Origin of the sequence: Candidatus Hydrogenedens sp. (genome assembly GCA_035361075.1) — a bacterium.
Taxonomy (GTDB): domain Bacteria; phylum Hydrogenedentota; class Hydrogenedentia; order Hydrogenedentales; family Hydrogenedentaceae; genus Hydrogenedens.
The window spans coordinates 1-57,671 of record DAOSBX010000002.1; the positions used below are offsets into that span (position 1 = coordinate 1).

General features: G+C 32.8%; 45 protein-coding genes and 1 other RNA gene (1 of these 46 running past the window's edge). 21 read left to right on the forward strand and 25 right to left on the reverse strand.

Features of this window, described 5'->3' with window-relative positions:
* Positions 1-268: 268 nt before the first annotated feature.
* Both PLJ10_00675 and PLJ10_00680 read left to right on the forward strand, forming a co-directional pair.
* A complete protein-coding gene (locus PLJ10_00675) occupies positions 269-1,696 on the forward strand; it encodes a radical SAM protein (GenBank protein ID HOK08156.1) in 1,428 nt (475 codons plus the stop codon).
* Between the two features lie 167 nt (positions 1,697-1,863).
* Complete coding sequence (locus tag PLJ10_00680) at positions 1,864-3,282, forward strand: radical SAM protein (GenBank protein ID HOK08157.1); 1,419 nt, start codon at positions 1,864-1,866, stop codon at positions 3,280-3,282.
* Positions 3,283-3,383: 101 nt separating this feature from the next.
* Here the strand turns inward: PLJ10_00680 and PLJ10_00685 are convergent, their stop codons facing one another.
* The 3 genes from PLJ10_00685 to PLJ10_00695 form a co-directional block, all read right to left on the reverse strand.
* A complete protein-coding gene (locus tag PLJ10_00685) occupies positions 3,384-4,400 on the reverse strand; it encodes a hypothetical protein (GenBank protein ID HOK08158.1) in 1,017 nt (338 codons plus the stop codon).
* A 1,095-nt stretch (positions 4,401-5,495) separates the two neighbouring features.
* Positions 5,496-7,070 carry a radical SAM protein gene (locus PLJ10_00690; protein ID HOK08159.1) on the reverse strand — a complete coding sequence of 525 codons (1,575 nt, stop codon included), beginning with the start codon at positions 7,068-7,070 and terminating at the stop codon, positions 5,496-5,498.
* Positions 7,071-7,228: 158 nt separating this feature from the next.
* The gene (locus PLJ10_00695; protein ID HOK08160.1) at positions 7,229-9,247 is read right to left on the reverse strand and encodes a sulfatase; all 2,019 of its coding nucleotides are present in this window, start codon (positions 9,245-9,247) and stop codon (positions 7,229-7,231) included.
* Between the two features lie 176 nt (positions 9,248-9,423).
* Here PLJ10_00695 and PLJ10_00700 point away from each other — a divergent pair, with 176 nt between their 5' ends.
* The 4 genes from PLJ10_00700 (at position 9,424) to PLJ10_00715 (ending at position 14,036) form a co-directional block, all read left to right on the forward strand.
* Entirely contained in the window at positions 9,424-11,031 is a 1,608-nt protein-coding gene (locus PLJ10_00700; protein HOK08161.1) for a thiamine pyrophosphate-dependent enzyme, read from the forward strand.
* Positions 11,009-11,542 (forward strand): indolepyruvate oxidoreductase subunit beta, encoded by a 534-nt coding sequence (locus PLJ10_00705; GenBank protein ID HOK08162.1) that lies wholly within the window; start codon positions 11,009-11,011, stop codon positions 11,540-11,542. Before PLJ10_00700 ends, PLJ10_00705 begins: the two co-directional genes overlap by 23 nt.
* A gap of 83 nt (positions 11,543-11,625) precedes the next feature.
* Entirely contained in the window at positions 11,626-12,597 is a 972-nt protein-coding gene (locus PLJ10_00710) for an ROK family protein (protein HOK08163.1), read from the forward strand.
* 35 nt (positions 12,598-12,632) lie between these two features.
* Positions 12,633-14,036 carry an ROK family protein gene (locus tag PLJ10_00715; GenBank protein ID HOK08164.1) on the forward strand — a complete coding sequence of 468 codons (1,404 nt, stop codon included), beginning with the start codon at positions 12,633-12,635 and terminating at the stop codon, positions 14,034-14,036.
* A 2-nt stretch (positions 14,037-14,038) separates the two neighbouring features.
* On the opposite strand, the gene PLJ10_00720 is transcribed toward PLJ10_00715, so the two are convergent.
* Positions 14,039-14,464, reverse strand: a complete 426-nt coding sequence (locus PLJ10_00720) for a MazG nucleotide pyrophosphohydrolase domain-containing protein (protein ID HOK08165.1) — start codon at positions 14,462-14,464, stop codon at positions 14,039-14,041.
* 181 nt (positions 14,465-14,645) lie between these two features.
* On the opposite strand from PLJ10_00720, the gene mpl reads away from it, so the two are divergent.
* Together mpl and PLJ10_00730 are read left to right on the forward strand one after the other, a co-directional pair.
* Positions 14,646-16,043 (forward strand): UDP-N-acetylmuramate:L-alanyl-gamma-D-glutamyl-meso-diaminopimelate ligase, encoded by a 1,398-nt coding sequence (gene mpl / locus PLJ10_00725; GenBank protein ID HOK08166.1) that lies wholly within the window; start codon positions 14,646-14,648, stop codon positions 16,041-16,043.
* A 469-nt stretch (positions 16,044-16,512) separates the two neighbouring features.
* Positions 16,513-17,829: a DUF1015 domain-containing protein gene (locus PLJ10_00730; GenBank protein ID HOK08167.1), complete on the forward strand. Its 1,317-nt coding sequence runs from the start codon at positions 16,513-16,515 to the stop codon at positions 17,827-17,829.
* A gap of 4 nt (positions 17,830-17,833) precedes the next feature.
* Here the strand turns inward: PLJ10_00730 and PLJ10_00735 are convergent, their stop codons facing one another.
* The 6 genes from PLJ10_00735 to PLJ10_00760 form a co-directional block, all read right to left on the reverse strand.
* On the reverse strand, positions 17,834-17,977 hold the full coding sequence (locus PLJ10_00735) for a hypothetical protein (GenBank protein HOK08168.1): 144 nt from the start codon (positions 17,975-17,977) through the stop codon (positions 17,834-17,836).
* A 103-nt stretch (positions 17,978-18,080) separates the two neighbouring features.
* Positions 18,081-18,938, reverse strand: coding sequence for a sugar phosphate isomerase/epimerase family protein (locus PLJ10_00740; GenBank protein ID HOK08169.1), 858 nt, complete (start codon positions 18,936-18,938; stop codon positions 18,081-18,083).
* Positions 18,939-18,964: 26 nt separating this feature from the next.
* Positions 18,965-19,876 (reverse strand): sugar phosphate isomerase/epimerase family protein, encoded by a 912-nt coding sequence (locus PLJ10_00745; protein ID HOK08170.1) that lies wholly within the window; start codon positions 19,874-19,876, stop codon positions 18,965-18,967.
* Positions 19,877-21,112, reverse strand: coding sequence for an alpha/beta fold hydrolase (locus tag PLJ10_00750; protein HOK08171.1), 1,236 nt, complete (start codon positions 21,110-21,112; stop codon positions 19,877-19,879).
* Between the two features lie 18 nt (positions 21,113-21,130).
* Positions 21,131-23,026 carry an excinuclease ABC subunit UvrC gene (uvrC, locus tag PLJ10_00755; GenBank protein HOK08172.1) on the reverse strand — a complete coding sequence of 632 codons (1,896 nt, stop codon included), beginning with the start codon at positions 23,024-23,026 and terminating at the stop codon, positions 21,131-21,133.
* A gap of 21 nt (positions 23,027-23,047) precedes the next feature.
* Entirely contained in the window at positions 23,048-26,467 is a 3,420-nt protein-coding gene (locus PLJ10_00760) for a mechanosensitive ion channel (GenBank protein HOK08173.1), read from the reverse strand.
* 146 nt (positions 26,468-26,613) lie between these two features.
* Between PLJ10_00760 and PLJ10_00765 the strand changes: the two genes are divergently transcribed.
* The 3 genes from PLJ10_00765 to PLJ10_00775 are packed head-to-tail and all read left to right on the forward strand — an operon-like array spanning position 26,614 to position 29,235.
* On the forward strand, positions 26,614-27,279 hold the full coding sequence (locus PLJ10_00765; protein HOK08174.1) for an ABC transporter ATP-binding protein: 666 nt from the start codon (positions 26,614-26,616) through the stop codon (positions 27,277-27,279).
* A complete protein-coding gene (locus PLJ10_00770) occupies positions 27,276-28,565 on the forward strand; it encodes an ABC transporter permease (protein HOK08175.1) in 1,290 nt (429 codons plus the stop codon). The genes PLJ10_00765 and PLJ10_00770 overlap by 4 nt, the downstream gene beginning before the upstream one ends.
* Before the next feature lie 16 nt (positions 28,566-28,581).
* Complete coding sequence (locus PLJ10_00775; protein ID HOK08176.1) at positions 28,582-29,235, forward strand: DUF3299 domain-containing protein; 654 nt, start codon at positions 28,582-28,584, stop codon at positions 29,233-29,235.
* A gap of 7 nt (positions 29,236-29,242) precedes the next feature.
* Here PLJ10_00775 and PLJ10_00780 read toward each other — a convergent pair whose 3' ends face one another.
* Positions 29,243-30,475, reverse strand: coding sequence for an aminotransferase class I/II-fold pyridoxal phosphate-dependent enzyme (locus tag PLJ10_00780; protein ID HOK08177.1), 1,233 nt, complete (start codon positions 30,473-30,475; stop codon positions 29,243-29,245).
* A gap of 112 nt (positions 30,476-30,587) precedes the next feature.
* Positions 30,588-31,016, reverse strand: coding sequence for an amino acid-binding protein (locus PLJ10_00785; GenBank protein ID HOK08178.1), 429 nt, complete (start codon positions 31,014-31,016; stop codon positions 30,588-30,590).
* 103 nt (positions 31,017-31,119) lie between these two features.
* Between PLJ10_00785 and PLJ10_00790 the strand changes: the two genes are divergently transcribed.
* Positions 31,120-32,409, forward strand: a complete 1,290-nt coding sequence (locus tag PLJ10_00790; GenBank protein HOK08179.1) for an anaerobic sulfatase maturase — start codon at positions 31,120-31,122, stop codon at positions 32,407-32,409.
* Positions 32,410-32,425: 16 nt separating this feature from the next.
* On the opposite strand, the gene PLJ10_00795 is transcribed toward PLJ10_00790, so the two are convergent.
* From PLJ10_00795 to PLJ10_00840, 10 genes are all read right to left on the reverse strand, one after another.
* A complete protein-coding gene (locus tag PLJ10_00795) occupies positions 32,426-33,331 on the reverse strand; it encodes a thiamine pyrophosphate-dependent enzyme (protein HOK08180.1) in 906 nt (301 codons plus the stop codon).
* Between the two features lie 15 nt (positions 33,332-33,346).
* Positions 33,347-34,627 carry a pyruvate ferredoxin oxidoreductase gene (locus tag PLJ10_00800; GenBank protein HOK08181.1) on the reverse strand — a complete coding sequence of 427 codons (1,281 nt, stop codon included), beginning with the start codon at positions 34,625-34,627 and terminating at the stop codon, positions 33,347-33,349.
* A complete protein-coding gene (locus PLJ10_00805; GenBank protein ID HOK08182.1) occupies positions 34,611-34,907 on the reverse strand; it encodes a 4Fe-4S binding protein in 297 nt (98 codons plus the stop codon). The genes PLJ10_00800 and PLJ10_00805 overlap by 17 nt, the downstream gene beginning before the upstream one ends.
* Positions 34,908-34,928: 21 nt before the next feature.
* Positions 34,929-35,546 (reverse strand): 2-oxoacid:acceptor oxidoreductase family protein, encoded by a 618-nt coding sequence (locus PLJ10_00810; GenBank protein HOK08183.1) that lies wholly within the window; start codon positions 35,544-35,546, stop codon positions 34,929-34,931.
* A gap of 137 nt (positions 35,547-35,683) precedes the next feature.
* Positions 35,684-36,664 carry a tRNA (adenosine(37)-N6)-dimethylallyltransferase MiaA gene (gene miaA / locus PLJ10_00815; GenBank protein HOK08184.1) on the reverse strand — a complete coding sequence of 327 codons (981 nt, stop codon included), beginning with the start codon at positions 36,662-36,664 and terminating at the stop codon, positions 35,684-35,686.
* Entirely contained in the window at positions 36,664-38,610 is a 1,947-nt protein-coding gene (gene mutL, locus PLJ10_00820; protein HOK08185.1) for a DNA mismatch repair endonuclease MutL, read from the reverse strand. Before mutL ends, miaA begins: the two co-directional genes overlap by 1 nt.
* A gap of 86 nt (positions 38,611-38,696) precedes the next feature.
* Positions 38,697-39,539: a prolipoprotein diacylglyceryl transferase gene (lgt, locus tag PLJ10_00825; GenBank protein HOK08186.1), complete on the reverse strand. Its 843-nt coding sequence runs from the start codon at positions 39,537-39,539 to the stop codon at positions 38,697-38,699.
* Positions 39,540-39,558: 19 nt separating this feature from the next.
* Positions 39,559-39,963, reverse strand: a complete 405-nt coding sequence (locus PLJ10_00830) for a TraR/DksA C4-type zinc finger protein (GenBank protein ID HOK08187.1) — start codon at positions 39,961-39,963, stop codon at positions 39,559-39,561.
* A gap of 37 nt (positions 39,964-40,000) precedes the next feature.
* On the reverse strand, positions 40,001-42,421 hold the full coding sequence (locus tag PLJ10_00835; GenBank protein HOK08188.1) for a Tex-like N-terminal domain-containing protein: 2,421 nt from the start codon (positions 42,419-42,421) through the stop codon (positions 40,001-40,003).
* A gap of 99 nt (positions 42,422-42,520) precedes the next feature.
* Positions 42,521-44,674 carry a hypothetical protein gene (locus PLJ10_00840; protein HOK08189.1) on the reverse strand — a complete coding sequence of 718 codons (2,154 nt, stop codon included), beginning with the start codon at positions 44,672-44,674 and terminating at the stop codon, positions 42,521-42,523.
* A gap of 71 nt (positions 44,675-44,745) precedes the next feature.
* On the opposite strand from PLJ10_00840, the gene PLJ10_00845 reads away from it, so the two are divergent.
* Both PLJ10_00845 and PLJ10_00850 read left to right on the forward strand, forming a co-directional pair.
* Entirely contained in the window at positions 44,746-46,701 is a 1,956-nt protein-coding gene (locus PLJ10_00845) for a hypothetical protein (GenBank protein ID HOK08190.1), read from the forward strand.
* Between the two features lie 27 nt (positions 46,702-46,728).
* On the forward strand, positions 46,729-48,087 hold the full coding sequence (locus PLJ10_00850) for an NCS2 family permease (GenBank protein ID HOK08191.1): 1,359 nt from the start codon (positions 46,729-46,731) through the stop codon (positions 48,085-48,087).
* A gap of 21 nt (positions 48,088-48,108) precedes the next feature.
* Here PLJ10_00850 and PLJ10_00855 read toward each other — a convergent pair whose 3' ends face one another.
* The 3 genes from PLJ10_00855 to PLJ10_00865 all read right to left on the reverse strand — a co-directional run bounded on the left by PLJ10_00855 (position 48,109) and on the right by PLJ10_00865 (position 51,241).
* Positions 48,109-49,476 carry a TrpB-like pyridoxal phosphate-dependent enzyme gene (locus PLJ10_00855; protein ID HOK08192.1) on the reverse strand — a complete coding sequence of 456 codons (1,368 nt, stop codon included), beginning with the start codon at positions 49,474-49,476 and terminating at the stop codon, positions 48,109-48,111.
* A 109-nt stretch (positions 49,477-49,585) separates the two neighbouring features.
* Positions 49,586-49,962, reverse strand: an RNA gene (rnpB, locus tag PLJ10_00860) — RNase P RNA component class A.
* A 55-nt stretch (positions 49,963-50,017) separates the two neighbouring features.
* Positions 50,018-51,241, reverse strand: a complete 1,224-nt coding sequence (locus PLJ10_00865) for a type II secretion system F family protein (protein HOK08193.1) — start codon at positions 51,239-51,241, stop codon at positions 50,018-50,020.
* Positions 51,242-51,373: 132 nt separating this feature from the next.
* On the opposite strand from PLJ10_00865, the gene PLJ10_00870 reads away from it, so the two are divergent.
* The 7 genes from PLJ10_00870 to PLJ10_00900 all read left to right on the forward strand — a co-directional run.
* Positions 51,374-51,964, forward strand: coding sequence for a superoxide dismutase (locus tag PLJ10_00870; GenBank protein HOK08194.1), 591 nt, complete (start codon positions 51,374-51,376; stop codon positions 51,962-51,964).
* A 65-nt stretch (positions 51,965-52,029) separates the two neighbouring features.
* Entirely contained in the window at positions 52,030-52,728 is a 699-nt protein-coding gene (locus tag PLJ10_00875) for a Crp/Fnr family transcriptional regulator (GenBank protein ID HOK08195.1), read from the forward strand.
* A 34-nt stretch (positions 52,729-52,762) separates the two neighbouring features.
* A complete protein-coding gene (glgC, locus tag PLJ10_00880; protein HOK08196.1) occupies positions 52,763-53,980 on the forward strand; it encodes a glucose-1-phosphate adenylyltransferase in 1,218 nt (405 codons plus the stop codon).
* 14 nt (positions 53,981-53,994) lie between these two features.
* The gene (locus tag PLJ10_00885; GenBank protein ID HOK08197.1) at positions 53,995-55,119 is read left to right on the forward strand and encodes a hypothetical protein; all 1,125 of its coding nucleotides are present in this window, start codon (positions 53,995-53,997) and stop codon (positions 55,117-55,119) included.
* A gap of 148 nt (positions 55,120-55,267) precedes the next feature.
* A complete protein-coding gene (locus tag PLJ10_00890; GenBank protein ID HOK08198.1) occupies positions 55,268-55,864 on the forward strand; it encodes a rhomboid family intramembrane serine protease in 597 nt (198 codons plus the stop codon).
* Between the two features lie 31 nt (positions 55,865-55,895).
* Positions 55,896-56,243, forward strand: coding sequence for a J domain-containing protein (locus tag PLJ10_00895; protein HOK08199.1), 348 nt, complete (start codon positions 55,896-55,898; stop codon positions 56,241-56,243).
* A 19-nt stretch (positions 56,244-56,262) separates the two neighbouring features.
* Positions 56,263-57,671, forward strand: partial view of an alkaline phosphatase family protein gene (locus PLJ10_00900; GenBank protein ID HOK08200.1) — the 5' portion only. Its footprint extends 562 nt past the window's final position; the window shows 1,409 of its 1,971 coding nt (coding positions 1-1,409); it begins with the start codon at positions 56,263-56,265; its stop codon lies off the right edge, out of view.

Genomic DNA, 57,671 nt, shown 5'->3' on the forward strand with positions numbered 1-57,671 from the left:
ATTCGGAGATATATATTTGTTAAAATTTATTATATGCTACATAAATGAAAGAGATAGTGATTGTGAGTATTACTTGAACACTGCGTATAAACAAAAAAAAGCATTGAAAAAAATTATTTACCCCATATTAAAAAATGGAAATGAAGTGTATAATTATTATAAAAAATTAAATAAGTTTTGTCTTTTTCCTTTGGGAGACAGTTTAGTAACTTTTATGAATAAATAGCAAATAGTAAATCTTTAAAGGGAAAATACTTCCTATCGCTTTATGAAGAAAAAGATAATATTGATAAATACAGGAAGAAGAAATTCCTTATATCTCTTTGTATCTCCACCAATGGGAGTTATGTATCTTTCTGCTTATTTAAGAAAAGAATTTCAAAATAATATAGAAATAAAACTGATTAATCAAAGAGTGGAAAATTATAATGAAGACCAAATTATAAAAATTATTTATAATTATAAACCTAATATTATAGGTTTATCATCATTTACTACATTTGCCTATTTTATCCCGAAAATATCAAGAAGAATAAAAGAGTTATTTCCCCAGGCATGGATTGTTTTAGGAGGTCCACATGCGTCTTCTCTTAGAGGACAGGTATTTAGTGATTGTGAAAATCTGGACATTGTTGTCCCTGGAGAAGGAGAAATTGCATTTAAACAAATAGTTGAGAGTTATCCGAATAAAGAAAATCTTAAATATATTTCAGGAATAATATGGAAAAATGAAATGGGGGAGATTATAAATAATCAAGGGAATTTACCTATAGTCGAAGATTTAGACAATCTTCCTATTCCTGCCTATGATCTTATTGATATACAGAAATATTGGAAATTACAGTCTATGACGCCTTTACCCTCGAGAAAATATATTTGTTTAGTTACCAGTCGTGGGTGTCCTTATAGATGTATGTGGTGTCACTCGATTTTTGGAAAAAAGATTCGTATGCAAAGCGCAGAAAAATTAGTTGAAGAAATAGAATGGTTAATAAATAAATATGATGTAAATGAGTTTGAGATAGTAGACGATAATTTTAATTTCAATAAGCAAAGGGTGATTCAATTTGCTGAATTAGTTAAAAAAAAGAATTTAAAATTAAAATTCACTTTTCCAAATGCTTTGAGGGGAGATTTAATTAGTGAAGAGGTTGCAGAGGCCTTACATTCTGTTGGGACATACATGAGTTCTTTTTCCTTAGAAACAGGCTCACCTCGTTTGCAAAAATTTACCTGTAAAAATTTAGATATAACTAAATTTTTACAGGGTGTAGAATTAATGGTAAAAAAAGGTATTTATGCAAATGGTTATTGTATGCTGGGTTTCCCGACGGAAACAGAAGAAGAACTTAAAATGACCATAGATATTGCAACGAACTCAATGTTACATACTGCGAGTTTCTTTACTGTTATACCCTTTCCAGGGACACCCCTGTTTGAATGGCTTAAACAAAATAGGCCAGATAAAGTAAAAAAAATAAATTACAACAATGTAGAGTATGGTAGTATAAAAATAAATTTAACAGATCTTCCGGATGAAGTATTTTATAAATATCAGCGGAAAGCATATATAAAGTTTTTCTCCAAACCTAAAAGAATATACAGAATTATCAAAGTATATCCTCGTCCATTATATCTTAGTATGTATGTCCCGATGTTGTTACAGCGATTAGTGAAAGGGATTATTATAAAATGAATCTTAAAATATCAAAACTATATACTTTAGAAAAAGAATTTAGAACACATTTCTTAATAGGGATATTTTATATTTAAAAAAAAGAATGGCGTATAATTCTGTCTGTTCAGGAAGTAATGTCTGGTTTAAATTGTTATAAAATATAGTAAATGATTTGTGAGGAATAAATGAGAATAGTTTTAATAAATCTGGGGTATAGGAAACCAATGTATCCGTTGGCTACACCACCAATGGGTATTATGTATCTTGCTGGTTATTTAAAAAGAGAAATCGAAAATGTAGAGATAAAATTAATCAATCAAAAAGTAAAAAATGATACACCTGAAGAACTTGCAAAAAAAATATATTATTTTTCACCAGATATTGTCGGCTTATCATCATCTACAGTTTTTGCAGGTTTGATACCAATAATCTCTGAAAAAATAAAAGAATTGCTTCCCAATTGTTGGGTTGTATTAGGAGGCCCCCATGCTTCATCGGTAAAATCACAAGCTTTTTCAGAATGTGAAAATTTAGATGTAGTAGTGCCAGGAGAAGGCGAAATTGCATTTAAAAATATAGTAGAAAGTTATCCATCTAAAAGTTCCCTCAAACTTGTCCCAGGCTTAATATGGAAAGAGGAAACAGGAGAAGTTATTGAAAATCCAGGGGTATTACCAATTGAACAGGATTTAGATAAACTTCCTTTACCTGACTACGATTTAATTAATATCCAGCAATACTGGAAACTGCAATCAATGACACCTTTACCTCCAAGAAAGTATATGTGTTTGGTTACCAGTAGAGGTTGTCCTTATCAGTGTATGTGGTGTCATTCTATATTTGGGAAAAAAATACGATTTTGTTCTCCCGAACGAATTATTGAAGAAATTGAATGGTTAAACCACAAATATGGTGTTAATGAATTTGAATTTCTTGATGATAATTTTAATTTTAACAAACAGAGGGTAATACAATTTTCTGAATTAGTGAGACAAAAAGGGTTAAACATTAAAATAACATTTCCCAATGCGATTAGAGGGGATTTAGTTACAGAAGATGTTGCAGAGGCTTTGTGTTCTGCTGGTACTTATATGTCTTCTTTTGCTTTAGAAACAGGTTCACCACGAATGCAAAAGTTTACCTGTAAGAATCTGGATATTCCCAAATTTATAAAAGGGATAGAAATAATGGTAAATAAGGGGGTATATGCCAATGGATTTTGTATGATGGGATTTCCGACAGAAACAGAAGAAGAACTTCAAATGACGATAGATGTGGCAACAAATTCAATGTTACATACTGCAAGTTTCTTTACAGTAATACCTTTTCCCGGAACACCATTATTTGAGTGGCTTAGACAAAATCGCCCTGAAAAATTAAAAAAGTTTGATTATATGAACATAGATTTTGCTGGGGCAAAAATTAATCTTACTGACTTACCTGATGATGTTCTTTTTTATTATCAAAGAAAAGCAAACAGACAGTTTTTTTTAAAACCGAGTAGAATTTATAGGTTACTAAAAGTGTATCCACGACCGTTGTCACTTATTAGATATGTTCCGATTTATCTTTATAGAATGACAAAAAATATTTTTCAGATATAAAAAGGTTTATATTTGAAACACAATAAATTTTAGTTTTATATAGCACTGTTATGCTTAAACTTTATATTTTAAATATCGTTTTTGGGCATTTTATGATAAAATTAATTTTCGCAAAAAGACAGCAAGGCTTTATCAAAAAGAACAAATCCATATTTCTCAAATTTATTGACAAATTGACATGTAGTAAAAAAGTTATCTTTTTTATTAATTAGAACATCAATTATATCACCATAGAATAGATATAAATTATTACTTATTTGATATGCTTTTTCGGTATATAATTTTGCCTTATCAAACTGACCTTCTTTATGTAGAATGATTCCTTCTAATAAGTAGAGTGATGCAAAATTAGGGTATTCTTGAATTAATTTTAAGCAAATGTTATTAGCGACTTCTAACTCATTATCATAAATCATATTAGATATAATAAGAATATAAAAGACGGGAAAGTGGGGATAAATAAAAAAATTATTTCGTAAAACTTTAAGTCTTCGATTTCGTTCAGTTATGTCTTGTGTATCTAATTTAAATTCTGTTAATAGAGACTCATAAAGTATGCTATTTAATGTAGTAGGCATATAAACATTTTCATTTATAGGAGTATTTTTGTGATTTTTTGTAACCTTACCGACATATAAGTTGTATTGTCCTGGAAAGAGTAGCCAATTCACTTTCATATTGTTTTTTTCGAAATAATCTGATAATAAAGATTCTGGATTCTCAATCCTAAAAGATTGAATGGAAACGGGTTCCATAAGAAGATAAACAAAATTATTAATATTACTTTCGGAAAATAATATTTTATAAGATTTATCTATAAAACTATTTAATGATAGGATGGGTATAAACTCAATGTCATCTCTCTGAAGATATAATTTACCCACATCGTAAATAGAAGAAAATCTTTGACCTAAAAGTATTCCATTTAATGGAATTTCTTTTTTGAGGTATTCAAATGCACCTTTATAATCTGTTCTATTCTTAAAACAAATTAAACTTAGTGATTGTGATAAAAAACAAGATAAAAAGAGAATAATGAATAAGAATTTTATGTGTTTATATTTAATCTTATATATTAAGAAAGAAACGCATAGGTAATATATTGGCAATGTATACATAATGTACTGAATTGTAAGAAAGGAATTTTTGGTTATAATTTGTAAACAGAGGAAAAGAAAGATAGGAACAATTAAGATATAAAATAAGAATGATTCCTTACCATTTTTATTTTTTATGAAATTGAATATATAGGTTACTATAAAAAATAAAACAAATATTATTAATGAATAAGCCAATAAGTAATCGAACATATACCAATAGGGAAGTACGAATTTCCAAAAAGAACAATGAATAATAGACAAATTGTTAGTTTTCCATTCAGGTAGTAAATCTTTTGATAAACCTACACTATCATTACAAAATAGTGAGATGAAAATATCTTGGATGTTAGAATTCACTTTATATGGTTCATTGGATGTATATAAAAACGTTTTCTGGTTGAAGAACCATATTGACCATGTTATACAGCTTAAAAAGGATTGAAATGACCATAATACAAAAAATCGAAATCTTATTACTCTAATGAAGAAAAATATAATTACTATTTGTATTGCAGGAACAAAAATGTAGGTAGCATGGAGCCATGGTAAAATTAAGTTTGATAACAACCCAATAATTAACCATTTATATTTCTTTTCTTCATATATAAAGTTCAAAATAGAATAAAACGAAAGTAAAGAAAAGAAAAGGCAGAAAGAGTAGCACTTAATTTCTTGGTGAACCCAAATATTCATAGGTGAAAAACAAAAGAATAACGAGGCAAGAAGTCCTGTTTCCATTCCTCCGATTTTTTTACCCATTGCGTATACAATAACAATTGATCCTAAACCGAAGAAAATAGGTATCAATCTTAACGCAGGTATTGAGTGGTGAAGAAGATTTGAAAAAATATAAATGATAGTTGGCGTTAACGGAGATAAACTATAATCAGGGTGGTTAGCAAAAAAAGCACTTAAATATGTAGAAAAATCAAAAATATTAATATTTGAAAGGAAAATAAATTCATCAAATGTTATAGATTGCTTATGTAAATTATATATCCTTACGAAAAAAGATAAGATAAGAATAAAAAATAGTAAAATATATTCTTTGCTTCGTTTAGACATGATGATATCTTGTTTGTAATTATAGTAAAACATTACTACAGTAGAATACTAAGAATCATACCATTTCGGCTTCCATAATTTTTGAATACCAGCATACCCCTCGTATTTCTTCTTTCCTAACAATGCAAGGACAAAGTCTCTTATGTATAGTTTTGCAAAAGAATATGCAAGCCACCAATGTAACCTTCTTCTTTGTGTATGCGGAGAGAGTAATCCTTTAAGATATTTTATTTTTTGTTTTGATACGAAATCCATTTGAATTCTTTTGATATGAGATGATACTTCTTCTCTGCTCATATATTTTGTCCTTATAACGGGGTAGAACATATCCCATTTTGAGAAATCCCATTCTTCTATATATTCTTTGTATTTTTCAAATGAAGGGGTTCCTGGATATGGCATTATAGCATGGACTGGGGCAAAGTCTACATGACTTTTCAAAATATATTCGAATAGTTTGTCAAAGTCTTCAGGCTTATCATCGGGCAGTCCAGTAATGAATGTTGCTTGTCGGAATACTTGAGGGTATTTTTTTTCTAACATGTGACAACATTCTATAAAGGTATTTGCACTGATGCCTTTTTTGCCTATCTTTTTTAACTCTTCATCAGTTGCTCGCTCGGGACCGAATAAGCAGTGTATAAGTCCTGCTTTTACCATTTTTGCTAACACCCCTGCCTTTTCTTGTTCTAATAGTAAGTCAGCACGGGTAAAAGCAAAAGATTTAATTTTGTATTTTTTTGCTAATATCAAGTCTGAAAATGTATCTTGCCATTCAGTACTAAAATTCCATGTGCCATCACACCAAAAGAAAAAGGGAACGTTCCATTTTTCATGTAAATATCCTATTTCTTCCGCCATTCTTTCTGGACTTTTATATCTTATTCGCGGTGTAAATTTTAGTTCCCCGTTTTCATCTAAAAAATGTTCTCCTTCTGTATGAGACCATGTACAATACTCACATCCGAACAGACAGCCACGACTCGCCTGTGCTGGCATTGCTCTTCTAAGGAACATCCCAAAAGGACTATAATTATTTACATTTAATAAATCATAAGCTGGGTATGGTAACGAGTCTAAATCTTCAATTAATGGCCTTGGTGGAGTTTCTATAATTTTTTCGCCTTCTTTATAGGCTATTCCTTTAACCTGTTTTACATCTTTGTCTTCTCTTAGGCAATCGATAAGTTCTCTGAATGACTCTTCACCTTCATATCTAACAATAAAATCAATGTGGGGAAAATTATTTAATGTATATTCAGGCACATGAGAAAAGAAAGGACCACCTGCTACAGTTATACAATTAGGATTTGCTTTTTTTGCTAATTCTAATGTTTTTGCCCCTTCAATATGATAGCAAATCATATCGCCAACGCCAACGATATCAGGCTTTTCTTCTTCTAAAATTTTGTAAAGCGTTTTGAATCCGATTTCTTCATTACAACAATCAACAATTTTTTGAGTAACATCAGGTACTTTAGATCGTATATATCCAGCTATTGTCGCAAGGTTGAGAGGAGCCAAAACATTGTCAGATTTGTTTAATAGTGGCCATAAGTGGTAAGGAGGTCTTATATACAAAATCTTAATATTCTGTTTGCTTTTTAAAGGATTCGATTCCATAATACACTCCTAACAAATTAAGATATGAAAACAATGTTGAAACATAACGAAAATATAACAGCATTAATATGAATATAACGTATGTTTTAATAATGAAAATTTATGTTTATAAAATTTTATTCCGATAATTTTATATTATTTGTAATTATAAAATAAACTTATAAATAGCCAAGCTGTCTAAGTTGATTAATTCTTTCTTCTGTTGGCAATCCTATTTTTTGTTCTTTTTTAATATCTGTTTTTGTAGCATTATCTTTTTGTAGATTATTAGATTTTTGGGGTGATTCTGAATTACTTTCCATTTTCTTTCTAACTAATTTTATACCCATTATGTTGCACCAAATATTGTTGTTGCCAGGTTCAAAAGATATATGTAGTTGATTTTTGCTGTCTACATTTGTAGAACCAACTTTTCTATATCCTATCTCCATATTTTCGCAATCACTTTTGTCAATAATAATTGGTTCATTTTCTATAAGAGAAACCTTTACAGAGGAAAGAGGATGTCCATAAAAATCCTTATTACATGGGGATTTAATATAAACTTCGTATTCACCTTGTTTTATATTAAAAATAAATGATAATGGTTTCACATTTTCTTGCCAGGGTTGAGTCCATAAAACAAAACCATCAGTATCAAAACCCCATTTATTATCTAATGTGTAATGTTCATAGTCCCCACTATGACTAATAACTTCATCTTTATTTTCAACATATCTGGGAATAACAAATGGACTAAAGGGGATATAATAAATATCGGGTTCTTTCTCTTTATATTTATTATATTTGGGTATAATATTAGTTTGTATATACATTTTTGCATTTTCAAATTCCTGAGGAGATTCAGAAGATAAATCAAAGACAGGAAATTTCTTTTCATTTGCAAAAATTTTATCTTTGATAAAGTTATCTTCTTTATTTTTTGTCCAAAAGAAATAGCGGTTATCGATTTCGTGATACTCTAATTTAAACTTAGTATCTGTAATAACAAACATTTGATGTGATTCATACCCTTTTTCTACTTCTATTAAATTGAGATAGGATTCTGGCTCGAGATAAAAACATTTAGAAAAAGCATAAGGACGATTTATTTGTTGAGTCTTATTTTTTATAAAATATGGAGTAAGACTTATTCCATCAAATTTTGCAGATGTTTTTAACTGAAGTAAATCAACAATAGTTGGCACTATATCTACATTTTCTGTAATCCCATTAAAACTAACATTTTTAGGTATTCCTTTTCCATAAAAGATTAAAGGTGTTCTTAAGAGAGCGTCATAAGAAATAGGGGGATGTCCCCAGAGCATACCATCTTCTCCTAATAATTCACCGTGGTCAGCACATAGAATGATTAGGGTATCTTGTAAAATATTCAATGTTTCTAATTTCCACATAAGAAGTGAAAACTGTTGGTCGGTATATAATAAAGAGCCATCATAGATGGCATTAAGAAAATCAGTCTCAAACGGTGTAAGCGGTTTTAATATGTCTCTTTCGTTACTTCCAATAGCAAGTTCTCTTCTTCTATCTTCATTTATGTTGCTTTTTATATCGTCTGTTACCCAAAGGTCATAAGGAGGTGTTAAGATGTGTGGAAAATGAGTATCAACAAGATGAATGTAAATGAATATATTATTACCTTTATTTTTATCAAGGCATGAAAATAATTCCTTATTTAAGTCACCAAACTGTGGAACATTATCTGTAGAAGATTTTACAAGTATCGCTTCATCAAAAGATTTTACTAATGGGCTATCATCTGAAAACCAAGAGTGAGTTGTTATAAAGATAGTATGATAACCATTTTTTTTGAAAATTTCAGTTATCAATTTTTCATTTTCATCTTCTGCCCGTTTACATTCTATAGTATCAAGGGATTCGTGTAGCATTGGAGGAAAATATCTTGAATATAAAATAGTTGGAACAGAAAAGAATGTATTTAAACCCTGGGTGTAATTATTCATAAAAATAGCCCCATCAGAAGCAATTTTATCAATTGTTGGCGTTGTCTTTCTTTGATAACCGTAGCAAGACATATGGTCAGCACGTAATGCATCAAAGAGAATAAGAATTACTTTTGAAGGTCTTTCAATTTTATTTGAATCTTGGGCAGAAACAATAAAGGCTAATAGTAAAAACCAGAGAAAGAAAACCACTATTATTTTTGTTCTATTCATATTGATGGTTCCATTTTAGAGATTATAACAATAACAGGATTAATAGCAATAAATATCAGTATTATTAAACAAAAAAAATTACTCATAATATTAACATAATGAAACCATTTTGAACCATGAAGGGAATATAAATTAATATATTAGATTTTAATGTTTTTATATCAAGGAGTAATTAAATGAAAAAGTTGATGTTTGGGAATGAAGCGATAGCCTTGGCAGGGATTCATTCAGGAATTACTTTAGGAACTGGCTATCCTGGAACTCCGTCTACGGAGATTTTGGAGTATTTTTCGGAGTATGGAGGAAAAGCCCAATGGTGTCCTAATGAAAAAGTGGCACTTGAAGTGGGTATCGGTGTCGCTTTTGCAGGTGGGAATGCCTTAGTGACGATGAAACATGTGGGGCTTAATGTAGCATCGGACCCATTGTTTACAGTTGCTTATACAGGTGTGGAAGGTGCTCTTGTTATTATTTCTGCGGATGACCCCGATATGCATTCCAGTCAAAATGAGCAGGATAATAGAAATTATGCCCGTTCTGCGGGGGTAATGATGTTAGAACCGTGCGATAGTCAAGAATGTTACGATTTCTTTTTTGAAGCAATTCGACTTTCAAAAGAATGGAAATTGCCCGTTATTCTCAGACCAACAACGAGAGTATGCCATTCCATGTCTATTGTAGAATTTGAAGAAAAAGAATATAATCCCGTATTACCAGAAAAATATAATCCAGATAAACCAGGTCGAGTTATGATTCCTGGTTATGCAAGACCTGCTCATAGAAGATTAAGGGGAAAATTGGCACAAATTAAGAAATGGAATGAATCTTTTGGACCCAATAAGGAAGAAATTAAATCTGAAGAGTTAGGAATCATAACTTCGGGCGTCTCATATCTTCATGTTTTAGAAGCAGAACCCAATGCATCTGTTTTGAAAATCGGAATGTGTTATCCATTTCCAGAAGAGAAGGTACGAAGCTTTGTGAGGAAGCATAAGAAATGCATAGTTATTGAAGAAGGAGACCCCTTTTTGGTGGAAAATTGCCGGTATCATGGAATACCCGTTGAAGAGAAACCAGAGATGTATCGCTTCGGAGAATTAAATGTAAATAGGGTTCGACGAATTTTGAAAGGGGATACCTCTCCAGAACCACAGATAAAACGGGGAAGACCGCCAAGATTATGTGATGGTTGTCCACATAGAGCAACTTTTACCTTATTAGGAGAAATGAATTGTATTATTACAGGTGATATTGGATGTTATACCCTAAGCGTATTACCTCCTTTTCAGACTATGGACTCTTGTGTATGTATGGGTGCCAGTATTACTGTAGGACTTGGTTTAAGACACTCATTACCACCTGAAGAAGCAAAGAGGGTCGTCAGTGTAATAGGGGATAGCACATTTATCCATAGTGGATTACCTGGTGTCATAGAAATGGTATACAACCCGCCACCAACGGGGCATGTCATTATAGTTCTTGATAATAACACAACTGCGATGACAGGTATGCAAGAGCACCCTGGAACAGGTAAAAAATTAAATCATGAACCAACGAATCAGGTAGTAATTGAAGATGTTGCAAAAGCTATTGGAGTAGAGAATGTAATTGTTACTGACCGTGTCTCTGTACTTGAAAAATCATTAGAGGAAGCACTTAACAATAACAAAACAAATCTTATTGTTATGAGAAAGACATGTGCCTTGTTAAGAAGAAAACAACAGAAAACTGAAACACACCAGACAACAGGAGACAAGACGAATGTTACACCAAGAGGTAATTAATATTGTTTTAGCAGGTATTGGAGGAACAGGAGTTATCTTATCTTCAAATATCGTGGCAGACTCAGCATTCCTTGCAGGATATGATGTCCGAAAGAGTGAAATACATGGTATGAGTCAACGGGGAGGTTCTGTATCCAGTGATGTACGTTTTGGTAAAAAAGTTTATAGTCCTATGGTTCCTGATGGGGAAGCGGATTTTCTTCTTGTTATGCATCCTGATGAGTTAGAAAATAATTTGTATCGCTTAAAACCTAATGGAATAGTAATAGATATATCTATTATTGTAGGTGAATCGAGAGAGTTGTCTCTGCTAAATGATGAGAAATACTTGCCAGTAAATCAAAAAAACTTTAACATTTGCCTTTTAGGAGCCTTGAGTAATTATTTAGATATTCCTTATGACTGCTGGAATAAAGCAATATTTTCTAATTTACCAAAGAAAGTTCACGAACAAAATAAGGGTGTCTTTGAATACGGAATGAGACTGACGGAAGAAGTAAAACAGAAATAGTATTTTATATCCCTCACAATTTGTATAATTAATAAAATATTTGTTTTTATTTGAACATGGTAAAGAAATCTAAAGGATGGAATATGAAAACAAATGAATATATTGTTGGTGTAGATATTGGAGGGACAAAAATATTATCAATTGTTGTAAATGGCAAATTTAATATCATCTCAAGATGTCGCAAAAAGACTAAGGGTTGGTTAAAAGATACGAAGCCAGAGAATCGAATTATACAGACAATAGAAGAGTCTATAGAAAAAGCAGGCAATCCAAAGATTATAGGAATAGGTGTTGGTGCACCAGGACCTGTTGACCCTAAAAATGGAATTGTTATAAATACTCCTAATCTCGGTTGGGAAAATTTTCCCATAGCAGAAATTCTTTCAAAACATTTTTCAGTACCCGTTGTTTTAGATAATGATGTAAATCTCGGAACGTATGCGGAGTGGCAATTTGGGAAATATAAAGACGCTAAACATGTTGTGGGTGTTTTCCCAGGAACTGGTATAGGTGGAGGACTTATTATAAACCGCAAAATTATTCATGGAGCAAGTGGAGGTGCGGGTGAAGTAGGACATATGACATTGCAGATTGATGGGCCACCATGTGGTTGCGGGAAAAGGGGATGTTTAGAGGCATTAGCTTCACGGATTGCCATCACAAAAGAAATATCAGCCCTTGTTTTACGTGGCGAATCTGAATTTCTTTCCGAAGTGGTTGGAACAGATATTTCAAAAATACGTAGTGGTGTTATTGCAGAGGCGATTCGAAATGGAGAAAAGAAAGTTGAAAATATTGTACGGAAGGCAGCATACCTTACAGGAGTGGCTATTGCTAATCTTATAAACATATTAAGTCCAGAATTAGTTATATTAGGAGGTGGACTTATCGAGGCGTTAGGGGATATATATGAAGAAGAAATTCAAAAAGCAGTAAAAGAACATGCTATGCCTTTTCTTAGAAAGAAAGTTTCAATAGAAATAGGTAGATTAGGTGATGATGCTGTGGCATTGGGTTCTGCGTTGTTGTGTGCAAAGAAAAATGAAATAATATAAAAGAAAGTAATAAAAGTAATAACAGGAGAAGAAAAATGAATTTGAACTGGATGTTTGTAAAATCTAAATTAACTCCTCCTATGGACCCTAATTTTATTCCCCCCAAGTTAGTAAATGAACAATTTAAAAGTAAAGTTAAAGAAACAAAAGATGCGGTAAAAGTCGTTATTGCTCTGGAGAGATTAAATAAGTCGATTTCACGGTTTGAAACAAAAATATTTCCAGAAGGGCATCCTTTGTTTGAATCAAGTTATTTTTATATCGAACGGATTCTAAAATTTTTATTGTGGCAAAAAGGAGGATGGAAAATATATATTTATGCTCCAAAACAATTAATTCAATATATAGAAAAAACATATTCACCTCAGGGGGAGAGAGCATTTGATTATAAATTTATGGGTGAAGATGTATATGAGCAACTATTTACAATAGTGCCATGTAAATCAGAAGAGGAAGTTCCCCTTGCAAATGAGACATCTCAACGTTTAGGTAGACATACCGAAGGGTGTAGAGTTGGATTTGATTTAGGTGCTTCTGACCGCAAAGCGTCAGCCGTTATTGACGGGGAAGTAGTGTATAGTGAAGAAAAAATTTGGGAACCTCGTAAACATTCAGACCCTGCTTATCATTATAATGAAATAATGACAGCGATAAAGACAGCAGCATCAAAAATGCCACGTTTGGACGCAGTAGGGGGAAGTGCTGCAGGGGTATATGTCAATAATCGTGCAATGGTAGCTTCTTTGTTTAGAGGTGTCCCGAAAGAACGATTTCATGAAGTGCACGAGTTATTCAACCGTATGGGTGAAGAATTAGGTGTTCCTCTTGTTGTCGTAAATGATGGTGAAGTTACTGCATTAGCTGGCTCTATGTCCATTGGTGATAATTCTGTTTTAGGAATTGCATTAGGTTCCAGTGAGGCGGGGGGATATGTTACCCCTTCGGGGAATATTACTGACTGGCTAAATGAACTTGCTTTCGCTCCAGTAGATTATAATCCGAATGCACCTGTGGAAGAATGGTCTGGTGATAAGGGAGTAGGTGCTAATTATTTCTCACAACAATGTGTGTTTAGACTTGCTCCGAAGGCAGGAATAAAAGTCCCTGACAATATTACAGATGCAGAAAAATTAAAGTTAATACAGGATGAATTAGAAAAAGGGAATCCTGAAGTCATTAAAATATGGCAAACCATGGGAGTCTATTTGGGTTATACCCTTGCCCATTATTATGATTTCTATGAAATAAAACATGTGCTTATTTTAGGAAGATGTACATCTGGTAAGGGTGGTCCTATTATGCTGGATGAATGCCTAAATGTTTTAAAAATAGAATTCCCAGATATCAGTGAAAAAATAAAAGTGCAATTACCTGATGAAAAAAATAGAAGGGTTGGTCAATCTATCGCTGCTGCAAGTTTGCCTGAACTCAAAAAGTAAGGTCAAGTAGATTTACTTTTCTTTTCCGCTTCTTTGATTTTATGCCACGAATTCCATGCTTCTTCTTCTGTAACTGCTTTTTTGTCTCCAAAGACATGTTCATGTCGTCGTATCATTTTTTTGTGGGCACATTGTAATGCTTCTAATAAATTTATTTTTCCTTCTGATTCTCCTGCAACTGCTGAAGCAATCAATATAAATAAAACATCTCCAAACTCTTCATTTATATCTGAATTGTTGCCTTTCTCCAATGCTTCTATATACTCTTGGCATTCTTCATTTGCATATTTGGCAAAATCTAAAGATGTTTGTTTTCGATCCCATGGACAACCTTCTGGGCTTCTTAAATATCGTGCAAGTTCAATTAAAACCTCAAATACTTCTCCTGCTTCATTTTTATTAAAATTTAATAAATCTTCTTTTTTCATATAAACTCCAATTGAATAATTGTTAGTAATTCTAAAAAGCCATTATAAAGAAATATTAAAAGAAAACACAAAGAATATTTCTACATCGTTTTTTACCATCCAACAAACAAAACTCTCAATGTAATATGATATATTGTGTATAAATAAAAGAACACCTTAAAAAGATATAGGGGTTGTTTTTATGAAAATACATTTTTCTGGTATCGGTGGAACCGCAATGATAGGCGGAGCTTATTTAGCAAAGCAGAAAGGCTATGAAATTCGAGGGAGTGATAATCCTTTATACCCTCCCACGTCTATTTTAGTTAAAAAACTATCTGTTCCAATTTATGAATGTTATAAATCGAGTAATTTAGATTGGGGTCCTGATATTGTCGTTATTGGTAATGCCCTTAGTCGTGGAAATGAAGAAGTCGAAACAGTATTAGATAAACGAATGACTTATACAAGCTTACCAGAATGGTTACGATATAACATATTACAAAAGAGAAAGTCTATTGTCGTTTCAGGAACTCATGGAAAGACAACAACGACTTCTTTAATAGCATGGATTTTGAAGGTTGCTAATATGAAACCTGGATATTTGATTGGGGGATATCCTATCGATTTTGAATTTCCTGCTGAGTTAGGAGAAGAAAATTCTTATTTTGTAATTGAAGGTGATGAATATGACACGGCATTTTTCGACAAAAGAGCAAAATTTCTTCATTATTTACCACAGGTTGTTGTAATTACATCCCTTGAATATGACCATAGTGATATATATAACAATATTCATGAAATTGAGAAGGCATTCCAATTATTGTTAAGAACCGTTCCCTCTAAAGGACTTGTGTGTTTATGTGGCGATAATAACGCACAAATTTTGAAAGAATATTGTTTTTCACAGAGTATCACTTATGGATTTTCAGACGAATGTCTCTGGAAAACGAAGGTTGAATTTAGTGCAGATAATAAACAAATGGAACAACATATATATTATAAAGATAAATATTTAGGAAAAGTAACAACATCCTTATTTGGTAATCATAATGCCCTTAATATCCTTTGTGGGGTGGCTGTTACTCACTCATTAGGTATTCCTTTTTCTGTTATAAGGGATGGGATAAGCAGTTTTAGAGGTGTCCGAAGAAGGCAGGAGATATTTTTTATGGCACAGGGCAAGACCTTTATTGATGATTTTGCACATCATCCAACTGCTATTAAAGAAACATTATTATCGTTCAAAATGAAATACCCTGATAAAAGAATAATTGCTGTCTTTGAACCACGTTCAAATACTACTGTAACAAATATATTTCAAAATGAGATTACAGACGCTTTGTCATTAGCAAATGAGGTGTGGATAACACCTATTTATAGAGAGGAGAAAATACCAGAAGAGAAAAGATTAAATAAAATAGAAATTGTCGAAATTCTTAATAAAAGAGGTATAAAAGCAAATAATGCCAAAACTTATGATGAAATATTTCAATACCTATGTAATAATTTAGAAGGGGAAGTAATAGTGATTTTGATGAGTAATGGTGCTTGTGGTCATTTAAGAGAAAACATCCAAAATTATTACTCTAAGAAATAATATGTTTTATTTAAAAATAGCAGATGTTTTATTAACTGTTATACATCTTATTTTTATAGTTTTTATATTATTTGGGTGGATTCCAATTAAATTGAGGAAGGTCCATTATATATCAATGTGGATAGTATTTATATCATGGTTTTTGTTGGGTCTATATTTTGGTTTGGGTTATTGCCTGTTGACAGATTTACATTGGAAAATAAAGATTAAACTTAACGAGGTAAACCTACCATATTCATTTATAAAATATATTCTCGACAGAATAACTAAAAACGATTTTGATGAAACAATGATTAATTACGTAACAGTAGTAGTTTTTATATTCATTTTTATCCTATCGACTTATTTTTTTATTAAGGATAAGAGAAGTAAAAAAACAACTTAAAAGGCGTTTAGAAAAACAAAGTAAAAAGCAAGTATAATATTGGCAAAATCCCCTTTATAGTCTGAAAGAAATAAGGATGTTTTTATGCCTTTTATACGAGGATTTAAAGCACTTCATTATAATCCTGAGAAAATAGATGATTTTGCCAATGTTATTGTTCCGCCTTATGACATTATAAATTCAGAAATGAGAGACAATCTGGCAAAGAGAAGTGAATATAACTTTGTTCATATTGACCTACCTATTGACACAAATTGCAAAAGTAAATATGAAAATGCAGGAGAATTATTTAAGGAGTGGCAAGAAAAGGAGATTTTTATCCGTGATAGTCATATTAGTGCTTATTGGCTAAGGCAACGTTTTACAGATATACGGGGTATTCAAATGGAAAGATTAACATTGTTGTCGTTAATAAAAATTCCATTGCATGGGGAAGAAAATCAGATTCTACCCCACGAGAAGACATTTGAAAAGCCGATTGAGGACAGACTTTCTTTGATGAAGACTACAAATGCACAGTTAAGTCCTGTATTTTTGATTTTCTCCGATACAGAACGACATATTAACAAAGTTTTTTATAATTTAATAAAGAATGAAAACAAACAACCCGAAATATGCGTTACAACCATTGATGGTGTTTTTAATGAGATATGGCAAACACGATGGATTGAAGAGTTGACAGAGATATTTAAAGATAAAACATTATATATTGCAGATGGTCATCATCGTTTTAAGACAGCAAAACATCTTCTTCAAGAAAAACTGGGTTCGGTAGAGGAAATTAAGAAAGATAGGAATATGATAGAGCCATATTTTTATCTTTTTACTGGTTTAGTTGCGTTTGAAGACCCAGGGTTAATAATAAATGCACCTCATAGAGTTATCAAAAATATAGAAATAGATTATGACAGTTTTTTTTCTAAATTAAGTGTTTACTTTAATATTGTGCATATTGAAGGAAATCCCATAGATTATATACATAAAAGAGAGAATAATTGCGGAGATAAAAGTAAAACATCTCGGTGTTTTGGATTTGTAGATAAAAACAAAGGAAGGTTTATCCTTGAACTTAAAGAGGAAGGGCTGAAAAGACTGATAGAGAAGCAGAATACAAAAGCATTACATGAGACAGATGTATATGTACTTCATAAATTACTTTTTGAGGAAGTTCTAAAACTTACTCCAGAAAATCCCTTAATTTATGAGACCAATCCTTTCCGTTGTATTGAAATGGTAGAGATGGAAAATTGTTCGATGGCTTTCCTCATAAATCCTATTTCGCCACACACAATAAAAAAATGTGCAGATAACCATGAGTTTATGCCTCAAAAGGCAACATACTTCTTCCCTAAAATACCCAGCGGACTTATTGTATATGAACTTTCAAATGAAAGTTTATAAATATCTATTTGCCCATAATCATTTTAACAATGTTACTTATTACTGGGACATTCCATCCAGCCATAGTGGCACCAACCCCTGCCATTATTAAAACAAGAAGAATAGCCGCAATTGCTGCGATCGTTTCACGTACTTTTGTAATAGACATATACTGTTCCTTTTATTAGGTCAGGTTTAATACGTTGTTTTATATGCCAAACATGGCAAGAGTATAAATAGGATAAACTTATATCCTATCTATTTCTAATTTTTTACTTGTTTAATTTAGAAAGAGCATTGCTTACAATTTCCATAAGTTTTTTGCCATATTGTATGTATGAATTGTAAAGTTGTTCTTCACTCTCTGCCTGTTGACCCGTGTGAATTACAGCTGCAAGATGAGGTTCAATAGAGAACCCGCCATCATAACCAGATTTTAAAAGATCAAATATAATTTCAGGGACATATCCATCACCTTCCCCACAAAGACAATAAACATCCTCACCATTAATTTTTTTAGCATCCTTAATATGAACATATACAATATCTTTTTTTACCTTCAAATAATACTCCCATGCATCTTGTCCATAAGTCACTGGATTCCCAGTGTCAAAAACGACTTTCAACGCAGGACTATCCACCTCACCTAAAAGAATATTGCTATTGTCTGCAGATAAACCGCCCCAACCACTACAATTTTCATGAACAAGGATAACACCTCCATCCTCTGCAATTTTTGCCAACTCTTTCATCCTTCTTATGGCTTCGTTTCTCCATTCTTTTTCGTCAATAGGATTTTTAGGGTCATTAGGATAACTCATAACGCGAATAAATTGAGTATTAAGTTGATGCATTCTGGGAATAGCATTTTTCAAATCGTTAATATCAATTTGTGGGTCACATGTGATAGGTCGTGCCCAATTTGCAATAGCACTTGCAAAGCACGAAACCTTCATTTGATTTTTCTCTAATTCATCTTTAACGTAATTAAATACCTCTTCTGAAACCTGTGTGAAGTTTACGCCATCGACCATTCTTAACTCCATGTATGACCATCCCAATTCTTTATGTGCTTGTATCTGTTTTTGAATAGATTTGCCAGCTTCGTCGCTAATACCTGAATAAAACATAATATTTCCTTTCTTTTTATATTATATTAAATAATACTTTTTATCATTTGTGCTGAGGCTTTAATATAGTCTAATTTTTCAGCTTCAGATTTTGTATTATATTCCATGTGAATGGATATTGGACCCTTAAATGCCCCCTGTTTAAGAATAATATCAAACATTTCTTTTACAGGGACACAACCCTTTCCCAAGGGAACCCAGTTAGTTTTGTTATTTTCAACTGTAAAATCTTTTACCGCTATCATTCGTATCCATGGAAGTATGGCTATCGTGTTTGCTTTCCATGCCCCACCAAATCCTTCCGCTTTAACATGCCCTATATCAAAATTTGAGCCTAAATAGGGTGAATTAATCTCTTGAAATACTTCAATTAGGTCCCAAATGGGCCCACCGAAGTTATTTAAACCACTATGGTTGTGATAGCCTAAGATTACATTATATTTTTCGGCTAAGGTTGTTAATCCCTGTAGGTCTTTTTTCACATTTGAGATTTGTTCTTTAATATTTATTTTATCTTTATAATGATGGTAGCCAATACGAGCATAAGGGATTTTTAAAGCACCTGCGGTTTTTAATATTTGTTCTGCATAAGGTTCTTCAGCACTGAGCAGGCGTGTTGTTATCATTACTACATCTAAGTTATTTTTCCGAAAGATTTCAACAACTTTAGGCAAGTCTTCCTCTACTTTTTCTGGAATTACATGTCCATCATCACGAACCGTTAAATCAATACCGTCAAGCCCACAATCTTCACATGCAACTGCAAGATTTTCCCAATGAAGGTTTTGTAAATATTTTGAAAATACAACGATTTTATTAGAAGTTGTGTTAGTATTATCTGCTTCGTCTTTAGAGTATGCTTTTCGGAATGACTGAGTAAGTAATAGAGAACTTAATACTGTAGATTTTAAGAAGCTTCGTCTGGAATAATGGTTCATTTACAGTTTTTCCTTTTCTTCATTTGTATTTATATTTTTATTGCTTCTATTCCTTGTGGTATTTTTATACGCTTTTCCCGACAGAATAGTTTTTCTTTCTTCTTTTGTCATTGGAGTTCTTGTTGTTTGTGATTTTTTGGCTTTTGTTGTTTTTGCACTATCAGATGAATCATAAATATAAATTTCATGTTTATCCAACCAATCTTTTATTGGTTTAAATACTTCTTCTTCACCGTTTTCACCAAAGGCCAAATCACAATGATTATAATTGTGTTTACAGCCATTATCAGCACTAAGAATAAGCATTTTTTTATCATTAAACTTTAATGAGTTAAAAAAATCTTTAGCACATTCTAAATTGACAAATGGGTCATCAGGGGCATAAAAAAGCAACAAAGGAATATTCAACTCTGATAAATGTTCAAGAATATTAAGTTGACCATTTAGCATTGTCCATTTCTTTTCATTTAACCACGGGATCATCTCTTCCACCATTTTAGTAGAAGGTGGTTCCACCATTTTGCATAAATCCCAAGCAGTCATGTTTGGATTCATATTTGATGGATTAATAGGGAATAGGGAATTACCTATTTTGAAAAATTTCAATATAGGAATTAACATTCTAAATAAAAGAAACACAGCATTCGGGAATTGTTTTTGAATTTTAACGAGTGACAACGGTATAACCATCTCAGTCTTTAAAAAACCTATAGGAGCACCTAATGTAATACCTCCAGCGATTTTTTCTGAACCATAATGAATTAAATATGCGTATAATAACATCCCTCCTAAAGAATGTCCCACCCAGAAAAGTCTTTTATAGCCAGACATTTTTAAAATAAAATCGATAACGCTTGGTAAATCATATAAGAGAACATCATCAATAGTAGCATCATGATGAGTTCTTCCAAATGGAGGTTTTGAAGACTTACAACCTCGCATATCTATAGTCCAACAGTCGAAATTATTATTTTTAAGATAATTTACAATGCTATACTCAAATGGAAGTAAGAAGTTATTCTGGTTTGAGCCAAAGCCATGAACAAAAAGAATAGGTGGTTTCTTTTCAAAATTATTTCTAAATCTGCACAAACGAATTTCCCATAAATCTTTTGTCCGAACATAATAAACTTCATTTGTATTTATTTTCTCTTGATTTGCAATGGTATATATAAAGTACGCATAAGCAATAAGTGCAATTATTACAATGCTAACTAAAAAAATTAATACTGACATAAAAACTTCCTATTATTGTTATTTATGGTTATTTTGTGGTGTTTGAAAATAGTTATAAATCAATGTTGCCAACGTATCACCGATTCCTTTTACACATTTTAATTCTTGAATTGATGCATTTCTTATTTTATCAAAAGACTTGAAGTGTTTTAACAATTTTTCTGTTGTGTTTTTACCCAATCCAGAAATGTTAATAGACGATGATAAGTCTTTTACTAACCGCTTTTTTCTATGATATTGGATTGAAAAACGATGAGTTTCGTCTCGTATTCTTTGAAGCAAAAGCAGGGCGTTAGAAGTTTTGTTCTTGATAATAATTGGATTACATCTGTTGGGTGTAAAAAAACGTTCTTGAGAAGAAGAATTATTTTTAGAAAACGAATAGTTTCTGGCCTTAGCTATACTTACACAATAAACATCAGAAATCGATAAATCATTTAATACAGATAAAGCGACATTCAGCTGTCCTTTACCCCCATCAATAAGGAGTAAATCTGGCAAGGGTAAGTCTGTTAAATCTCTAAACCGTCGTGTAAGTGCATCTCGTAAAGCGAAATAGTCATCATTTATATTGGATGTTTTAATAGAAAACTGCCGATAATCTGATTTTTTAGGTATACCGTTTTCAAACACGACCATTCCGACAACGGTATTATTCCCTTGTAATGTAGAGGCATCAAAACATTCTATTCTTATAGGCATTCTGGGGATGTGAAGAATATTTTGTATTTCTTGTAAAATTGCCCCTTGGTTTGTTTGCAAGTTATATTCCTCACGGAATTTTGTTTCTGCATTTTTTAATGCCAAGTCCAAGAGTTCAGTATTTTTGCCTTTTGTAGAAGATGTGATTTTGACTTTTGTACCTTTCTTTTCAGTTAAAATAGTCTCCAATTGAGATGTTTCTTGTATATGAATAGGTAAAAGAATTTCTTCTGGGACAGATAAATTATGGGTATATAATTCTAATAATAAGGAAGACAAGAACTCAGAGATAGGAATTTCAGTTGGTAATTTTATTGTAAAATTATAAGAACCAATAAGTTTACCTTCTTGATAGAAAAGGATTAAAAATACAGCAATTTTATCAGATGAATAAAAGCCCCAAACATCAATATTCCGCGAGTAATTGTTAAGAATTGTTTTTTGAGGTTCCATGATTTTCCGAAGAGCGAACAACCTATCACGTAACAGTCCCGCTTTTTCAAAATGCAATTGTTCTGCTTCTTTTTTAATTTCAAGGGTTAACTCTTTTTCTAATGCTTCTGTGTTGCCTTGCAATACAAGAATGGCTTGATTAACCAATTTAGCATAATCATCTTCGTTAATATAACCGACACACGGTGCTGGACATGTACCCAGTTGATAATATAAGCAAGGTCGTGTTCTGTTATTAAACATGTTATCTGAACAACGTCGCAAGGGCACAACGAAATGAAGTTGTTTATATAGTTCACGGATAGCAGAAGCTACATGAAAAGGACCAAAATACAGGGCATTGTCGTTTTTAGGTTTTCTAACGAAGGTAAGTCGTGGATACTTTTCAGATGGGTCAATACGTAATGATAAGAAGTTTTTGTCATCTTTAAGTCGGATATTATAACGAGGTTTGTGCTGTTTGATAAGAGTATTTTCTAAAAGTAAAGCCTCTTTCTCATTTTTTGTAATGAGATAGTCGATTTTGTGGGCTTTAGAAATAAGAAAACGAATATGATAACGAGTATCATTCAATTGGAAATATGTTCTAATACGAGCCCTTAAATTATTTGATTTGCCTACATAAATAACTTTCCCTTTTTCATCATAAAAAAGATAGCAACCAGGTGAAGTTGGAATAGTATTTAAATCAATAATCTTTTTATTAAAAGTATCGTTAATTAGTTCTGAACTATTTTGAGGATGAACTTTGTTATCCATATATGTATTTTTTAATACAAATCATGTTTCTTTTTGAGAAGCATTGTTATCTTTGGGAACATTACCATTTTTTATGTGAACATCTAACTGTGGGTATGATATTTCTATATTATGTTGCTTAAAGCGAGTATAAATCTCTGATAATAAATCATGCTGTAGTTGAAGATAATAATCAATGTGTGTGAATACACGTAGTTCATACTCTAAAGCACTTTGACCAAAACGAAGAAAATATACATGCGGTTCTGGAGAATGTTCAACAAAAGGATGTGTTTTCGCAATTTCAGTAAGAAGAGAAACAACTTGATTTATATCGGCATGATAACTTACACCGATAGGAATGCATAATCGCACTTTTGGTTCGTTCCTTGTCCAGTTAATTAATTGCTGGGTAAGCAGATCTTTATTAGGGACTATTAACTCTTTATTATCCCAATTTACAATGGTTGTTGAGCGCATTTGTAATGATTTTACTCTTCCAGAGATATCACCTATTGTTACGATATCCCCTATACGTATAGGTCTTTCAAAGAGTAAAATTAGACCAGATACAAAATTAGCGACTATCTCCTGTAATCCGAACCCAAAGCCGACACCTAATGCGGCAACTAACCACTGAATTTTGTTCCATGTAATCTGTATTGCTCCCATTGCCATTATAAAGCCTATTGTAAATACGATATATTTCAAAACGGTAGTAATTGCATATCTCTCACCAGATTGGATTTTTGTATATTTCGAGAGTAAAAAATCAATATAGATAGATAAGTTTTTTACGATAATAATGGTCAGAACAATAATAATGAATGAATTTAAAATGTCTAAAAGACTAACCCAATCATGTGTTAGAGAAGTAGGGGACAACGTGTTATCAGATGGCTTACCTGTTGATGATGGAGGTGTATTAATAACTTCAGAAATAGTGGAACTACTCCAAATGTGTACTTTATCTAAGTAACTTAAAGCAGGAAATATATCAGACCAGATATATACTATTAATATGAATCCCGTAATAAATGCTATAAATCTAATTGCTTTTTTAATTTGTAATAAAAATGCCTCTTGTGTAGATGTCAAGTTATCAGAATTATTGTTTGATTCAATTTCTTTATTAAGAATGGTTGTTTGAACTGTAATATTAGAAATAATAGATTTATCAAACACAGTTTTCCATTGATAATGTTTTATTGAAGTGTCTATAAAACGACATACAATGAAAACAACAGTAATAATAAATAGGGATGCAAATATCTTTTTTGTTAATTCAAGACTACCATAGTTGTAACCAAAAAGATTTAAGAAAACAAGCACTAAACAAATTAATGAAAGAACTAAAAGGGTATGTTTAATATAAATTAATAATTTATTTACATTCTCATCTTTTATGTTATCTATCATGTTATTTAATGTTTTATGGGATAACATTGAGAAGAAAGCGGTAAAAAGTAGGAAGAGAGAAAAAATAGTACGAAAAAAATAATCTGCAAAAGCAGAGTCTGGAATAAATTGACTACTTAACGATATTAGAAATAATAAAATGAGTGAAACAAAGATAAAAACAACAATTTTCGTATAATATTTTTCATATTCTTTGTCGTAGTGTTTTATAAATATTTCACATAAAGAAGGGATATGGAACATTGATGCTATGATTCCAAACCAGATAAGAGGAAGGCATAAAAAACGAATACTTATTGAGATATTATTTGTGATTGGATAATATGGAAATAGAATACTGAGAAGAATACTTATGACAAAAAATAACAATGGTAATAGTGAAACACGACAAAAGAAACAGCCAATAAATAATAGAAGACGTCTGTAAGTAAACTGAAGTGGTGTATTTATATTACATGAAATATGTGTTAGTAGTTTTCCACAATATTTATAAATATAGATAACAATAATTAATCCCAAAAAGAAGGAAGAAAAAACTAAAATTAGGTTGTAAATGATATATGGTTTTTTATAAATATCAGTTTTTAATAAGGAACTAAATAGATTTGTTGCATCTGCTTTTAATGCTTCTAATCGTGGGAAAGGGGAACGAATCCAAATGATATTTTCATCAATATAAGTGTTGAATTCTTTTGTGTGTTCAATCCATAGTTTAATCGTCGAAATGGTTTCTGTAAGTAAAGATATATAAATGTCATAATCGCTGATTAATGAAGATAGGATATTCCTTTGAGTTTTTATTAAATCATCAATAGACTTCTTTATGTTCTTTTTCTCATATTCCGATAGGTTCGTTGTACTTTGTAAAAAGACACTCATAATCTGATTTTCAATATCAGATATTTTAAGTCTCCTTGAGAGTAAATCGTTATAGTCATTTTCAATGGATATTAATTCATTTTGAAGGTCATTTAATATTTTATTTAGTTGACGGACGTTAGGAAGTTTAGATTTTTCCTGACGTAGTGTAAATGCCCATCCAGATGAAAGAATATTTGTTTTTGATTTATTCCTCAAATTGTCAAGCTGGTTTTTTTGTTTTTTATAATCGTCACTATATTTTTTAAGATTATCATTCAAGGATAGAATTTTACTTTCTATCCCACCAGGTTCATTACGTTTTCGAGCCAAAGTTAGATTTTCACTTGCGAATGTTAATAGTTCATTTGTAAAAACTGTTTTTGTTTTTGTTAGTGACTGAAAGGAATCTATAGAATTACGGATATTTTTTTCATCTTCTTCTTGTTTTTTATTATTAGATTCGCTTTTCCAGAATTCATATTCTTTTTCTTTTTGCCGTAGTTCATATTTTACTTTTTCAACTCTTGATGTAATTAATCGTGTTTTAATATCAAAATATTCTAATTCTTTATTATGATATTTTAATTCTTTTTCTAAAGATTTAATCTGAGTGTCTTTAAATAGTTGTTTATATTTTGTAAGTGTTGGATGGTCTAAAGAGATATCCGTAGAAACTGACTCTTTTAAATTATTAATCTGTTGTTTAATGTCACTTATTATTAGAAGTAACGATTTACGGTAGTCATTTCTACCTTCAAGTTCTTTTTGTAAAGTATCGTAGCTATTTTGTAATCGATTATATTCATTTTCAACTTGAAGTAAGTTATAGTTGATTTGTTCAAGAGTTAAATCTTTTGTATTTATTTGGATTACTTTTTCTGGAGATGATAATTGTTCTTCTATTGATTTAATTTCCTCAGGAGCATTTTGAATCTCTTCTTTTAAAGTATCAAGTTGTTGTTTCCATTTTGAGTAGTCTTGAAGTAACAACAAAGTGTCTGATAGTAATTTATCAATGGTATTCTTTAAGTCTTGAGATAAAGATGCATCCTGAGAGATTTCATTTTTATAGTTATTAATTATTTCAGGTGATAATTCAATCTCATCAGAAAAAACAAAGAAGGAGAATACAAAAATAACCAAAAATATATGTAGCATATGTAACATTTTAAACCTTGGCATAGGCATACCTTATTGTTATGGTGTAAAGTATTATTTTATCATGATTTGAAACATAAATAGATTAAATGATATAAAGTAATAATTTGTATTACCAACGTTGTATCATTTCGTTTTATATGTTAACGAATAATTAGGTAAAAATAGTTATGGTTCGTGTTGAAGATTGTTTTTTAAAATTGGGTCCTAAAACTAAATTTTATTGTGAAAACTTTTATGCTCCACCAAAATCAAAGATAGCTTTATGGGGTCCCAGTGGTTGTGGTAAAAGCACATTGTTAAATTTAATTTCAGGATTATTAAAACCAGAACGAGGAAAAATAGTTGTAAATGGTATTGAAATCACAGCACTATCCGAAGCAAAATTAGACCATTTTAGAGGTGAGAATATAGGGTTTATCTTTCAAACATTTAATTTGCTACCACCGTTTTCAGCATTTCAAAATGTATTACTTGGTATGCGTTTTAGTGATACAATTCCTGAATCGATGTGGAAAGAGCAGGCAAAGAAACTCTTAAAACGAGTAGGCTTAGGGAACAGACTATATAATAAACCATCAGAACTTAGTGTGGGAGAACAGCAAAGAGTAGCTATTGCCAGGGCGGTCGCAAATAAACAGAAAATTATTGTGGCTGATGAGCCAACAGGGAGTCTTGACCCTAAAACAGCCCATAGTGTTATGCAATTATTATTAGAACTCTGTGAAGAGCAAGGGGTTACTCTGCTTTTAGTAACACATGATAAAAGCATTGCGGACCAATTACCACAAATCTATGATTGTTCAAATTTAGTTCATGAGGAAGAAAATATATGACACTATGGAGTATTGCATGGGGATATTTGTGGAACAGAAAGTTTACAACATGCTTAACAATACTATCCGTTGCTCTTGCTGTGGCATTAATTAGTTCGGTATTAACTCTAAGAGAGGAAACAAGGAAAAGATTTGAAGAAGAAGGTCAGGCTTTTGATTTGGTCGTTGGTGCAAAAGGAAGCCCATTACAGCTTGTTTTGAGTAGTGTATACTTTATGGATAACCCTACGGGGAATATTCCGTGGTCTGTTTATGAACAAGTTAAAAATGACTCTGAATATGTCCAATCAGCTTATCCCATAGCACTTGGCGATAATTTTGAAGGATTTAGAATAGTTGGAACAGATGTATCCCTATTTGAACATCGATGGATTAGTCCAATTACAGGAGAAGAAAGGCATCCTTTTAAGATAAAAGAGGGGAGAGTATTTAAGGAGCCGTTTGAAGCGGTTCTTGGTGCATTAGTGGCAAAAGAAACAGGATTAAAGGTTGGGGATACTTTTGTAAGTAGTCATGGTTTTATGAAATTGCCTGAGGTTCTTGGTGGGCATGCACATGAACAACATCCATACGAAGTTGTAGGTATATTTGAAAATTCAAACTCGCCTTTTGATAGGGCAATTTTTACATCAGTGGATTCGGTATGGAATATTCATGCTGAACATAATGATGACCATAAAGAACAGGAGGAAAAGGAAGAGGGTGATATTCGCTATGAGGAATGGGGGAAAGACCCTCATTCTATGATAACTGCAATTTTGGTTCAATTACAGAGTCCTGCACTTCGTTTTCAGTATCGTGAGATGATTCGGGAATCTACTGTGGCTATGGCTGCAACCCCTGTTGAGGAAATATCAAAACTATTTGAACAATTTTTAGGGACTGCCAAAACAGTACTTTTGGCAATAGGGTATTTGGTGGTTGTTATTTCAGCTTTATCAATAATGATAGGTCTTTATCTTGCAATTATCCAGAGAAGAAGAGATTTAGCTATCATGAGAGCATTAGGTGCATCACGTATAGAAATTTTTGGTTCCGTTCTTATCGAGGCATTTTGGGTTACAACCTTAGGAATTGCGACAGGATATATCTTAGGCGGTATAATATCACAAGTAATTGGTTATTATCTGACACAAAAATATGGCTTGTCTGTTTCGTCATTTATAATAACAGCAGAACATATAACCTCTTTTGCAACCGTTGCGATTGTTGGCTTACTTGCAGGAATTATTCCTGCGTGGCAAGCATATAAACGGAATATAGCAAGAGACTTAATGGAACTTTAAGAATAAGTATTTATCAATGAGATTAAGAGCAAAAAGAGACCTCACAATATTTGTAGGTGTTATTTTTATTATTTCTACTGTTGCTCTACTAAATAATTTTTTCTACCGAAGCAGTCTGGCAGGGCAAATGGAAAAATATAGATTAGCAGTAGAAAAAGATAGAAAAAATAAGGGTATTGAAATTCTATCCTGGAAAATACTTCAGAAAACAAAAGGGAATATGAGAACAGGTCCAACATTTGACGAGAGTCTTATACCTTATGATAAGCAAAGGATACATATAGTTGGTTTTATGGTGCCTTTAAATCAATTTCGTAAAATGAAAGAATTTTTATTACTTCCCTTACCAATTGAATGTTACTTTTGCCAAGCACCACCAATGAGAGATGTAATTATTGTACAGATGGCTGAAAATGAAACTACGGACCTTTACAAAGAACCCGTTTTGATTAATGGTATATTGAACTTGCAGAAAGGAAAAGGAGTTAAATTCTTTTACATAATTTCAGATGCCCAAATTGGTCCAGCAAGAGAAGGCGGGTCACTTACAAGAAAAACAGTTGCTCCACAACACATGATGCATGTTCAACCTGCACCTCAAGAACAACTTCTCGAAGGTGTTGAATCCCCAGCCCCTACAAATAACAAATCAAATGAAGAACAGAAATAAAGGGATGTTATTTTTTAACACTTTTTTTAAGTGCCTGGTCTATATCCTTTATGAGGTCTTCTGGTTCTTCAATTCCAACTGCTAAACGGAATAATGTATCTGTTATACCTAAAGAATATCTTTCTTTGCGTGAATAGTCATAATAACTCACAAGTGCAGGATGAGTGATTAATGTTTCAACACCTCCTAAGCTTGGGGCAATATAGCACAACTGCAAGGAATCAAGAAATTTTTTGGCAGTATTCAAGTTCCCTTTAATGTCGAACGTAACAACGCCACCAAAGCCTTTCATTTGTGCTTTGGCAATATGATGATGTGGGTGGCTTTCTAAACCAGGATAATAAACCTTCTTTATTTGTGGATGCTTCTCTAAAAAGCGAGCAATTGCCATAGCAGTTTGGTTTTGTCTTTCTATTCGTAGAGGAAATGTTTTCAAACCCCTTAAAAGGAGATAACAGCAGTGTGGGTCAATAACCCCCCCCATTGCTTTATGAAGTCTTCTAACTTCTTCCACTAATTCACTTCTTCCTAAAACAGCACCAGCTAAAATATCATTATGACCACCTAAATATTTTGTACAGCTATGAAGAACCAAATCTACCCCAAATTCGAGTGGCTTTTGATTGTATGGGGTGCTAAATGTTGAATCAATTAGAGTTAATACTCGATGCTTCTTCGCAATAGCATATAATTTTTCAAGGTCAAAAATATTTAAATAGGGATTGGTTGGTGATTCTGAGAAAATAAATTTAGTGTTCGTTTTCACAGCTTTATCTAATGCATCGTAATCACCAAAAGGTACAATAGTACATTCAACTCCAAACCGTTGTAAATAAGAACTACAAAATTCAAGTGTTTTTTTATAGGCATCATCGGTGATTACAATATGGTCATTACTATGAACCAAAGCGAGAATGGTAGTAGTGATTGCACTCATTCCTGACCCAAAAACAATACAATCCTCTGCCCCTTCAAGTGCTGCCAATCTCCGTTCAGCCACTAATTCAGTGGGGTTGCCATATCTGCCATACTCAAAACGTGCCTTTCCATGTTTTGTATAATCCTCAATTTCCTTTGAATTTTTAAATACATACGTGCTGGTTTGGACTATAGGTGTTGTAACAGAATCGGCATATCTACTACGGTCTTCACCGGCATGAACTGCCTGTGTAGAGATGCCACTATCTTTTAATAAAAAAGAAGATGCCTTTTGAGATAATGTTTGTTTTATTTTCTTCATAAGAAATGCTACTCCAAAGAATAATGTTAACGTTATGAAAGAAAATGAATATTTATTTTAAAACAAAAGCCCTCTCATAATAAAAAGAGATGATAATCTTTAAATACAAATATTACTTGGTTGCAAGTATTTTCTTCAAAATCCTCAATGCTTTTGCACTATCTTTTGTGTTGTCAAAAGCAAGCCATATTACACAATTTTTGCTAATAGCAGAGGCGGAAATTCCCCTGATATTAATACCTGCTGAACCAAGTTCATTTAAGATTGCTAATCCAAGACCCGCTTTGTCTGGACCAATTATTTTTAATGCTGAAATTTCCTTATTTTTAGAAAAACCAAATGACTTCGCTTTTTTTATTAACTGAGCACCTTCCAATGGACTTAGGAAAACGACACCTTTGCCTTTGGTCGTTCGACGAGCAAGTAAAAAGTCTAAATTGGCTCCAAGTTCAACAAGAGGAACAAGTGCAGAACGTAAACCTCCTGGCTGGTCAGGTATCTCTGCTGACCATACATCCACTTTTTTTATTTCATAACCCATAATCAATACCTTTCTGTTGAATAGTTATATAACTTATAATAAAGTAACATTAGATTAATGCAATTTACAACTTAAAACCTTAAAATTTGATTTTTTTTATGATATGAATGAAAAACCGTTTCATATAATGGCAAAACCTGTGGGCCCATCATGTAATTTAATGTGCAAATATTGCTTTTATTACGAAAAGAAAAAAGTATTAAATAACTATAAAATAATGTCTGATGAAGTATTAGAAACATATGTTAGAGAATACATCACAGCTAACCCAGCAAATGAAATTGTTTTCGGATGGCAAGGAGGTGAACCAACGTTAGCCGGAATAGATTTTTTTGAAAAAGTTTTGAACCTTCAAAAAAAATATAAAAAGTCAAAACAAATATTGAATACATTACAAACAAATGGGATATTGTTAAATGAGGAATGGGCAGATTTTTTAAGAGAAAATGGTTTTTTAGTTGGTATTTCTATTGATGGTCCTAAGTCGATTCACGATAAATTTAGAACTAATAATAGGGGAGAGGGAACCTTCGAAAAAGTTTACAAATCTGTCCAATTACTAAAAGAAAAAGGGGTAGAATTTAATACATTAACATGTGTACATCGCCATAATTGGATGAAGGGTAAGGAGATTTATCATTTTCTCAAATATATTGGTAGTCAATTCATGCAGTTTATTCCTATTATAGAAAGGAGAGGAAAAAGCCGTTCTGATGGACTTGAACTGGTCTGTCCTGATGATGAAGATGCTGAAATTACTGAATGGACATTATTACCAGAACAATGGGGGTATTTCCTAAATTCTATTTTTGATGAATGGATAAAAAATGATGTAGGTACTATTTTTGTTCAATTATTTGATATGACACTTGCTGGGTGGATGGGATTAGAACCTCCGTTGTGTGTTCACAGCAAACAATGTGGGAATGCGATGATCTTAGAAGCAGATGGCTCTTTATATTCATGTGACCATTTTGTTTACCCTGAATATTATTTGGGAAATATAAATGAAAAATCGCTTGTAGAAATCGTCAATTCTAATTTTCAAAAGGAATTTGGGAAGAAGAAGCTATTACTGACGAATAAATGTAAGTCCTGTAAGTACCTTTTCGCTTGTAATGGTGGATGCATTAAGCATCGTTTTGTAAGCATTCAGAATGAACAACAAAAACAGAATTATCTATGTCATGGTTATTTCATGTTTTTTCAACATACTGAACAATATATGAAATTTATGGCACAACAATTGAGAAATGGATTGCCTCCTGCGAATGTTATGGATGAAATCAAACGGAAACAAAATATGTATAAAAACGTAGACACAGACCCTAACGTACCATGTCCATGTGGAAGTGGTAAAAAATATAAGAAATGTTGCGGGAGTATTAATTAAAATTAAAAGGAATTATTCATTCATTTAAGGATTTATCTTTAGAAACAAGTTCATTCCATCGATTATTGACATGTTCTTGGAGTTCCTCATATACTTCAGAAGTAATATGAGAGAATCTATTTTGGGTTTCCAAGTACTCAGTTATTGGTTTTAATTTGCCTCCTTTTGCTAATCTTCGACTTCTCCCTGTAAGTCTAAAAACACCATGTTCAATTTCGTATAGAACGACAGCACCTGTTTCAACTGCAAGTTGACCAATTGTAACGGTATCTTTCGGGTCATATTGCCAACCTGAAGGACAGGGAACGCAAAGATGAATATAGCGTAAACCCTCAATATCCCTTGCTTTCTTAACCTTATCATATAAGTCTGTTGGGTAAGACACGCAAGCGGTAGCCACGTAAGGAATATTATGTGCTTCCATAACTTTACCCATATCCTTAGGAGTGTGTATCTTCCCTTGCACAGGTGTTGTAGTTGTTTTTACTCCTTTGGGCGTTGCACCAGAACGTTGAGTGCCAGTATTCATATATGCCTCATTATCATAACAAATAAATAGAAAATTAGCATTTCGTTCTGCTGCACCACTTAGCGCCTGAATTCCTATATCAACAGTTCCACCATCTCCTGCCATTGCCAGAACAGTAATATCTTCTTTTTTTAGAACTTTTAACGCAGAAACAACACCAGATGCCATTGCTGCTGTACCTGGAAATACCGAATTTATCCACGGGACTCGTATAGAAGATACTGGATACATGCCTCCTAATACTGTCAAACAGGACGCAGGAACAACCATAACACACTTTCCGTCCAGTGCTTTCAGAATATATCTTAATCCAATTCCTAACCCACAACCTGCACATGAACGGTTTCCAGGTAGCATATATTCTTCTGAAGGTATTTCGAGTATTGTCGTCATATATATTTACTTCCTTTAATATTTACAATTTATCCATTGAGATTCATATAGCATGTCTGGAGTTATCTTATCCGATATACATTTATTCCAGCAATCGTACATAGTTTCAGCAATTTCATAAGGTTTTACATCACGACCACCTAATCCAGCAATAAAACTGATAACTTTGGTCAGAGTTCCAGATTCATAAAGTGCAGACTTCAAATCCACACAAATAGGTCCTTGATAACCATAACTTAAACTTTTGTCAATGGTAACGATAAGTTTCCTGTTGCTCAACAAAGGTGTTAGTTTTTTATTAGGGAAAGGTCTATATGCTCTAAGTATTAAAAGACCAGCAGGGATATTAATTTCTCTTAACATATCGACTGCAAGCATGCTCAGTTCGCCAATACTTCCCGCACAGACTATAGCAAGTTCAGCATCTTCTATTTTATAAGTTGTAAATAATCTTCCTGCGCTACGTCCAAACTCCTTCTCATATTCTATATCTACTTCCTCAATAACATCTAAACTATCCCGCAATGCTTTATGATGCAAATACTTATGTTCCATATAACCATGACATAACACCCCATCAGCATTAACTCTTGGTTCTGCTAAAGTGACAGGGTTGATATTCACGGGTTTTTCTAAATCGATGGGAGTATGAGGTACATAAGGGGGTAAAAATTTCTTTACTTTTGTTCCATCAGGAACTTCTAACGGCATAACTGTGTGAGATAGGATATATCCATCATAGCATACCATTACGGGTAAATATACCTTTTCTGCAATACGGAAAGCCTGAATAACAGTATCAATAATTTCTTGATTATTCTTGCAAAATAATTGTATCCAGCCTGCATCCCTTTGTGACATGGAATCTTGTTGGTCATTTAATACACTCCATGGAGCCGCCATAGCTCTATTTACACAAGCCATAACAATTGGTAAACGGGAACCAGAAGCCCAATGAAGCTGTTCACACATATAGGCAAGTCCATTAGCACTGGTTGCAGTAAAAACACGTGCACCTGCAATGGATGCACCAATACACACCCCCATAGCACTATGTTCACTTTCAACGGGAACGAATTCGGCTTCTAATTCACCTTGTTCAACAAACTTTGCTAATTCCTCAACAACTGGTGATTGCGGTGTGATTGGATATGCGGCAATTACCTGGACACCCGATAGAAATGCTCCTATTGCCACAGATTGGTTCCCTGTTAATACATGTATGCCCGGGGGATACGATTCGGGATTGGTACTTTTTCGTTTTGTTGTTTCTTTTACTTCATTTGTTATGCTCATATTCAGTTTCCATCTGTATAGCATCTGCAGGACAAATTTGGGCACATATACCACAACCTTTACAATATGTGAGGTCAATAGGTCCTCCTGGTTTTCGTTCTATTGCACCTTCAGGACAAAAAGCCCAACATTGAAAACATATTTCTTTGTTTGCTTTTACTGCAAGGCATCTATCCCTATTTAATACTGGATGTTGGGTTCTCCACTCTCCTGTTGTGCCTGCTTCACCTTTGGCAGGAGATGAACCCGAGATGATATGTCCACAATCACGTGTTCTCATAATTGAACAACTCCTTTTATTTTATACTATCTTTTCAACGTTACATTGTTTAAAAACATTAGAAATGGCATCAAAATTCTTTGCAACCGCTCTGGAAGAAAAAAATTGCTCCAAAGCACTGTGTATATTTGACATATCTATTTTCGGCAATGCATGTAAAACCGCCCCTAAAATGGGAGTATTGACTAAAGGAATACCAGCGTAGACCAAGCCTATTTCTTCGGCAATCTTGGTTGCATTAACCATAACAATATTATAATTTGCAAAATTACTTTTTTCTTCAAAAAAAGGTGTATTTAATATTAACCACCCCTTTTCTTTAAGTCCCTGTGTAACATTAATTGATTTAAGTAAAGTATTATCTAAAACGACAACAATATCAGGATTTGTTATTTGACTAAAATCATGGATAGTGTGTTCACTTAGTTTTGTAGTCGCAATAACAGGAGCACCCCTTCGTTCTGCCCCAAAAAACGGTGCTGATGTAACACCTTTATAACCAGCAAGATAACCCGCAACAGCAAGTATTTTTGCCGCTGTAACTGCCCCTTGACCACCCCTACCATGCCAACGAATCTGTATTAGATTATCACTATTATAATTCCGAAAAAAATCAATAACGTCTTTTTTTTCAACCATTAAATAAAACCTATTTCTTATTACTATATTAAGTTTATATCAAAATTATTTAAATAAAGAATTTAACATTAATCATAATGTGTTTGCAAAAAGACCATCGAGTTATAGTCCCTAATGAACGTAATAACTAAATGAAATTAATAATGTCGAAATAGAAAACAGGGTTGCTCTTTATAAAATGAATTATTGTTATAAAATTGGTCTACTTGTTGTACTGCCCAATTAAGTAAATCTTCTTCTTTTAGTGTCTTGTTCATCTGATACCATACTATTCTTTTATCAGCACGAAACCATGTTAATTGCTTTTTAGCATATCTGCGATGATGTTGTTTGGTATGTTCAATAGCTTCTTTTAAGTTTTGTTCTCCTTTTAAATAATTAACAATCTCACGATAACCCAAAGCTTTCAATCGATATATATCATGTTCATATCCTTCATTGAGTAATTGTTCAACTTCTTGAATCCAACCCTCTTTTATCATTTTTTCAACCCGATGATTAATCCTCTCATATAACAATTCCCTTTCCCACTGGATAGCAAGTTGCAAAACGTATAATGGTTTAGCCTTTTCAAAATGTTTCCTATGCCACTCTGAAAAAGGGATGCCCGTAAGTTCGTAAACCTCTAAAGCACGAATAACTCGAACAATGTCATTGGGACTGGTTAATCTTGTTGCATAAGTAGGGTCTACCCCTTTTAATTTATTAAATAATGCCTCAGCTCCTTTGTATAATAATTCTTCTCTAATTTTTTTTCGTATCTTCTCAGAGCGACCAGGTCCTTCAAATAAACCATCAATTAGTGCAGATAAATAAAGACCCGATCCCCCTACTAATATAGGGATTTTACCTTCTCCTTTCAATCTAATAATTTCTTTCCGAGCCAGTTGTTGAAAAATACCAGCATTCATTTCATAATTAGGAGGAACAAAGGCAATAAAGTGATGTGGAATTTTATTTCGGATTTCTATCGGGGGAACAGCGGTTCCTATTTCCATCCCTTTATAGAATTGCATAGAGTCGGCAGATATTATTTCAGTATTTAATTTTTCCGCTAATCTTACAGCAAAGTCTGTTTTACCTGATGCTGTAGGACCCACAATAGCAATAGCATCCATCAGGTCCTTCTCCGAAAACTTTTTTCCATTTGTTGGATTGTTAACTCAATCAAAATAGGTCTCCCATGTGGGCAGGTATAGGGTGGTTTTAAAGATTTAAATCCCTGAATTAATGCAACTCGCTCCATAGGCTCTAATTTATCACCCGCTTTAATGGATTTTTTACATGCCTTCGTAGCTATACTCAGTAAGGATTCAAAATAGTTTTCACTCTCAAACAAGTCTCCTTGAACAAGTTCTTCTAAAATAGAAAAAATTACATCCTTTATCTTCTCTTCATCATATAAATAACAAATTGCAGATATTTGGAAAGCATTGTCACCAAACAACTCAGCCTCGATACCGATTTTTTCAAAAATTCCTAGGTTTTCTTCAAATACTTTTGTATAGTTGGTAGGAACTTCTATAATGATAGGTATGGCAAGTCTTTGTAAAGCGAGATTTTTATCTTGTAGTTCATACTTTAATTGTTCAAAGTTTAATCGTTCATGAAGTGCATGTTGGTCTATTATGAGAAGTCGTTCCTCTTCTGGTAGAACAAGATAAGAATCAAAAATCTGTAGTGGAACTTCTTCGCCAGGCTGGTAATGTGTAAATAAGGGGTAAGGATAAAGTTGTTCATTCTTTTTATCCTCTATCCCAGTCTCTATTGGAAGTGAAGAAGATTCCTTTGTTGTGGATGAACTTCCTGATTTTTCGGGTACATCAAGATGTTGTTTTCTTAAGGTATCAGGTTCTTTATCGGTAGTTGACATGAAAGATATTTTTGTTGATGTTTGTTCAATCTCTTTTTTAATATTTATCTGTTCAAATAAAGGCGTATTAATATCTATTTGTTCTTTTTCGATATTATCTAAATATTTATCGCTATGTATCTGTTTGTAATCGTATTTATCTGTTTTTTGTTCTGACCTTACTGCACTGATATTAGATAAATTTGTTCGTAAAATTGATGTAATTAGTTTTGATATTACTCTTTCTTCTCTAAATTTTACTTCTTTTTTTGTAGGATGGATATTAACATCGACAAATGATGGAGGTATTGTAAAGAAGAGAATAGCTACTGGGTATCTACCTACCATAAGTAAACCCCTATATGCCTCTTCTAAACTATATTGTAACATTCGATTATAAACAGGTCTTTGATTTACAAAAAATAACTGATGAGAACGATGAGACCTTGTTAGAGAAGGAAGACCAATGAATCCAGAAACTGAGACTTGAATATTTTCATCATCGCTAACCGAAACATTTTGTACTTCTGGTTTTATCGGAATCATTTCCGTCAATGTGCTATTTCCCCAAAAAATTGAAAGTCTGTTTTGAACATCTAATTCTGGCGGAATATCAAAGAGAACCTTTTCATTATGGATTAGTTTAAAACCAATATTTTTATGTGCTAATGCATATTTTTGAATGACATCAATGCAATGACTTAACTCTGTAGTAAATCCTTTTAAAAATTTTAATCTTACGGGAGTATTAAAAAAGAGACGATTTACTGTAATTTTAGTACCAACAGGACATCCAACAGAAGAAACTGATTTTAAGATACCCCCATGAATAACAATTTGAGTTCCAGTTTCGTCCTGTGCCCTCCTTGTGATAAGAGCAAATTGTGACACAGCAGAAATACTGCTAAGTGCTTCGCCTCGGAATCCAAAGGTTGATATTCTTTCAAGATCCTTTTCAGTTTTTATCTTGCTTGTTGCATGACGTTCAATAGCGAGCAAAGCGTTTTGTTCCGACATCCCAATACCATCATCTATAACCTCAATTAAACGCAGACCAGAGGCTGTTAAACGAACTACAATCCTTTTTGCTTTTGCGTCAATACTATTTTCGACCAACTCTTTTACTACCGATGCAGGCCGTTCTACAACTTCACCAGCGGCAATTTTGTTAGTAATGTCCTCAGGCAATATTCGTATTTTAGGTTCTTCCATAAATTACTGAACCTTTAATAAAAAAATATGAAACGGGATTAAAATAACTTAGTTATATTTTACAAAAAAAACGATAAATGAAAATATTATTTCTTCTTTTTTTGTTTTTGTGAAGTTGTTACCGCAGACGTTTGTTGAATTTTGTGGTAGGTTCTAATACCCCAAAAGAGAATAACACCTAATAATATTTCAAAAAAACAAAATACTTGTTGGTCACTAAAAATCCCAAGCCCTAATTCTGTTGGGTTATGGTCTCCTCGAAAGAATTCATTTATAAAACGCATAAGTCCGTGTAGGAAAAAATATACGGGGATTGTAAATCCTGTAAATGGATTCCATGCTTCGCGAAGATAAATCAACAGTAAACATAAAAAAACAAGTCCAAAAAATGCATATAATTGAGTTGGATGTACAGGTAATGACCAACCATTATTTCCTGGGTAAGACTGAAATACAGGAGACCCATTTGGAAAAGAAATAGCACAGGGAAGATTCGAAGGTTTACCATAACAGCAACCGTTAAAAAAACAACCAATTCTACCGATACCCTGACCTAAAGCTAAATAAGGTACTGCACAATCTGAGATGAGAAGAAATGATATTTTGCGTCGTCGCATTGCCCAAACAACATATGCAAAAGCAAAAGGCAATGCCCCTTGAAATACAAGTCCACCTTGCCAGATTGCAATCCAGCCTATGGGGTCAGTCCATGAATATTCATATGGGAACATAAGGATATGAAAAAAACGTGAACCCAATATTCCAGCTAAAAGTGTAAATATTGCCTCATTCTGAACAACTTCAGGATTTATCCCTCGTTTTTGTGCATCTCTCTGTGTGAGATATAAGGAAAGTAAAAATGCAATTGCAATAAACAGCCCATAACTATGGATTTTAAACCATCCAATTTCTAAAATTGTAGGATACATAGGTTTTATATTTCATAGATTAGTATGTTGTGTCCTGTTGTTTTTCATACTCACTTTGACATTGAATGCAATATCTTGCATGTGGGATAGCTTCTAATCTCTTTCGCGGAATTGGTTTCTTACACATTTCACAAATTCCAAATGAACCACTCTTTATTCGTTCTATCGCCTCATCAATTTCCTGAATAATTTGGGATTCCTCACTTGCTAAAGATAAAGCGACTTGAATATCAAAAGCATCTGTCCCTGTTTCTGCATAGTCAGATATATCTTCACCTATTCCAGAATTATGCTCTGCTAAATTTGAGGTGTCTAAATTCATAAGGTTTCCGATTATTTTCTTTCTTTCTTCTACTAATAAAGATTCAAAATATTTATAATCTTTTTTGGAAATTTCTTTATTTATAGTAGCCTTTTTTTTCATGAATAGATTCTCCTTTTCTATAATTTTGAAATAATAGTTATGACTGTAATTTATTTTTTAATGCAGCCAATTGTTCTGCTAATTGGGTATTTACGAGTTGGTCTTCACGTGATGGAGTTGTTTTCTTTACATCTCGTTCACTATCTGTTCTTGGTGGTTTAGATGGCTTACGGAATTTTTCACTTCTTTGTTTATCCGTTTCCGAACTATATTTTTGTGATGTATCTGATATAGGTTGTCCTTCAATTGATTCTTTTTTCCCTCTTTCTTTTGAAAATTCTTTCTTCTTTTCAGGCCGTTCTGGAAAATAAGGGATTAAATTTACTTTATGATTATCAAAGTCAATCGATTCTATATTTACTTTTAGGAAATCGCCAATGCGTTTGGAAAAAAGTTTTCGTTTGACAACACGATTAATAGATGGATTGTTTCGTAAATGTATAACAGCATCAATTTGAATTCCGATATCCACAACAACAATGTTACTCAATGTCTTTTTTATAATTCCCTCTGTCTGCATACCAACCTTCAAATCAGATACCTTATATATACCCTCCATATATCTTGGAAATACAAAATTACCTCTGGGGTCATGCCCTGGGCTTTTAAGTTCTTTCATAATAATTTTGATGGCATGTTTCCCTAATACTTTCTTTTCTTCTAAAAGTTTGACCAAGGCTTTAAGATTTTTAAAAGAACGAAACAGATTCGGTATCTCTATATTTAACTCTTTGGCACATGTCTCTATCGCTTCATACCACTGGGGATGAATACGTGTTTTGTCCAATGGATTATCTCCATCTTTAATATATAGGAAACCTGCACATTGATTATAAGTATGTTCATTTATTCCGTTGACATCGAGAAGTTCTTTTCGATTCTTAAATCCCCCCTTTGAATTTCGTGATTCAATTATATTTTGGGCTATCTCTGCTCTAATTCCTGCTATATGTTTTAATTCGTTAACATCTGCCTGATTTAGGTCAACACCAATCATGTTCATGCAATGGTCTATGACCTGGTTTGTAACAGAATTGAAACGTCTTTCATTAATTTCTTTATGAAGTATTCCTTCTGGAAGGTTTGCATAAGGAAGTCTAATCAACTCTTTTAGTGGTGAATTGAAATATCTTGCAAGATAATAGGCTTCCCGTATTTTCTCACTGTAATTTGGAAACTCTGATTCGCCAAATTTAGAACGTGCGAAACTACGAGCATATCGTTGTTCATATGTAACAAAGCGGACTCTCGGATTTGTGTAATGGGAGGTTAATTCTCCAACAAACTGGAATGCATCATCAACACCAGCACCATTACCGATAACAATATGACGTATTCTATAGCGGTCTATAAAATTACGAATAATCTCTTTGGCTTGTTCAACTTCATTCCGTGGAGGCATTGGGAAAATATGAACACCTTCTAATAGATGCCCATCTTTATCAACAACACAAACTGCCCATTCTTCTTCAATGCCAGGAACTAATGAAAGCATAACCTCTAAATTGGCAGGAGGAAACATCAATATATTTTTCAAATCATCACGCATTTCATTGACAAACTGATGCTCGATATCCTCTTTTAACTCCATAAATACACGATTTTCACATACGGTTTTTAACTGTTTTCGATACGCATCCTGTACACTTAATTGAATATAAGGTTCAAAAATACTTCCTCTTTCTTTAACATACACTTTGAGTAATTCTTCAATTGCCTCATTTTCATCAATCTCAATACTAAGTTTTAAGAATCCTAACCTCATGCCCCTGAGTATTTGAAGGAATCTTACAGAACTTATTTTACGTATAGGTTCCGAATGGTTATAGAATTGTTCAAACTGGGTCTTTTGATTTTGTGCAGTTTTGGTAGATGTTGATACTAAAATGCCTTTTTTCCAGAAAAGGTCCTTAATTATTTTCCTCGCTTGGTAATCTTGTTCAATACGTTCTGATAGAATCGTAATTGCACCTAAAAGGGCTTCTTCTGGAGTACTTACCATTTTAGAAGGGTTAACAAACGACTCTGCAGTTACTTCAAGGGGTTGAGTTATAGGTAATTGTTGCCATATAAAATCGGCGAGTTCTTGTAAGCCTTGCTGTATAGGCTTTTGTGAACGACCTTTACTTTTCTTCTTTAATGGTAGTAATAAATCATCAAGAAGAGCAGAATCTGCTGTTTTGTCTATAAGCGACTTCAACTCGTCTGTTAGAAAGCCATTTTTTTGTAGTTGGCTTATTGTTACTGCCTTTTTATTTTCAAGGTCAACAAATTTTTTGTACTTATCTACAATGTGAACGAGAAAGTTCCAATTATCAATACCGATTTCGTCTCTACGGTAATGATAAATATACTCAAGGTGATACCCTTGATTTATAAGGTTTATTAAGGACTCAATTTTTTCTCTGTTAAAATTAATTCGTTCAGTAAATCTTTGAATTTGTTCCTGTGTTAACATATCCTCTTACACCTCTTAAAAAATTTTATTATCTAATTCTTTAATTTTTTAGGTTAAAAGTTAAAGAAATATTTCAAAATAAGATATATATCCTACCAATCATGACATATAAATCTCAAAACAAATATCACTTCCTTGATGTATAAAATTGAGGTAAACAATCTTATTTTCTTCATCATAACGGCTTTCAAACTCCAAAGGCTCCTTTGTCTTTATCGATGTAGGGACTTTGTCAGAATAAATAAGGACTTTTCCAGGAATGTTTTTCGCCCCTCTTATGGTAAAACGAATGGAATCCTTGTTAATGATTTTCTCTCGTATGCGTCCTGCGGACAGTAATATATCAGGTCGTTGAAGTCTTTTTAGAGCATAGTTTAGGTCATATAAAAGTGCCCTTTGGTTCGGAGATAAAGTAATATCTTTTTCTACTCTTAAGGCTGGATTAAAAAGATTAATAAACGTGCCATTGACAGTGTATGAAGATGTTATTAAAGATTCGTCTTGAACAGAGCATATATGATATAGACCCCGTCTTAAATGCATATAGTTTTTATATTCTATCTCCATATTTAAGAGACTTGCCATATCCTTAACCCAATTAAGTATTATTTCACATCCACTTTTTTCACGACTTAACAGTGTTGGACTTTCACGAATCCACCATAAATATCCCTTTCCTATAGTTATAGGTTTTTTCATCGTTTCATTATCAATTCCACATATTTTTATTAGATGGTCAATAGGTGACTGAAATCCTTCAGATTTCCACCACATATTTAAATCATTATAGGGGTCAGATTTATCATCTATAATAAGTAAACCACCACCGTTGTATATCCAATCCTTTATTTTACTATGGTATTCTTTATTTAATGGTTTTTGTCCTTCATAGGTTAAGATGAGTAATTTTATATCTTCAAGAGGATTATATGTAATTAGGTGTTCCATTTGAACAATTTTTACAGGAATACCGTTTTTTATTAATGGGGTTGTAATTCCAAAAAAGTTATTCAATTGAGGATTGCTCGGATTAGGCTCGGCTCGTTGGAACATTAATGTGTCAGATACCATTACGCCAATAGGATAATTCTTGGAAACCCACTCAATATCTGATTGTTTCATGTCATTTAATGCAGTAATAACTGCCAATAATTCGGAACCATATTCAGGAATAATATTTATTTTTGTTTCTTTGTCTTCCTTAGATTTGGAATATTTTCCCATAAATATTCTCTCAGGCCATGGCATAACCTCAAATGTAGATACTTCTGGAAAGAATAATGAGGCTAAAACAGTACTTTCATAATTAAAACGGTAATCATCCCAGTCGTAATTTGGATTATCCTCAATAGGGTCTGCAAGGAAAATTAGATGTTTCTTAGCAGGTAATACCATGCCGACCATTTGTGCATATTCCAAATATGCCGTTTCAAAAGTTCTCTCTTTCGATACTCCTTGATAATAATGTCTTGTTCTGGCAGTGCCTGTCCAGACCTGTGCAATAATTCCATCACAATTATCCATACTGGTTAGCATAGATTCTGGACTAACAATTCTCCATTGTGCATAATTGATTAACGAATGTGTTGGAACGTAACAACCTAAATCGAAGTTATGTTCTTTTGAATAACGTTTTGCAAATTGGAAAACCTCAGTTAGAGCATTAGAATAAAGTTTGTATTTGAGAAGACTTGCTTTGTATTGAGTATCAATAGATTCATTTGGTGGTTTCCATGGTTCACCATAATGTTTTTCCCAAAGATTTTTAAATGCATCACTCCATCCTGTAACTGCCCAAAACTCGGGTTCCTCAAGATAAATGCTTTCAACTTTGTAATTGAGTGGTGGAACCAATACCTGTTTTATATATTCTACATAATTATCTGTTGGAACATTATAACCTACCGTTTTGCTATTCCCATGCATCCATATCTTACCTGTTTTATCTGTTTGTATCTCCTCTTTTTTAAGCCCCTGGTCTGTGAGATAGTAACTTCCGTAATTTCCCCATGAAATGCCTGTCATATATGCAACTCGATAACCTTCATGTTTCCAACTTTCTATTCTCTCTCCTAAATTCTCTGATGTTCCATATACAATAGCCACATCAGAACCAATATCAGTCATTGGATTAAAACTTTGTGAAGTCTGAAAACATGTCCGAAAATCATAATATTTATTTGTTTGTGAATTTGGATTTATTACATCGTGTTGAGTTAATAGAAAAGATGTAAAACATAAAAAGATTAACATAAATTTTCCTTTTTATATAAATTTTTATTTAATATATATGATTATGAACTAAAAAGGAAAAAACAAATTTTATGATTCGTATTAGAACACTTGTATTTATAATCTTATTGATCCAGTTGTTGGTGGTTATTATTGCCTTTTTTGAGAAGTGGCAAAGTGACATAAAAATACTACATAAAGAAAACATAGATATATATGTTACAAGTAATTATAAAATGACAGAGGTTTATGTTAATAAAGCGAATGATACAATTTGTTCTATTATCGAAATGATACAGTCGACACTTGAAAAAAAGAGTTTAACCACAACAGATAGAGTATTACTTAACCTTTTTTTTATTCCTATATTAAATAAAAATAAATTTATAAAAAAAATAGAAGTAGTTCTACCAAATAAATATGAATATCAAATCATAAATACAACATCTGGATGGCAAACAATATCACAAACCTCAGGTGAAAAAGGATTTGTTCGAAAAAAAGCAGAATGGACAGAAGATGGCATGCAAATGTTGGAAGAGGTAAGTGAAGAAGTGTCTGCTGAACAATCTATGACAAACACAGAGTGGTATAAAGAAGCAGTTTCATTGTGTCTGCAACAACATAATAAGAACAGGAAAGGTGTACCAAAAATATGGATTACAAAACCAGAGGTGAACGAAAATGGAAATGCATACCGTTCTTTTATCGCATTGGCAGTTGGATATGAAGATGCACCATTTTCTGTAGTTTCTTTAGAAATGGAATGGTCGTGGTTGCAAAATACAGTTACTGACATCTATAGAGATTTTTATATCCATACATACATCATTAAAGATAACACAGTTCTTTGTAAATTAGGGATGGAAAACATCTCTAATCGAGAAATATCACAATTTTCTATGTTTAACAATCTTCCACAAGAAATAAAAGACATAGTTCAAGCAAGAAAAGAAGAAAAAGGAATTTATTCTCTGACAGAGCAAAATAACATAGTAATAGCAAAAGATTTTAGGATTCTTTATGATTACCCAATGTTATTTATATTTTCTATCCCTTACCCCAAAATGTCATTTAATCCTATTTTGGATTTAAATATTTGGATGGTTATTTTGTTATGTGTTTTTGTATTTTTTATATTAACTATAGTTGCAAATAAGATGATAAATAAACCATTAACCATAATATCAGAATGGTTAGAGAATCCAAATATTACCAATGAAAAACCAGCAATTAGATTTAAAATATTTGAATTTAATAACTTAATGAATAAAATCCATGCCATTTTGTATTTCTGGAAAACATGGGCAGAAACTTATGAGGAAAATAAATCTCCAGAAACTTCTATGTATAAAGGGGAACAAAATGAATTTGCCTTACAATCTTTAGAGGAAAAACAAAGAAAAGACATATTGATATTTTCAAATGAGGGAAGAGGAGGAATTGCAATTGAATCAGTTCAAAGTTTATATAGAGAAAATATTCGTTTACAACGTCATATTGAATTAGTAAATCAATATTATCAGCAAAGATTAGAATTACAAAATAAAGAGCGTATGAGAATAGAAGGGCAACTTCTTGCAATAAAAGATGTGTTAAGAATTGTATCCCAAATAGAAACATCACCCGATGAAAAAATAAAAAATGTATTAGATATTTTACTTCGAACATTATCTATTACAGGCGTAGGTATTTGGAAAATAGACAAAAATGGTACTATTATCCCCGAGTATTTATGCCCTTCTATTTCTGTTGTCCCATGTAATTATGATGATTGTAAATATCTAATAGAACAACTCGAATGGTTAGAATGTATCTCTATACGTTCCGCATCCCAAGATTATCGCTCTCAAGCATGGTCTAAAATATTAAATGCAGAATCAATAATGTTTGTTCCAATAAACAAGGGAGATAACTCAACGTTTGTAAAAATTATTTTGGTATTTGACACGAGAGAAAGAAATTGGGAAAAGAATGATGAATTATTTGTTATCACAATTTCCAATTTAATTAGTAAAATGGAAGAAAGGGAAGATAAAAAAGAATAAACAAAATTAAAGGTAAAGGAAAATAAAGTGGAACAATACTTAAATAGAATTTTCAAACTTTATAACAATAACACCACAACAAAAAAAGAAATCGTTGGTGGAGTTACGACCTTTTGTACAATGAGTTATATAATTTTTGTCCAGCCATCCATCCTATCTATTGCAGGTATGGAATACGGTTCTGTTTTACTCGCTACCTGTATATCATCTGCAATAGCATGTTTTTTAATGGCATTTCTTTCAAACTATCCTTTCGCATTAGCTCCAGGTATGGGGGAAAATTTCCTGTTTACATTTACTCTTTGTTTGGGTATGGGTTTTTCATGGCAATCATCTCTTACAATAGTGTTTATATCAGGACTTCTCTTTGTTTTCCTTTCACTATTTAAGTTTCGGGAAAGAATAATAGAGATTTTTCCTGATTGTTTGAAAAATGCAATACCTTCAGCAATAGGCCTTTTAATAACTTTTGTAGGACTCCAATGGGCAGGGCTAATTATTCTTAATCAAGGGACTATGGTATCTGTTGGACACATCACAAATACCATACCATTGATTTCTATTTTATCTGTTTTAATTATCCTTTTTCTTCAAGGAATAAAATTTAGCGGTGCTATTTTAGTTGGGATATTTCTTTCTTCAGTCTTATATATCGCATTAGGAATTATCCCTTATAGTCAACCCCAAATGACATTTTCATTTTCAACTTTTTTTAAACTCGACTTTTATCCATTAATCGAAAGATGGAGAGATGCCATACCTGCGATACTGATATTCTTTTTCCTTGATTTATTTGATACTGTGGGTACATTGGTAGGTGTAAGTAATACAGCAGGATTTATGAAGGAAGGTAAATTACCCCGAGCAGGAGGGGCTTTCCTCGCAGATGCAATTAGTACATGCATAGGGGCTTTATGTGGCACATCTACAGTTACAAGTTATGTTGAGAGTGCAGCTGGTGTATCTGCTGGTGCACGAACTGGTTTAGCATCAATAATCACTGGTATCTGTTTTTTACTTACAATTCCACTTGTACCCCTACTATGTATTCTCGGTTACAATGTGGGTCCAAGTTATTATCAACAATTAGGGGTACAAGATTCTCATATTAGCATGTATCCAGCTGTAGCACCTGCATTAATTGTTATAGGATTTATGATGATGAGCACTATTAGACGAATAATGTGGGAAGATATCTCAGAAGGTTTCCCGGCATTCTTAACAATAATATTTATGGGTTTTGGTTACGGTATCACAGAGGGTATTAGTATGGGATGTATATCTTATGTATTTGTAAAAATCATCCTCGGAAAACACCGTGAAATAAACCCTTGGATGTATCCCATCGCAATCGGATTTTTAATCCGATATGCACTATTAGTTTAAATCATTGAAGATTATAAATCTTCATTGTAGATTAGGAATACTTTCAAACCCTTTCTTTAATATGTCGTCACCTAATTCATAATCAGGAAGGTCATTATTCAAGTATGCTTCGTACGCTGTCATGTCAAAATGACCGTGTCCACTCAAATTAAATAGTATTGTTTTTGCTTCACCTGTTTCCTTACATTTCAATGCTTCATCAATAGCCACACGAATAGCATGCCCACTTTCAGGTGCAGGTAATATCCCTTCACATTTTGCAAAAAGAAGATTTGCTTCAAAAACAGGATTTTGTAATACTGCCACTGGTTTTACAATATTGTGACGGATAAGGTGGGCTAATTGGGATGCGATACCATGATACCTCAATCCACCCGCATGAATTCCAGGAGGCATAAAATTATGTCCTAATGTATACTGCATTAATAACGGAGTCATTCCCGCAGTATCACCAAAGTCATACGCATAAAGTCCTCGTGTCATTGTAGGACATGCTGCTGGCTCCACCGCTAAAAATTCAATTTTTTTGCCCTTCTTTAAAACATCGTGGACAAATGGAAATGCAAGTCCAGCAAAATTAGAACCGCCACCTACGCATCCTATTACAATATCCGGGTATTCCCCAACGCTATCCATCTGAATCTTCGCTTCTTCTCCAATAATTGTTTGATGTAATAAAACATGGTTTAATACACTACCGAGGGTATACTTCATTTTTCCATTGCTATTAACCGCAACCTCAATTGCCTCAGAAATGGCAATACCCAAACTACCTGTGTTATCTGGGTATTGGCTAAGTATTTCTTTGCCAAAATGAGTTGTGTCACTTGGACTTGCAATTACTTTTGCTCCATAACTTTGCATCAACGTTCTACGATAAGGCTTTTGAATAAAACTTATTTTTACCATGTAAACCATACACGACATGTCAAACATGCTACATGCGATTGAAAGAGCAGTTCCCCATTGCCCTGCACCTGTTTCTGTGGTAAGACCTGAAATACCTTCCTTTTTGTTGTAATATGCTTGTGCAACTGCTGTGTTCAACTTATGACTACCCGATGGACTTACACTTTCATTTTTGTAAAAAATCTTAGCAGGGGTGCCTAATGCCTTTTCTAAACGATATGCTCGGCGAAGAGGTGTAGGCCTCCATAAACGATAAATATCCATAATTTCACCAGGGATCGAAATAAATTGTTCACTTGATACCTCCTGTTCAATAAGCATTTTAGGAAAAATGGCTTCTAAATCGCTTGGGTTAATAGGTTGATGAGTTGCTGGATGAAGGGGAGGTGGAAGAGGAGAAGGCATATCTGGATTTATATTATACCAAGCATCAGGAAGTTTAACAGGGTCTAATAGAATGTTATAGTAGTAACTGTCCATAAAAAAATCCCTTATAGAGTTTAGTTTAATTTAATTTTAAATCAAAAGACATTTTATTGGAATAATACATAAAAAGTTTATTAAAAATCTAATTTTAAAAATAAAAATTTCTGAGAGTAATCCTATAAGCCGGATTCTGTCTAAAGGTTTATTCAACCTTTGAGGTGGCCATTCCTCTGGGATATAGGTCACCCTATATCTCAAGCTTCCTACCCGGGAACAGCGCGGGCACACGCTATTGTTCCCCTATTTGGAATTGCTCCCGGTGGGGTTTAGCAAGCCGCCATGTCACCATGACGCTGGTGCGCTCTTACCGCACCTTTTCACCTTTACCAGTAATTATCTTTACGATAACTACTTAGGCTGTGTATTTTCTGTGCCACTTTCCGTCGGGTCACCCCGCCTTCGTGTTACGAAGCACCGTGCCCTATGGAGTCCGGACTTTCCTCGACAGAATATACCTGCCGCGACCACCCGGATTACTCTCAGAAATATTAAACTGTTATCTAAAAATTAAAACGAATAAAAACTATTTTTATACTTACTGTTGAACCAAAGATGAAAGTTGAAGAATCGGCATAAATAAAGCCACGATTATTGATCCAACAACAATACCCATAATTCCTATTAGCATAGGTTCTATTAAACTTGTTAAACCATCTACTTTTGCTTTTACTTCCGAATCATAAAAATCTGAGATTTTCATTAACATTGCCTCTAATTCACCTGTTTTTTCACCGACAGCTATCATTCGTGTTACCATAGGTGGAAACACCCCTGAACGACCTAAAGGTTCTGACAATGCTTCTCCATTTCTGACACTATCAGACGATTGGCGGACAGCACGGGCAAATACTTCATTACCTGATGTCCTTTCAACAATTTCAAGGGCTTGTAGGATTGGAACTCCACTTTTAATTAAAGTACTTAATGTCTTTGTAAATCGACTAATAGAAACTTTCCTTATTAGGTCACCAAAGATAGGTAATCTTAGTTTGATTTGGTCAAGATTGTATCTCCCAATCTCTGTTGAACCGTAAATGCGGAGAAACATAACAATACCAATTATAGAGCCGAAAATAATTAGCCATGCATATACAGTTCTTAAAACATTACTTAGATTTATTAAGAATTGTGTAGGTGCAGGTAGTTTCTTACCAAAACTACCAAAAATTTCTGCAAACCGAGGAACCACAAAAATGATTAGACCTGAAGCAATAAGGATAATCATACTGAATGCAACAACTGGATATGTCATTGCAGAACGGATTCTTCTCCTTAACTCTTCCGATGCTTCTAAGTAATCAGCCAACTGCATCAGAACACCATCTAAATCACCTCCTGCCTCACCTGCTCGCACCATACTTACATATAAATCAGGAAAAGCTTTAGGATATTTTCTCAACGCATTCGAAAAGGTCTCGCCTGATTCTACTTCCTGTGCAATAGCATCAATAATAGATGCAAAATTAGGGTCTTCTGTTTGGTCAGCTAAAATATCAAGCCCTTGAAGCAAGGGTAATCCTGCATTTACAATAGTAGATAACTGTCGAGTAAAAACTAAAAGGTCAGCTGTCTTAACTTTTCTTGTTGTTGCACTACCTAATGAAAAGCCAAATACTTTTTTTTCTTCTTCCACTAATTTATCAAAAGTTAAACCTTTTAGTTGTAATTGTTGTATTGCTTGTTGTTTATTAGGTGCTGTTATTGTCCCTCTTTGTTTCGCACCTTTGCTATCTCTTGCTGTATAACTATAAACTGGCATATATTTCTCCTCATCAATTTTTAATTTATATCTATTATAATATAAAAAATATCAATTTCAATTTACAATACTATTAATTATACAATATTCATAGATAAAATTATAATAAACAACAAATGTAGGAGAAATAATATGCCATTTACATTACCAAATTTACCATTTGAACCATCAGCATTACGGCCGTACATTAGTTTAGAAACAATCAACTACCATTATGGGAAGCATCATCAAGCTTATGTAAATAATCTAAACAAACTTATTGAGAACACACCTCTTGAAGAGAAGACATTGGAGGAAATAATTATGTCCTCTGAAGGTGCTGTGTTCAATAATTCTGCTCAGGTTTGGAATCATACTTTCTATTGGAATTGTTTAAATCCACAAAAAACTGAACCGAGTAAAGCATTATTAAAAGTAATAGAAAAAGACTTTGAATCGTTAGATAAAATGATTGAAAAACTTCAGCAATCAGCAATTACGCTTTTTGGTTCTGGTTGGGCATGGCTTGTAAATGATTCTGGCACATTAAAAATTTTACAAACAAGCAATGCCGACCTACCAATGAAACATAATCAAACAGCACTCTTTACAATCGACGTTTGGGAACATGCTTACTATATCGATTTCAGAAATGATAGACCAAAATATGTGCAACAAGTTTTGAATAACTTAATGAATTGGAAATTTATAGAAGAAAACTACGAAAAATCACAAACTAAATGAATACAACACTTTTTTAATTTGTTAAATTATCAATCATATAACATAAAAGAACAAAGACTCCCAGAATGCCATTTAAAGACACAATAAAAGATGTAGATAAACTGTTAGAAAAAGACAAGTTTTTTCATGATAGTTCAGGTAGTCTTTTGGAAAAATTAAAAAATATTCTTAAATTGCGAACATACGATAAAAACCAAATTATTTATTTTCCAAGAGACGATACACAAAATGTTTATATTGTTCATAACGGTAAGATAAGAATTACAAGGGTTATGGATAGAGGAAAATCGGTTACATTTAGGCATGCAGTTGCTGGTGATGTCTTTGGAGAAGAAGGTATTATCGATAAAAAGTACAGAGAAGATTACGCAGAGGCAATTATAAAATCTAATGTTTGGATCATCCCACTTAAAGAATTTAAAGATTTAATTCAACATAACCCACATTTTTCAAAGTTATATGAAATAATCTTATTGAAAAGATGTAAAGAATATGAAGAATTATTAGCGGATACATTGTTCTATCCTATTTTAGTAAGAGTAGCGCGAAAAATAATTCGCGAATTAAAAAAAGAAGGTTCAACAAATAAAAGAGTTATCATAACCCATCAAGAACTTGCAAATATGTTATGTAGTCGTCGAGAAACTATTTCCACATGCTTGCAAATATTAGAAAAAGATGGATATATTCAAAAACAAAAAGGAAGTATAATAATAAAAAAGTCTGTTGAATTAGAACATTGGGTAAATAAATTTTCCGTATAACCTTTAGGATAGATAGAAGAGGAGTAGTATTAGTATGGAAATAAATATGAAAGATGTACTTGCAGTTTTACTTGCAGGTGGGGCTGGTGAAAGGCTCCATCCTCTTACCAAAAATCGTGCCAAACCTGCAGTTCCATTTGGTGGTATCTACCGAATTGTTGATTTTACTCTTTCTAATTGTATTAATTCGAATTGTAGAAAAATCCAAGTTCTTGTTCAGTACAAATCCAATTCATTATCACGGCATATCCGAAATGCATGGAACATCGTCCATAGAGAATTAGGTGAATTTATAGATATTATCCCACCGCAAATGCGGATTAATGATAGTTGGTATTTAGGGACTGCTGATGCAATATATCAAAATCTATATTCCATCGACCAGGAAGATCCTAAAATCGTTTTAGTCTTAGCAGGTGATCATATTTATAAAATGGATTATCAAAAAATGGTTCAATATCATTTAGCAAAAGAAGCAGAATTAACAATTTCTGCATTGGAAGTACCTAAAGAAGAAGCACATCGTTTTGGGGTAATGGAAATTGATAAAGATAGTCGAATTATAGGTTTTGAAGAAAAACCTGAAAACCCTAAAACAATACCTAACAAACCTGATAAATGTCTTGCTTCCATGGGTATTTATGTGTTTAATAGAGACCTATTAACAAAATCTGTTACAGAAGATGCAGAAAGAACCTCATCACAGCATGATTTTGGCAAAAATATTATTCCAAGGTTAATTGAAACAAATAGAGTCTTTGCGTATCCTTTCGAAGACAAAAATAAAAAAGATATCCCTTATTGGAGAGATGTGGGAACAATTGACAGTTATTGGGAAGCAAATATGGATTTGGTGGAGGTAACACCATTATTTAACCTATACGACCGTGAATGGCCTATTAGAACAGTAATGACTTCGAGACCACCTGCAAAATTCGTTTTCGCAGACTTTGGACATCGATTAGGTGTAGCATTAGATTCTATTGTAAGTCCTGGATGCATTATCAGTGGAGGTATGGTACGTCGAAGTGTACTTTCAATAGATGTGCGTATCAATAGCTATGCATATGTTGAAGAGTCGGTTTTATTTGATGGCTGTAATGTTGGTAGACACTCCAGAATTCGCCGTGCTATTATCGAGAAAAATGTGCAGATACCTGATAATTCTGTTATTGGATATGACCTTGAAGAAGATGCAAAAAAATACAGAGTAACATCAAATGGAATTGTCGTTGTTGAAAAAACAAAATAATTAGTATTAGGAAAATGAATACCATTTATAAATATCAAAAAATAAACTATCTTAAAAGTGCTCTAATATTATCCTTTAATTGTTTTTTAGTTTCTTTGTCAATATTTTCTGAGTTAAATACTGAAGAAATTCAGACAGATATTCTTTTCCGAAGTATTGATGAATATATCAGTGAACAAAAATTACCTCTACTTCCCAAGGCAGATGATATAAACTCACTGTTAAAAAAGGTAGAACAACTACAACAATTAATAGATTACGCAGAAAATCATAAAGACAATGAAATAATACCACAGGCAATAAGACTAATCGAGATACTTTATGAGGATGCACTAAAAAAATATCCTGATAATATAAGACTATATGACTACTATGGTTCATTTTTATATGATTATAAAATGGATTATTTGAATTCAGTAAAATTATGGGAAAAAGCATACGAAATAAACCCTAAGGATGCAAGTATAAATAATAACCTTGCACTACATTATTTCCATATCGGCGAATATGATAAAGGTTGGAAATATCTGCAAGAAGCACTTAAATATGGAGATACTGAACCTAATATTCAATATAATGCTGCACAAATATTTATTATTTATCGCAACCAAATACAAGAGAGGACTGGATGGGATAAACAAAAAATATATAAAAAAGCAATGGATTTTTCAGAAAAGGCAGTAAAATTAAAACCTGATGATTTTGAATTATGCAAAGATTATGCACTTAATTATTTTACCGCTTTTCAGTTCGGTTTGCCAGTGGATGGAAAAAAATCAGCACAAGCATGGCGAATAGCAAGAAAAGTAGCACGCAATGATGACGAAATATTTTATACTTGGCTTAATGAAGGAAGAGCATGGCTATCCGTGAAAAAACTTGATAATGCACGACAATGCCTACTTGAAGCGTTAAAAATAAAACCAGATAGCGAAATTACAAAAAACATACTTATGCAGATAGAATCTGGAGAAATAAAAGATTACTTTAATAATGAGAAGAAGAATACACGCAATTATGGAGCAGAAGAACACAGAAATCCATTTTTATCACCACTTAAAAACTTCACAGGAAGAAAAAAGTCGAAGAACCCTTTACAAAATAGAAATATAGAAGCCACTAAACAAGTAAACAAATAAAAATTTATTTAATCTTATGTCTTACTATTACCAAAGATATTATGTTGATAATTTAAGTTTTTTCCGTCCAACTATTACAAGAGGTGTTAGAAACCTTATCCTGATAAATATATTGATTTTTATTTTTGAATTATTCTTAGGTTTAGTAATGTCAGCATTAATATCAATAATTCCTATGAAACTTTATGAGATGCCCATGGGATATATGATGTTGTTTCAGTTATTTGGCTTTAACATCCCATTATTTTTACGAGGAGCACTATGGCAAATAATTACATATATGTTTATACACAGTGGGTTATATCATCTTTTCTTTAATATGCTTTGGTTATACATTTTTGGACCCGAAGTGGAGATTTATTTTTCTAAAAAAAGATTCTATATTTTCTATTTATTTTGTGGAGCGACTGCAGTACTCGTTAATTTTATTCCCTTTGTCTTTCAAGGATATACACCGCCTATCGTGGGTGCCAGTGGCAGTATTATGGCTGTTCTTGTAGCATTCGCATATATAAATCCAGAACGAGAATTTTTCCTTTTTCCTCTCCCTATCCCAATAAATGCCAGGGGAATCGTTATCTTAGTTATATTACTTAACCTTCTTTATATTAGTGGTTTTGCTAATATGTCCATAGTAACTCATTTGGCAGGTATGGGTATTGGATATCTATATATTTCTGCTGATGATAAAGGTATATTCTACAAATTAAAAAAATTATTCGGTTTGAATAAATTTGACGTGTAAAATGACTTTGAATAAGGTATAAGGAAGAAAAATGTTTCCAAGCATGCAAGAACTATTAATTTTTATATTAATCATTATCCTCCTTAATTTTACTGGCGTTTTACCTATTGTAATAAAGGCACTTAGAGAGTTCAGAGGTGATTATAGTGACAGAGAAAATGAAAAACCAAAAAATAAAAATACAACTGTAAGTCCTCAAAATATCGAAATATCTTACCGCCTTTTAGGTGTTTCTCCAAGTAGCCCATGGGATGAAATAGAGTCTGCATATAGAAAAAAAGCAAAGTTACATCACCCTGACTTGGGAGGAGATGAAGATACCATGAAGGCATTAAATGAAGCATACGAAATATTGAAAAAAATATATAAAAAGAAGTAAACGTCAGAAAGGAGATAAAATGATAATAAATAGAAGAAAATTTCTTCTATCTTCCGCATTAAGCCTAAGTTTTATTACAAACCCAAAAATATCATTTTCAAATACTAAAGGAAGGGTTATCCTTCTTGGATTTGATGGAGTAGAACCTACAATAATCCATAAGATGTTAGAAAAAGGAGAATTACAAAATATTGCGAAACTTAAACAACAAGGAGGGATATATAACCTCACTTCAACGATTCCACCACAATCTCCTACCGCATGGTCCAGTTTCGCAACATGCAAGAATCCAGGACAGCATGGAATTTATGATTTTCTTCGGAGAGACCCAACTCAATATGTTCCAAATATCGCATTAGGTTCAGTTCACCATGCAGAATTTGATCAACAGGGAAACCTAAAAAAAGAGCCTTACTTCGAAAATATGAGAAAAGGCAGGACATTTTGGTCCATAGCAGATGAACAAGGTGTGCAATGCAAGATATTGAACATGCCGTATTCATATCCGCCAGACCCATTAAAAAATGGAGTTATGTTAAGTGGTTTAGGAGTTCCAGATATTAGAGGGACAGAAAGTTTCTTTTTTGTATTCTCCGATAAGTTTACACAAGAAGAATTAAATCAATCTATATCTGGTGGAATGAGATTAAAATTAAATTTTGAGAACTCAAAAGCAAAGGTAAAATTGCCTGCCTTTCGAAATCCAAATAAAAATAAAGAATTTATAGAAAAAGTCCTGTATTTTACAATTGACAGGACATCGAAAAAAATAACAATCGAGATTGAGGAGCAAAGACAAATTACTATCGAACAGGGCAACTGGTCAGATTGGATAGAATGGAAATTCCCCGTAACAGATACATATTCAGTTCATGCGATTAGCAGATTCTTCATAAAAGAAGCAGGTGATACCGCTTTCATATATATGACATGTTTACAATATCACCCGAAATATCCATATATCCCATTTACAACACCACAAACATATTCAGCCGAATTAGCAAAACGTTATGGACTATATAAAACAATCGGTTGGAATTATGATACGCATGCTCTTCGTCAAGATGTGCTTACAGAAGATATATTTTTCGAAGATGTGCAAAAAACCATGGCTTGGCATGAAAAATTAATGTTAGACGAATTAAACACCAATGATGGATGGCAATTACTGATGTCCATGTGGATGGCTACTGACCGTGTAGCACATCTTTACTGGCGTTATCGTGACCCAGAACATCCAATGTATGATAAGGAAAAAGCGATGATATACGGAGGGATATTGGAAGAAACTTATAAGATTATGGATCGCATTGTTGGAAATACCTTGAATTCACTAAATTCTGATGATTTTCTGATTGTAATGTCAGACCATGGCTTTACTTCATATCGAAAAGGCTTCAATCTTGGAACATGGTTAATACGAGAAGG

Bases quoted from the DNA above. Each gene is read 5' to 3' on its own strand.
- PLJ10_00675 (HOK08156.1), top strand. From the start codon at position 269: ATGAAGAAAAAGATAATATTGATAAATACAGGAAGAAGAAATTCCTTA.
- PLJ10_00680 (HOK08157.1), top strand. From the start codon at position 1,864: ATGAGAATAGTTTTAATAAATCTGGGGTATAGGAAACCAATGTATCCG.
- PLJ10_00685 (HOK08158.1), bottom strand. From the start codon at position 4,400: ATGTATACATTGCCAATATATTACCTATGCGTTTCTTTCTTAATATAT.
- PLJ10_00690 (HOK08159.1), bottom strand. From the start codon at position 7,070: ATGGAATCGAATCCTTTAAAAAGCAAACAGAATATTAAGATTTTGTAT.
- PLJ10_00695 (HOK08160.1), bottom strand. From the start codon at position 9,247: ATGAATAGAACAAAAATAATAGTGGTTTTCTTTCTCTGGTTTTTACTA.
- PLJ10_00700 (HOK08161.1), top strand. From the start codon at position 9,424: ATGAAAAAGTTGATGTTTGGGAATGAAGCGATAGCCTTGGCAGGGATT.
- PLJ10_00705 (HOK08162.1), top strand. From the start codon at position 11,009: ATGTTACACCAAGAGGTAATTAATATTGTTTTAGCAGGTATTGGAGGA.
- PLJ10_00710 (HOK08163.1), top strand. From the start codon at position 11,626: ATGAAAACAAATGAATATATTGTTGGTGTAGATATTGGAGGGACAAAA.
- PLJ10_00715 (HOK08164.1), top strand. From the start codon at position 12,633: ATGAATTTGAACTGGATGTTTGTAAAATCTAAATTAACTCCTCCTATG.
- PLJ10_00720 (HOK08165.1), bottom strand. From the start codon at position 14,464: ATGAAAAAAGAAGATTTATTAAATTTTAATAAAAATGAAGCAGGAGAA.
- mpl (HOK08166.1), top strand. From the start codon at position 14,646: ATGAAAATACATTTTTCTGGTATCGGTGGAACCGCAATGATAGGCGGA.
- PLJ10_00730 (HOK08167.1), top strand. From the start codon at position 16,513: ATGCCTTTTATACGAGGATTTAAAGCACTTCATTATAATCCTGAGAAA.
- PLJ10_00735 (HOK08168.1), bottom strand. From the start codon at position 17,977: ATGTCTATTACAAAAGTACGTGAAACGATCGCAGCAATTGCGGCTATT.
- PLJ10_00740 (HOK08169.1), bottom strand. From the start codon at position 18,938: ATGTTTTATTCAGGTATTAGCGACGAAGCTGGCAAATCTATTCAAAAA.
- PLJ10_00745 (HOK08170.1), bottom strand. From the start codon at position 19,876: ATGAACCATTATTCCAGACGAAGCTTCTTAAAATCTACAGTATTAAGT.
- PLJ10_00750 (HOK08171.1), bottom strand. From the start codon at position 21,112: ATGTCAGTATTAATTTTTTTAGTTAGCATTGTAATAATTGCACTTATT.
- uvrC (HOK08172.1), bottom strand. From the start codon at position 23,026: ATGGATAACAAAGTTCATCCTCAAAATAGTTCAGAACTAATTAACGAT.
- PLJ10_00760 (HOK08173.1), bottom strand. From the start codon at position 26,467: ATGCCAAGGTTTAAAATGTTACATATGCTACATATATTTTTGGTTATT.
- PLJ10_00765 (HOK08174.1), top strand. From the start codon at position 26,614: ATGGTTCGTGTTGAAGATTGTTTTTTAAAATTGGGTCCTAAAACTAAA.
- PLJ10_00770 (HOK08175.1), top strand. From the start codon at position 27,276: ATGACACTATGGAGTATTGCATGGGGATATTTGTGGAACAGAAAGTTT.
- PLJ10_00775 (HOK08176.1), top strand. From the start codon at position 28,582: ATGAGATTAAGAGCAAAAAGAGACCTCACAATATTTGTAGGTGTTATT.
- PLJ10_00780 (HOK08177.1), bottom strand. From the start codon at position 30,475: ATGAAGAAAATAAAACAAACATTATCTCAAAAGGCATCTTCTTTTTTA.
- PLJ10_00785 (HOK08178.1), bottom strand. From the start codon at position 31,016: ATGGGTTATGAAATAAAAAAAGTGGATGTATGGTCAGCAGAGATACCT.
- PLJ10_00790 (HOK08179.1), top strand. From the start codon at position 31,120: ATGAATGAAAAACCGTTTCATATAATGGCAAAACCTGTGGGCCCATCA.
- PLJ10_00795 (HOK08180.1), bottom strand. From the start codon at position 33,331: ATGACGACAATACTCGAAATACCTTCAGAAGAATATATGCTACCTGGA.
- PLJ10_00800 (HOK08181.1), bottom strand. From the start codon at position 34,627: ATGAGCATAACAAATGAAGTAAAAGAAACAACAAAACGAAAAAGTACC.
- PLJ10_00805 (HOK08182.1), bottom strand. From the start codon at position 34,907: ATGAGAACACGTGATTGTGGACATATCATCTCGGGTTCATCTCCTGCC.
- PLJ10_00810 (HOK08183.1), bottom strand. From the start codon at position 35,546: ATGGTTGAAAAAAAAGACGTTATTGATTTTTTTCGGAATTATAATAGT.
- miaA (HOK08184.1), bottom strand. From the start codon at position 36,664: ATGGATGCTATTGCTATTGTGGGTCCTACAGCATCAGGTAAAACAGAC.
- mutL (HOK08185.1), bottom strand. From the start codon at position 38,610: ATGGAAGAACCTAAAATACGAATATTGCCTGAGGACATTACTAACAAA.
- lgt (HOK08186.1), bottom strand. From the start codon at position 39,539: ATGTATCCTACAATTTTAGAAATTGGATGGTTTAAAATCCATAGTTAT.
- PLJ10_00830 (HOK08187.1), bottom strand. From the start codon at position 39,963: ATGAAAAAAAAGGCTACTATAAATAAAGAAATTTCCAAAAAAGATTAT.
- PLJ10_00835 (HOK08188.1), bottom strand. From the start codon at position 42,421: ATGTTAACACAGGAACAAATTCAAAGATTTACTGAACGAATTAATTTT.
- PLJ10_00840 (HOK08189.1), bottom strand. From the start codon at position 44,674: ATGTTAATCTTTTTATGTTTTACATCTTTTCTATTAACTCAACACGAT.
- PLJ10_00845 (HOK08190.1), top strand. From the start codon at position 44,746: ATGATTCGTATTAGAACACTTGTATTTATAATCTTATTGATCCAGTTG.
- PLJ10_00855 (HOK08192.1), bottom strand. From the start codon at position 49,476: ATGGACAGTTACTACTATAACATTCTATTAGACCCTGTTAAACTTCCT.
- PLJ10_00865 (HOK08193.1), bottom strand. From the start codon at position 51,241: ATGCCAGTTTATAGTTATACAGCAAGAGATAGCAAAGGTGCGAAACAA.
- PLJ10_00870 (HOK08194.1), top strand. From the start codon at position 51,374: ATGCCATTTACATTACCAAATTTACCATTTGAACCATCAGCATTACGG.
- PLJ10_00875 (HOK08195.1), top strand. From the start codon at position 52,030: ATGCCATTTAAAGACACAATAAAAGATGTAGATAAACTGTTAGAAAAA.
- glgC (HOK08196.1), top strand. From the start codon at position 52,763: ATGGAAATAAATATGAAAGATGTACTTGCAGTTTTACTTGCAGGTGGG.
- PLJ10_00885 (HOK08197.1), top strand. From the start codon at position 53,995: ATGAATACCATTTATAAATATCAAAAAATAAACTATCTTAAAAGTGCT.
- PLJ10_00890 (HOK08198.1), top strand. From the start codon at position 55,268: ATGTCAGCATTAATATCAATAATTCCTATGAAACTTTATGAGATGCCC.
- PLJ10_00895 (HOK08199.1), top strand. From the start codon at position 55,896: ATGTTTCCAAGCATGCAAGAACTATTAATTTTTATATTAATCATTATC.